Annotated in this window: 28 protein-coding genes (1 of these 28 running past the window's edge); 10 read left to right on the top strand and 18 right to left on the bottom strand. The window is 59.6% G+C overall.

What is annotated here, in order from left to right:
* The 3 genes from AKL27_RS07250 to AKL27_RS07240 all read right to left on the bottom strand — a co-directional run.
* The coding region (locus tag AKL27_RS07250) for a ShlB/FhaC/HecB family hemolysin secretion/activation protein (protein WP_157056829.1) at nt 1–1,703 on the bottom strand (1,703 nt) is incomplete at its 3' end.
* Nucleotides 1,704–1,853: 150 nt separating this feature from the next.
* Nucleotides 1,854–4,562: a two-partner secretion domain-containing protein gene (locus AKL27_RS07245; protein ID WP_198155906.1), complete on the bottom strand. Its 2,709-nt coding sequence runs from the start codon at nt 4,560–4,562 to the stop codon at nt 1,854–1,856.
* 172 nt (nt 4,563–4,734) lie between these two features.
* Nucleotides 4,735–8,226, bottom strand: a complete 3,492-nt coding sequence (locus AKL27_RS07240) for a two-partner secretion domain-containing protein (RefSeq protein ID WP_050462114.1) — start codon at nt 8,224–8,226, stop codon at nt 4,735–4,737.
* 146 nt (nt 8,227–8,372) lie between these two features.
* Here AKL27_RS07240 and AKL27_RS07235 point away from each other — a divergent pair, with 146 nt between their 5' ends.
* Complete coding sequence (locus AKL27_RS07235; protein WP_050462113.1) at nt 8,373–10,172, top strand: ATP-binding response regulator; 1,800 nt, start codon at nt 8,373–8,375, stop codon at nt 10,170–10,172.
* 36 nt (nt 10,173–10,208) lie between these two features.
* On the top strand, nt 10,209–10,664 hold the full coding sequence (locus tag AKL27_RS07230) for an acetyltransferase (RefSeq protein ID WP_050462112.1): 456 nt from the start codon (nt 10,209–10,211) through the stop codon (nt 10,662–10,664).
* A gap of 16 nt (nt 10,665–10,680) precedes the next feature.
* Here the strand turns inward: AKL27_RS07230 and AKL27_RS07225 are convergent, their stop codons facing one another.
* Nucleotides 10,681–11,316, bottom strand: a complete 636-nt coding sequence (locus tag AKL27_RS07225) for a response regulator (RefSeq protein ID WP_269749192.1) — start codon at nt 11,314–11,316, stop codon at nt 10,681–10,683.
* A 176-nt stretch (nt 11,317–11,492) separates the two neighbouring features.
* On the opposite strand from AKL27_RS07225, the gene imuA reads away from it, so the two are divergent.
* The 5 genes from imuA to AKL27_RS07205 all read left to right on the top strand — a co-directional run bounded on the left by imuA (nt 11,493) and on the right by AKL27_RS07205 (nt 17,661).
* Nucleotides 11,493–12,200 (top strand): translesion DNA synthesis-associated protein ImuA, encoded by a 708-nt coding sequence (gene imuA / locus AKL27_RS07220; RefSeq protein WP_232310926.1) that lies wholly within the window; start codon nt 11,493–11,495, stop codon nt 12,198–12,200.
* Nucleotides 12,130–13,611, top strand: a complete 1,482-nt coding sequence (locus AKL27_RS07215; RefSeq protein WP_050462109.1) for a Y-family DNA polymerase — start codon at nt 12,130–12,132, stop codon at nt 13,609–13,611. Before imuA ends, AKL27_RS07215 begins: the two co-directional genes overlap by 71 nt.
* A 4-nt stretch (nt 13,612–13,615) precedes the next feature.
* Complete coding sequence (locus AKL27_RS07210) at nt 13,616–16,786, top strand: error-prone DNA polymerase (RefSeq protein ID WP_050462108.1); 3,171 nt, start codon at nt 13,616–13,618, stop codon at nt 16,784–16,786.
* Nucleotides 16,787–16,994: 208 nt separating this feature from the next.
* The gene (locus tag AKL27_RS27065) at nt 16,995–17,243 is read left to right on the top strand and encodes a DUF4160 domain-containing protein (protein WP_083438920.1); all 249 of its coding nucleotides are present in this window, start codon (nt 16,995–16,997) and stop codon (nt 17,241–17,243) included.
* A complete protein-coding gene (locus AKL27_RS07205) occupies nt 17,230–17,661 on the top strand; it encodes a DUF2442 domain-containing protein (RefSeq protein WP_050462107.1) in 432 nt (143 codons plus the stop codon). Before AKL27_RS27065 ends, AKL27_RS07205 begins: the two co-directional genes overlap by 14 nt.
* Before the next feature lie 106 nt (nt 17,662–17,767).
* Here the strand turns inward: AKL27_RS07205 and AKL27_RS07200 are convergent, their stop codons facing one another.
* The 13 genes from AKL27_RS07200 to AKL27_RS27060 form a co-directional block, all read right to left on the bottom strand.
* Nucleotides 17,768–18,871, bottom strand: a complete 1,104-nt coding sequence (locus AKL27_RS07200; protein WP_050462106.1) for an ABC transporter substrate-binding protein — start codon at nt 18,869–18,871, stop codon at nt 17,768–17,770.
* Between the two features lie 66 nt (nt 18,872–18,937).
* Nucleotides 18,938–19,990, bottom strand: coding sequence for an ABC transporter substrate-binding protein (locus AKL27_RS07195; protein WP_050462105.1), 1,053 nt, complete (start codon nt 19,988–19,990; stop codon nt 18,938–18,940).
* Nucleotides 19,991–20,230: 240 nt separating this feature from the next.
* A complete protein-coding gene (locus tag AKL27_RS07190; protein ID WP_198155905.1) occupies nt 20,231–22,120 on the bottom strand; it encodes an ABC transporter ATP-binding protein in 1,890 nt (629 codons plus the stop codon).
* Nucleotides 22,113–23,918, bottom strand: a complete 1,806-nt coding sequence (locus tag AKL27_RS07185; RefSeq protein WP_198155904.1) for an ABC transporter ATP-binding protein — start codon at nt 23,916–23,918, stop codon at nt 22,113–22,115. Before AKL27_RS07185 ends, AKL27_RS07190 begins: the two co-directional genes overlap by 8 nt.
* A complete protein-coding gene (locus AKL27_RS07180) occupies nt 23,915–24,643 on the bottom strand; it encodes an ABC transporter ATP-binding protein (protein ID WP_050462140.1) in 729 nt (242 codons plus the stop codon). The genes AKL27_RS07185 and AKL27_RS07180 overlap by 4 nt, the downstream gene beginning before the upstream one ends.
* Before the next feature lie 35 nt (nt 24,644–24,678).
* Nucleotides 24,679–25,566, bottom strand: a complete 888-nt coding sequence (locus AKL27_RS07175) for an ABC transporter permease (RefSeq protein ID WP_083438917.1) — start codon at nt 25,564–25,566, stop codon at nt 24,679–24,681.
* Between the two features lie 31 nt (nt 25,567–25,597).
* Entirely contained in the window at nt 25,598–26,641 is a 1,044-nt protein-coding gene (locus AKL27_RS07170; RefSeq protein ID WP_050462103.1) for an ABC transporter substrate-binding protein, read from the bottom strand.
* A gap of 99 nt (nt 26,642–26,740) precedes the next feature.
* A complete protein-coding gene (locus tag AKL27_RS07165) occupies nt 26,741–28,999 on the bottom strand; it encodes a TonB-dependent receptor (protein ID WP_198155903.1) in 2,259 nt (752 codons plus the stop codon).
* 301 nt (nt 29,000–29,300) lie between these two features.
* On the bottom strand, nt 29,301–31,067 hold the full coding sequence (locus AKL27_RS07160; protein WP_050462101.1) for an ABC transporter ATP-binding protein: 1,767 nt from the start codon (nt 31,065–31,067) through the stop codon (nt 29,301–29,303).
* Between the two features lie 268 nt (nt 31,068–31,335).
* The gene (locus AKL27_RS07150; protein ID WP_050462138.1) at nt 31,336–32,445 is read right to left on the bottom strand and encodes a sigma-54 interaction domain-containing protein; all 1,110 of its coding nucleotides are present in this window, start codon (nt 32,443–32,445) and stop codon (nt 31,336–31,338) included.
* Between the two features lie 117 nt (nt 32,446–32,562).
* Nucleotides 32,563–32,973 (bottom strand): ExbD/TolR family protein, encoded by a 411-nt coding sequence (locus AKL27_RS07145; RefSeq protein ID WP_050462099.1) that lies wholly within the window; start codon nt 32,971–32,973, stop codon nt 32,563–32,565.
* Nucleotides 32,973–33,692: a MotA/TolQ/ExbB proton channel family protein gene (locus AKL27_RS07140; protein ID WP_050462137.1), complete on the bottom strand. Its 720-nt coding sequence runs from the start codon at nt 33,690–33,692 to the stop codon at nt 32,973–32,975. Before AKL27_RS07140 ends, AKL27_RS07145 begins: the two co-directional genes overlap by 1 nt.
* 8 nt (nt 33,693–33,700) lie before the next feature.
* Nucleotides 33,701–34,501, bottom strand: coding sequence for an energy transducer TonB (locus AKL27_RS27060; RefSeq protein WP_083438915.1), 801 nt, complete (start codon nt 34,499–34,501; stop codon nt 33,701–33,703).
* Between the two features lie 442 nt (nt 34,502–34,943).
* Here AKL27_RS27060 and AKL27_RS07120 point away from each other — a divergent pair, with 442 nt between their 5' ends.
* Nucleotides 34,944–35,957, top strand: coding sequence for an ABC transporter substrate-binding protein (locus AKL27_RS07120; RefSeq protein ID WP_050462095.1), 1,014 nt, complete (start codon nt 34,944–34,946; stop codon nt 35,955–35,957).
* A 27-nt stretch (nt 35,958–35,984) separates the two neighbouring features.
* On the opposite strand, the gene AKL27_RS07115 is transcribed toward AKL27_RS07120, so the two are convergent.
* The gene (locus AKL27_RS07115; RefSeq protein ID WP_198155902.1) at nt 35,985–37,682 is read right to left on the bottom strand and encodes a diguanylate cyclase; all 1,698 of its coding nucleotides are present in this window, start codon (nt 37,680–37,682) and stop codon (nt 35,985–35,987) included.
* 432 nt (nt 37,683–38,114) lie between these two features.
* On the opposite strand from AKL27_RS07115, the gene AKL27_RS07110 reads away from it, so the two are divergent.
* Nucleotides 38,115–39,338 carry a multidrug effflux MFS transporter gene (locus tag AKL27_RS07110; protein ID WP_050462093.1) on the top strand — a complete coding sequence of 408 codons (1,224 nt, stop codon included), beginning with the start codon at nt 38,115–38,117 and terminating at the stop codon, nt 39,336–39,338.
* Nucleotides 39,339–39,386: 48 nt separating this feature from the next.
* Nucleotides 39,387–41,388, top strand: the 5' portion of a protein-coding gene (locus tag AKL27_RS07105; protein WP_050462092.1) for an FtsK/SpoIIIE family DNA translocase. It continues 701 nt past the right edge of the window; only the first 2,002 of its 2,703 coding nucleotides appear in the window; it begins with the start codon at nt 39,387–39,389; its stop codon lies beyond the right edge, outside the window.

Below are 41,388 nucleotides of genomic sequence, written 5' to 3'. Positions count from 1 at the left end.
AGCGCCAGCATGCCCCACAGGCGCCCCGCCTGATCCATATCGCTGCGCGCGGGCGCATTGCCGAGCTTGTGCGCGTACACCACGCGCAACTCAAGCCGGTCCGGCATGGCAAACGTGACGCCGACACCGGCGCCCGACAGACGACGCTGATTGTCGCCCTCGATGAATGGCCGGGCATTGGTGCGTACCATGCCGTGATCGACAAAGCCGCTCAGCGTCAATTGACCCGGCAACAGTTGCTGGTTCAGCACATGACGGATTTCGGCCGTCGCCACATAGCCTTCATCCCCCGACGCTTCGCCACTCGGATAAGCGCGCACCGCAAACGGACCACCGAGCGACATCTTTTCCGCCGAGTCGAGATTCTTTGATGCTTCCTGACCATTGACCGCCAGCATCAGCATGGTATTGCCGCTCAGCCACTGATATTGGGTCAATCCATAACTCAGACGCTGATAGGCACCGTTGGTACGGGCCGAAAAATCATCAATTGCACGCTCCGTCGGGCTGGCAATATTCAGTTGTCCGCTCTCGATGCGCAAGTTGAACACGGTGGTGCCGTCGGCCCCGGCAACGCGGTTGCGCGCATCACCATTGAGCCCCGCTCCGATAACCCGATTGCTTTTATCGGCGCTGCTGGCAAAGGCGCCCAAATGGTCTTGCAATAATTTCTGGTCGAGCCCGCCCTCGAGATTCAGATTGAACGCACGCGAGCGCACCAGCGGATAACTGGCACTGGCCGACCACACGCCGGCGCGCCCATAGACGTTCAGCAAACTGAAATTGCCGCCGACGGCATAGCGCGATTCGGCATAGGCCAGCCCCAGCCGTGCACCGTCGCCGCCCACTGCGATGCTGTAACCGAGCCGGCCGTAATCCTGACCAATGGTGGTGGAAAACAAGCGGACATCCAGACGGTCGCCATTGCCGCTCGGATTATTCCATTGCAAGGCACCGCCGATCCGGTTGCGACCGGTGTTGCGCACACCATAGTTATCGGCCTCAAGTCGCGCCGACAGGGCTGGCGCGGGTCCCACAGTGAGCGTCAGATCGGTGCTGCCGGGTGTCGCACCGGGTTGCAGGTTGCCGCCGGCCTGGGCAGCGCGCGTAGTGTCCTGGATCAGCAGAATGGCGCGTTCCAGCGCGGCATCGCTGACGGCCTCACCCAACCGCTGCGGCGTAACATAACGCTGCACGATGGCATCCGCAACGCCGGATCGATTATCCAGCCGGACCTCGCCGTAGCGCCCCTCCAGCACGGCAATTTCCACCACGCCATCCTTGATGTCCTGCGCCGGGACATACGCGCGCGCCACCAGATAGCCATGCTCGCGGTAATACGCCGTGATGCGTGATGCAGCCTGCTCTATCTGATCGAGGCTGCGCTCACCGCCGGTGACATCCTGCACCAGCGTCAGCAGCACGACGCTGTCGAAAACCTGATTGCCACTCACCCGGAATGCATTGACCTGGAAGCGCATGGCATCGACCGCCGGCAATGGCGTCTGCGCGTCCGGCGCAACCTCAATGGTGCCGGTAGCGGGCGGCGGCAACACCGGCGCCGACTGCTGCGATTCGCGCAAGCTGCTGCCGGCATTGGGCAAGGCCTGCGCCATGAGAAGCGTGCTGCTGCTCAGGTACATGGCAAGACAAAGCCGGACAGGCGCATTGAGGCGACAGGATGACATGGTGATTTTTTTCATTCTGGTTTTCTATATTGAGTAACACAAACCGTGTCCGGATCGCAGCGCTCGCTGCGGTCATTGACGTCCGGAAAACTCGTGCTGCGCCCCGCTTTCACTGTTCGCCTCGCAGCATTCCGGCGCGTTCAACGCGGCAGCGCCTGACCACCGCTAGTTGCACGCCCGCGACAGATCTCCCTGACGACGCTCACAGGGCTGAAAATTTTCATCCAGCGCCAGCGTTGCTGCGCGTTCATCCGAGACGGTAATCAGATCAGCGACGGCAGCAGGCGGCGCGACACCCTTCAGATCCGACCAGCGCGCCGTACGCACGGCATCGATGACGTCCCTGATGCCGGGGACAGCCGGTGCCGAAGCCCCGGTTGGGGGCGCCTCAGCCAATGGCGCAACAAAGCCAATGTCGGGTAACTGTCTGGCGGCGTCGGGCCCTGCGGCCGGTGGTTGTACATTGCCGATGGCAGCGCCGCCGGCATCTACCGCCCCGACCAGCCGGCCGACGCTTTTGCTGCCGCCCACGCTGCCATCAACCCGGATGTTGCTGATTCGCGCACCATCCTGAATTGCCCCGACCAGTCCGCCGACATTGGTGTTGCCGTTGACGCTGCCGGTAGCATAAGAGTGACTGATTTGCCGGCCGTTTTCATTCGCCTCGGGCCGCTTACGACTTGCCCGGCTGATGCCGACCAGGCCGCCGACATTGGTGTCGCCATTGACGGCGCCGCTGGCATGGGAACCGTGAATCTGCCCGACCAGAACCCCGGCCAGTCCACCGACGTGCTGCTTGCCGTCGACCCTGCCGCTGGCATGGGAATTCTCGATTTTGCCGTCATTCACACCGGCCAGACCGCCGACCCCGCCATTACCACTCACGGCACCGCTCGCATGAGATTTGCGGATATTGCCTTGCCGATAGACGCCGCCGGCCAGACCACCGATAAAATTATTGCGGAACCCCGCCTTCTTCAAGGCGTGGTCGGAGCCGGCAGCGCTGGCGCTGGAGAAGGAGTCACTGACCGTGCCACGCCATAACGAACCAACCAGCGAGCCGACTTCCGCAGCACCGGTAACGCTGCCGCCTTCCATCCCGATATTGCTGATTTCACCGCCATCGACAAAACCGAACATGCCGACAGAAATCTGCCGTGGCCGGTTGATGCGGAGATTCTTGACCACGTATCCCTGACCATCAACAGTGCCGGAGAATGCACCGTGACTGTCGCCGGCCGGCTCGTACCCTTTATCATTCCCCCATTCAGCATTGCGATAGCCGTCGCCGATCGGTACGAAGCCCGCTCCGTCATGCCAGCCGGCAGTGCTGCCGGCATCAATGTCATTGATCAGCTTGTAATTGCCGCTAAGCAGTTCAGAGCTGCTGCGTATCCCCTGCAAACCATATATGTCGGTAATCTGGTAGGCATTGCCGCGACTGCCATCGCCATCACCCACGCGCAGGAAGCTGCCGGCATTGAGACGAAAATCCAGGGCATTGAACGCCACCAGTGTGGCGTTCTTCTGAACCCAGTTACCACCGTCGAGCGTAAAATTCCTGACATTTACTGCCGCCGACGGCCTGATTTCCTTGCCTGCGTGCAGAGCCAGGCCACCCGCTGCGGCATCCACCGGGGCATCGAGGAGAATATTGCGCTGTGCCTTCAAACTCAGTACGGCATCCGTCTTCCAATTGAGCGCATCACGGAGGACGATGTCACTGTCGGCAGCCTGCGTGCTGACCTTCACGTTATTGAGCCCCAGCATGCGGCTCAGCGTGTCGGCACTGACATCACCGCCATCGTTGGCAATGCGGAAGTCATTCGCCTGCGTATCAATCTGCCAGGTGCCGGTCTTGCCCTTTGTCGCCGCCGTAGTGACGTGCGCACTGTCGGCGATGCTGACCTTGTCACCCGCAGTGACGATAGTGCCGCCATCCCCGCCGTCATTCGCCGAGGCATCCAGCGTGCCCGGCATCACCACTGTGCCACCTTCGGCCAGCAAACGAATCTCGCCCTTTTTTTTGTTGACCGTGCGCGCCTGAATCACGCCGGTATTGTTGACCACGCCGGACAGCGCCGCATCCTTGCCCTTGCTGGTCAGCACCACCACGCCGCCATCGGCCTGGATCAAATTGTGATTCTCCACCAGTGCATCCACTGCGCCCTGCTCAATGCTCAGCGTGACCAGGCTATGCTCGTGCAGCGTCAAGGTCATTTGCGTGCCGGCGGCCAGGGTAACATTGCCGCCATTGGCGGTAAGCGTGCCGTGATTGGCTACTTGCGGTCCCAGCAACGCGATGTAACCGCCATCGTCGGCAGTGATTTTTCCTTGATTGATGATGCGCGCGCCGGCGCGACCACTACCCGAAAAGACGTAACGGCCGTTCATGAAATCTGTGTCACTCAGATTCAGCGTGGAAGCCACCAGTCCGCCCACGCTGACCTGCGAATTAGAGGAAAACAGCACACCGTTCGGATTCAGAATGAAGACCTGGCCGTTGGCCGACACTTTGCCGTGAATCGCCGATGGGCTTTGCCCCAGCACGCGGTTGAGCACGATGGCGCTGCGCCCCGGCTGGTTGAAACGCACGCTTTCATTGGCCCCGACATTGAAGCTGCTCCAGTTGATCGCCAGCCTGGTACTGTCTTGCGTGACCGTGGTGGTATTCTCGTTTTGCGCAATCCGGCCGATGCCGGCGCTGATCTGACCGCCGACCGGCGCCGCCCATGTCGTTGCCGGCAGCAAGGCCAGCGGACCGCCCAGCAGTATCGTCAGTGAGCGCAGGCGGCAGGCGACACCGACGGCTTCCGAGATGACGTTCAGCGCGCTGTAGATACTGTGTCTGGTCAAGAAGGAAATAGCATTCATCGCAAATTTGGCCATTAAAAAAAGCCAATTGTATTGTTAAAGATTTTCAATTGACACCCGATAAATTGCCGCATTTTGACGAAGAAAATCCACAACAATCACGACCAAACATCTCGCCGGCAACGCCATGCCGCCATCGGTCAAGCGCGTGTTACGTCGACCAAAATCGTCATCATGGTTTGGCGGCGCCGCCTCCTTCGAGCAGCGCAGCAATAATGGCCGACATTTTTCCGAGTTGCGCTTGCATCTCGATTCCCGCATTGAGTAAAGCGGCAGTGCTGGCCGATGTTGTTTGCGCCAGCTGGGTCGTCGGCGCGGTAGTGCCGGCGTCTCGGGCCGGTGCGCTGGTCAACACCACCCGCAGCGATGGCCTGATCGCATCTGCTCTGCCTGCCGCGCGGGCCGGAGGCATTGCTGCGAGTGCGGCGGCTTGCGTGCCAACCGCTGCCAGCGCAGCGGTGCTGCCGGCGATTGCCGTCGTCGCCGAGTTCACGCCATTCCGCATTGCCTGCCCGGCGGCGGCCATTGTTGCTGTGCTGGCGCTTCCCTCTGCCGCAGCAGCCTGATCAGCATGTCCCTGGGCGGTACTCACCTGTGACGAACCGGCGCTCTTTGATGCTTCGGCGGCAGCATTGGAATCCGTCGTGCTTGTCCGCACCGTCTGCAATTTCTGTCTCTGTGCCGCTAACGCATCCGCTTTCAGCGCGGCGTTAGCGGCCGCTGCTGCCTCAAGTTTTTTCTGCGCGGCGGTTTTATCAGCGTCGAATGCAGCACCGGGGGTCTTGTCCAATGGCACGACTTTGTTCAGGTCAAGATTGCCGGCACCACTCATTTTGGCGTTTGCCGCTGCGATCCTGGCATTGATGTCTGCCATCGATACTTTCATGTCAGCGACGACCCCCTTGCCAAGATCCCTGATGAGCGTATCCAGCTGATTGGCAATCGCGGTCAGGGCACTGAGCCCGGCTGCCGACAGGGTTGAAGCGCTCTCCCCGCTGTCAGTGAGCATTCCTTGCATTCGGGCCGTCATCTCCTTGATGACTCGGGCATTTTCGGCCTCGATATCCGCCTTGCTTTTGAGGATGTCTTGCATGGCATCCTGACCGCTCGTTTTGATCAACTCCTCCAGTCTGGCCGTCACTGCGACCTCGCTCTGTCCACCTGATATTGCCGTCAGCACCGCATTGATGGCGTCCGTGATGCTGGTGCCGGCCGGCTGTGGATTGAAGCCCTGCAGCCAGCGAAAACCCGGATAAGCCGTGCCGCGCGCCCAGACCGTCGCGAAATCCCAGCCGACATACGTGGGACGCGTGATGCCAACGCCTTGCAATTCCTGCGTGGAGCGACCTTCGCCGCCGGCGCTGGCGCTCTGTCCGGTGCTTTGGTTATCCCAGTAACTGGCGTTGATGGTGGCGATGTTGGCACCGCTGTTGCTGCCGGCCAGTCCGCCCACATTACTGGCGCCGCGCACCACACCGTTGGCCCAGGCATTACTGATCTGACCGCCATTCTGGAGATTGCCGATCAGGCCGCCGACGCCACTGATGCCGCTTACTGCGCCACTGGCCCAGACATTGCTGATCTGACCGCCATCATTGAGTCCGGCCAGACCGCCGACGCCATATTGACCGTTCACATTGCCGCTGGCATAGGCTTGATCAATGCGTCCATAGTTCCAGCCGACCAGGCCGCCGACATTCATGCCGCCGCTTACCGCGCCGCCGGCGTACGATTGACTGATGCTGCCGTTTTGATAATTGACGCCGACCAGGCCGCCGATGAAATTGCTGCCGCCGGCGTTACCGCTGGCATTGCCGGAAGCATAGGCATTGCGGATATTGCCGTTCAGGAGCGAACCGGCCAGCGGCCCGACATAACCGGCACCGACGAAGCTGCCGCCGATCATGCCAATATTGCTGATATTGCCGCCACCGCTGATCTGGCCGAATAGTCCGACGTAATCTTCAACGGCCCGGTTGATGGTCATATTACTGACCGTGTGCCCTTGCCCGTCAAGATTGCCGGTAAAAGAAGCAACGCCGCTGCCGACCGGTACAAAACCGGCGCCGCCATTCCAGCCGGCGGTGCCGCTGGCGTCAATATTGTTGTTCAGGCGATAGTTGCCGGCCAATAGTGCGGCGCTGCTGCCCATGCCTTGCAAACCATAGACATCGGCAATCTGCCAGGCATTGCCGCCACTGCCATCGCCACCCGCTGCACGCAAAAAGCTGCCGCCGCTGATGCGGAAATCGCTGACGCTGAAGGCGGCCAGCGCAGCACTGTTCTGGATCCAGTTGCCGCCATTGAGCATGAACGTCTTCACGTTCACCGCCGCCGGTGCGCTGATGGTATCGCCGGCATTCAGTGTCAATCCACCCTGCGCGGCATTGATGGCAGCATTCAGATTGATGTTGCGTTCAGCCTGCAAACTGAGCGTGTTGGCGGTGTTCCAGCCAAGGGCATCGTTGACGAAGATATCGCCGTTGCCGGTGTGACCCATGGCGGTATTGAGCGTGACGTTACTGGATGCCAGTTGACCGATCAATGTGGTGGCACTGATATCGCCACCGATGTTGGCGATGATCAGGTCGTTCGGATCGATCAGCCAGGTGCCGGTCTTGCCGTTGGCTGCCGCCGTGGTGATCCGGACACTGTCGGCGATCTTGATCTTGTCGCCCGAGGTTTCGATGAAACCGCCGTTGCCGCCGGTGCTCGCCGATGCATCCAGCGTACCGTCCGCTTGCACCGTGCCACCCTGTGCCAGCAACCGGATCGCGCCGCCCTGATTGCTGACCGTGCGCGCCTGAATCACGCCGCTGTTGTTGACCACCCCCGACAACACGGCATCCTGTCCTTTGCTGCTGAGCAGCACTACGCCATCATCAGCCTGAATCAGATTGTGGTTGGCGGCCAGCGCATCAACTGCGCCCTGATCGATACTCAAGCTCAGCAAACCATGCGCGCCCAGCGTCAAGCTCATTTGCGTGCCGGCGGCGAGGCTGACATTGCCGCCATTGGCGGTCAGTGTGCCCTGATTGATCACTTGCGGCGCCAGCAAGGCAATATAGCCGCCATTGGCCGTGATGCTGCCCTGATTGATGACACTGGCGCCAGCCTTGCCCGCCACCGGCGTAAATGCATAGCGGCCATTGCCATTCATGAAATCACTGTCACTCAGATTCAGTGTCGACGCCACCAGACCACCGACATTGATCTGTGCGCCGCTGCCGAACAATACGCCGTTCGGATTCAAAATGAAGACCTGACCATTGGCCGAGAGATTGCCCAGGATCTTCGACGAATCCTGACCCAACACGCGGTTGAGCGCGATGGCACTGGCATTCGGCTGATTGAAGCGAACGCTTTCATTGGCGCCGACATTGAAGCTGTTCCAGTTGATGGCCAAACGGTCGCTGCCTTGCTGGATCGTGGTGGCGTTGCCGGTTTGCGTAATCTGGCCGCTGCCGGCGCTGACCTGGCCGCCGACCGGTGCGGCACACACCAGCGCCACCGGCAGCAAGACCAGCGGCCCGCCCAGCATCGCCGCCAGCCGTCGCAGACTGCGCCGGCGATGGCGACCTCCTGCGGCAGCTTCGGCAGCTTCGGCAACCGCGATCAGGCTGCCGTGGGTTCTGCTTCTGAGCAAGCGGTAGGTGGGATTCATGCGGTTCATGCCGGCCTCGCGTTAACGATGTAATGGCTGGCATCATAAAAAGCTTTTTTTTATTCCGCATTGGACTAAAGTCTCATGTCGGCCAAATAAATTTATGACAAGCTCGATACTGCCCTGACCGCCATCCCATGCCATCCATGAACCAGCCAGCCATCTCCAGTAGCAACGCGGTACCAGCCGAACCGATCTACCGTGCGCAGATGGCGGTGCTGCGCCATAACTTTCCGTTTTCACTGTTCGGAGCGCTGCTGACGGCGGTCCTGATCGTGGTGGTGCTGCATGATGTCTTTCCGATGCGCGATCTGCTGCTGTGGCTGACACTGAACTGCGCGTTGATTGCCTGCCGGGTCGGCGTGCTGCTGCGCTACCGCCGGGCCAGTGCCGACACCGGCAATCTCGCCGCCTTGCACCGCTGGGAGCGCCTGACGTTGTTCAGCACGGCACTGGCCGGATTATTGTGGGGGCTGCCTTACGGCTACTGGATGTACCACGCGCCATTCGAGCATCAGATGTTTTTGATCATCGGCATGCTGACGCTGGGCACCGGTGCGATTTATGCCTACTGCATTCATCTGCGGCTGCTGTACGCGTTCGAAGTGCCTTATTTCGTACCTTCGTTTATTGCACTGGCGCTGCTGCCGGGCACCATTCATCACATTCTGGCCATGGCCGGTGCCTTGTATCTGCTGGTGACGCTGGCGTTTGCCCACCGCATGTATAGAACCCAGCTCGATTCGTTGCGCATGCGGTTTGAAAATACCGATCTGTTGCAACGCCTGGCAATTGAAAAGGAAGCCGCCGAGCGCAGCAATCTGGCCAAATCGCGTTTTCTGGCTGCCGCCAGTCACGATCTGCGCCAGCCGGTCCATGCGCTGAGTCTGTATCTGGGCGTCTTGCGCGAGCAGGAGCTGAATCCCAAAAGCCGCCAGCTGGTCGATCATATTGGCCGTGCCACGCTCGCCATGGGCGGCCTGTTCGATGGTTTGCTGAATATCTCGCGGCTGGATGCCGGCGTGATCCGGCCGCAACTGCGACACTTCGGGCTGGCGCCGCTGCTGGAACAATTGCTGCTGGAATATGCACCGCAAGCCAGCATGCAGGGCTTGCGCTTGCGTCTGCATCGCGGACCGCTGCCGGTAGTGCGTTCCGATCCGGTATTGCTGGACCGGATTCTGCGCAACCTGGTCGATAACGCTATCCGTCATACCCGCAGCGGCGGCGTCCTGATCGGTTGCCGCCGGCGCGCCGGCACACTGACCATTGAAGTCTGGGACAGCGGGGTCGGCATTGCCGCCGCCGAACGTGACAATATCTTCATGGAATTCCATCAGGTCGACAATCCGGAACGCGACCGCAGCAAAGGCATGGGTCTGGGGCTGGCGATTGTGCGGCGTACCGCCGATCTGCTGCGCCATCCGCTGAGCGTGCGTTCACGCCCCGGTCGCGGCAGCGTGTTTGCGCTCACCCTGCCGCTCGGCGATATCCGGGCGGCGACACCGGTGGCGCTCAAACCAGACATTCCGGCCGCCGCTGGCCAGTGCATTTTCGTGATCGAAGATGATGCCGACAATGTGCATGGCTTGCGCTTGTTGCTGGAAACCTGGAATTACCGGGTAGTGGTCGGCGGCAGCGGCGACGATATCTTGCGCGTGGCGGCAGCGTATCCGCGCAAGCCGGATCTGATCCTCAGCGATTTTCGTCTGCGCGCGCATGAAACCGGGATTGAAGTGATTGACCGGCTGCATGAAGAATATGGCGACGACGCCATTCCGGCGGTGCTGATGAGCGGCGATACCGATCCGCAACGCCTGATCGAAGCCTCGGCCCGTTCCTGGCCCCTGCTGCACAAACCGGTCGATCCTGCCCATCTGCGCCGGGTGCTGGCGCAAATGTTGGCGCATGGGGCGACCGCTGCCAACGTCAACAACTTGCTATAGAATGCGCGGCAATTCAAACCTGATACCACCAGCGCCATGCATCAACCTGTTGAGTTTCGGATACGCCCATCCATGCCCGCCGATACTGCTGCGCTTGTCGCCATCTGGCATGCCGCAGTATGCGCCACCCATGATTTTTTAGCGCCGCAGGATGTTGAAGATATCGCCGTGATGGTGGCCGAAGATTATCTGCCGCATACCGAAGTATGGGTGGTGCTGGACGCCGCCGGCATGCCGCGCGGCTTCATGGGCATGTCCGCTGCCAACATCGATTCACTGTTCATTGACCCGGCGTGTCATGGCCGCGGCTTGGGCCGGGCGCTGATCGGGCATGCCCGCAGCATCTCCCCCCGGCTCAGCGTTGATGTCAATGAGCAGAACCGGCAGGCACTCGGTTTTTACCAGAAGATGGGTTTTGTCACTGGCGGCCGCTCCGCCACTGATGATCAGGGCCGGCCATATCCATTGCTGCATATGCATCTGGCGCCATAGCCGCCAGCAACTCAGCTCAGCGCGGCTTGCCCAGCAAACCGGCACGCCGCGCCGCCATCGTCGCCTGAGTCCGGTTGAGCACCCCGAGCCCGGACAGAATCGCCGTCACATGGGCCTTGACCGTCTTTTCCCCCATGCCCAGCGCAGCGCCGATTTCCGCATTGCGCAAGCCGTCGCACATCAGACGCAGCACTTCCATCTGGCGCGGCGTCAGGCTGCTGAGCAACGAGGCATCATCGGCCACGGCGCTACCATCGGTATCCGGACTGACATAGGCTGGCGGCAGATAGCCGCGGCCCTGCATGACACTGGTCAATGCCGCAAACAAGGTTTTGCTGTCAGCCGATTTGTGAATGAAGCCATGCGCGCCACTGGCCAGTGCATGCCGTACATCGTCCTGGTCTTCAGACGCCGACAAGGCAAGAATCCGCACCCCCGGCCGCAACTGGCGCAAGCGCTGCAACAAGGCAGCGCCGCCGATATCGGGCAGATAGTAATCCATCATGACAGTCGTGATGGCCGGTTCGGTTTGCAGCAATTCCAGCGCCTCCGCGCCACTGGCGACGCTGTGTATTTGCAGCGTTGGATCGGCTTGCGCCAGCGCCAGCGTCAGGCCTTCGCGAAACATTGCATGATCGTCAATCAATAACACACATGACACCGGCGGTTCCCCATGATTTTTAGTGTGGACGCATTATCGCCCAATTGATTGCCGCGCGGAAATCATGCATGGATCATGACGCTGCGGCATGGATCCGATTCGCACAGATGGCGGCAAAAACACTAGAATACTGTATGTGCATACAGTTATTTGTTATGCTATCGAACATGAACCAAGCCATTCTGTCTGCCCCTGAAACCATTCATCCCGCCCTGTGGCGTGCCTCGCAACTGGCACGCAGTCAGCGACGCGGGATCGAGACCGGTTTCCCGGCCTTGTCGGCACAACTGCCGGAACAAGGTTGGCCGGCCGGCGTCCTGATCGAATTGCTGCTGGCCCAGAACGGCATCGGTGAATTGCGGCTGCTGCGGCATGCCTTGCGCAACACCGAAAAACCGCGCATCGCCTTGCTGCAAACGCCACAACATGCCAACGCAGCCGGCTGGCAAACACTGGGCATACCGGCCGCCGCCTTGCTCGATTTGCACGCCGGCAAGGCAGTCGATGCCTTGTGGGCGGCGGAACAGGTCTTGCGTGCCGACAGTTGCGGCAGCTTGCTGTTCTGGCAAACACAGATTCGCGACGATGCCTTGCGCCGCCTGCATCTGGCGGCGCAAAGCGGCAACACGCTGTTCTTTCTGTTGCGCCCGCTCAGTTGCGCGCGCCAGGCATCGCCGGCACCGTTGCGGCTGGCACTGCGGCCGGCGGCTGACGGTATCGACATCAGTTTCATCAAACGGCGCGGACCGCAACAGGAACACCCGCTTCATATCGCCTTGCAACCCTCACCCAATCTGTTTCATCATGCCCCTGTGGATTGCCCTGCACCTGCCATTGCTGCCGCTGGAAGTGTTCCGACCGAACTGGTCGGCTGACGCTGCCGCTGTCGTGCTGGAACGCGACCGCGTCAGCCTGGCCTCGGCCTTGGCGCGCGCTGCGGGTGTGACCGGCAACATGCGGCGTGGCGGCGTGCTGATGCTGCTGCCGCAGGCCATCCTGCATGAACGCGACGCCGCTCGCGAACAACGGGCCTTGCACGAAGCGGCACTGGCATTGTTGCAATACACGCCGCAAGTCAGCAGCAATGGCGCCGATGTGTTGCTGCTCGATATCGGCGCCAGCCTGACGCTGTTCGGCGGCATCCGTGCGCTGTGCCGGCGAGTCCGGGGCACCATCGCGCAGCTCGGACTGAGCGCCAGCCTCGGCTGCGCCCCGACTGCTGCCGGCGCCGCCTTGCTGGCGCAGCAACCACGGGCCCGGCATGCCCGCGCGCTCAGCTTGCGTACCTTGTTGCCGCGTCTGGAACGGCTGCCGATTGCCTTGCTCGGCAGCGCCGTCAGCCATCTTGATCTGCTCGATGGCATCGGTTGCCGCGATCTCGCCGATCTGCGCCGCTTGCCGCGAGCCGCCTTGCAACGACGCTGCGGGGCGGCAGTACTGGCACAACTGGATCAAGCCTGGGGCCTGAGTCCCGAGTTGCACGAATGGATCGTGGCACCGCCCGATTTTCAGGCGCGTATCGAATTACCGGATCGCATCGAACATGCCCAGTCGCTGCAACATGCGGCGCAGGGTTTGCTGGCGCAAATGAGCGGCTGGCTCAGCGCGCATCATCTGGCGGTGGGCCAGGTCACGCTGCAATTGCAGCATGAGCGCGGCCGCCAGGCCATCGCGCCCACCGCCATCACGCTGACGCTGGCACAAGCGGTCTGGCAAGAAACCCATCTGCTGCGTCTGCTGCAAGAAAGACTGGCCAGCACCGTGTTGTGCGCGCCGGTAATTGCCGTCAGTTTGCAAGTGGCGCGACTGGAAGCGATGGCGGCCATCAGCACCAGCCTGTTTCCGGAACCGGGCGGCACGCCGCAGCAACATGCCCGCCTGCTCGAATTGCTGAGCGCCAGGCTGGGACCGGATAATGTGCGTCAGGCCAAACCGCTGGCCGATCATCGTCCGGAAGTCAGCAATCACTGGCAAGCCGCGCTCGGCACTCAGTCCGGCAGTACCGCAACGCCCTTGCCCGATTGCTTGCCGCCACGGCCGGCGTGGTTGCTGCCGCAACCGCTGCCACTGGAGATACGACAACACCGTCCGTATTATCGCGGCACGCTGCAACTGGCCTCACCGCCGGAACGCATCGAAACCGGCTGGTGGCAAGGGCAATTGATGACGCGCGATTACCATGTCGCGGTCAGTGCCGGACATGTGTATTACTGGATTTATCGCGAACGCATCGGCGACCCCGAACAGCATGCGACGCATTGGTATCTGCACGGCTTGTTCGGGTGAGCTCATGGCTGAAACTCCGCTGCCGCTGCCGGCTTACGCAGAACTTTTTTGTCTCTCCAATTTCACCTTTCTGCACGGCGCTTCGCATGCCGAAGAATTGGTGGCGCGCGCCGTCAAACTCGATTACAGCGCACTTGCCATCACCGATGAGTGCACCCTGGCCGGCGTGGTGCGGGCCCATGCCGAAGCCGGAAAAACCAAACTGCCATTGATCATCGGCGCCCATTTCCATCTGACCCATGCCGACGGCAGCGCGGCATGGTCGCTGCTGGCACTGGCGCAAAACCGGGAAGGCTACGGCAATTTATCCGAACTGATCACACTGGCCCGCAGCCGCAGCGTCAAGGGTGAATACCGCCTGATGCCGCAAGATTTCAGCACACCGCCGCCGGCCTTGTCGCATTTGCGCGGCCTGCCCGATTGCCTGTTGATTCTGTTGCCGGATTATCCGGCGACAGCAAGGGCGCTGGACGTGCAGGCCGGATGGATGCGCCACCACTTTGGCGAGCGCGCCTGGATCGGCCTGACGCAACTGTACCGGGCCTGCGATGACCAGCATCGCGGCGTCATCGACGCCGCGGCCACCGCGCATGACTTGCCGGTAGTGGCGCTAGGACACGTCTGCATGCATGTGCGATCACGCAAGCCGCTGCAAGACGCCATGACCGCCATTCGTTTGCGCAAGAGCGTGGCGCAATGCGGCTATGATCTGGCCGCCAATGCCGAACAGCATCTGCGCTCGCGGCTGCGGCTGGCCAATCTGTTTGCGCCGGCAGCACTGGCGCAAACCGTGGCGATTGCCAGCCGCTGCACCTTTTCGCTGAACGATCTGCGCTATGAATATCCCGATGAGCTGGTGCCGCACAACATGACGCCAGCCGGTTATCTGCGCCAGGAAACCATGCGTGGCGCCCGGCGACGCTATCCGCAAGGCATTCCGGAGCAGGTTGTGACGCAGATCGAATTTGAACTCGGTCTGATCAATGACATGGCCTTCGAAGCCTATTTCCTGACGGTGTACGACATCGTGCTGTTCGCGCGCTCCAAAAATATCCTGTGTCAGGGTCGTGGTTCAGCGGCCAATTCCGCCGTTTGTTATTGCCTCGGCATTACCGAGATCGATCCCTCGCGCAGTATCTTGCTGTTCGAACGCTTTATCAGCAAGGAGCGTAACGAGCCACCGGACATCGACGTCGATTTCGAACATCAGCGGCGTGAAGAAGTGATCCAGCACATCTACCGCAAATACGGTCGCCGCCGTGCTGCCCTGACAGCCGCCGTCCACACCTATCGGCCACGCGGCGCGCTGCGCGACATCGGCAAGGCGCTCGGGGTCGATACTGCCGTGATTGATCTGGTCGCCAAGGCGCAGCACTGGTTCGACAGCAAGCATGCACTGCTGGAACGTTTCATCGAATGTGGTCTTGATCCGGATGCCGAGCTGACCCGGCAGTGGGCCGCACTGACCAGCCAGTTGCTGGGGTTTCCGCGCCATCTGTCGCAACACAGCGGCGGCTTCGTGATTGCGCGCGGTCAGTTGTCGCGCATGGTGCCGATCCAGAATGCGGCCATGTCCGACCGCACCGTGATCGAGTGGGACAAGGACGATCTGGAATCACTCAAACTGCTCAAGGTGGATGTGCTGGCGCTGGGCATGCTGTCGGCCTTGCGGCGCACGCTGGAACTGGTGGCCCGCTTGCGTGACAAACCATTTGCGCTGCACGATATTCCGCCCAAGGATGAAGCCACCTTCGAGATGATTCGCAAGGCCGACACCATCGGCGTATTCCAGATTGAAAGCCGGGCTCAGATGAGCATGTTGCCGCGCCTGCGACCGGAGAATTTTTACGATCTGGTAATTCAGGTTGCCATCGTGCGGCCGGGGCCGATTCAGGGCGGCATGGTGCATCCGTATCTGAAGCGTCGTCAGGGCCTCGAACCGGTGATCTACCCCGATGACAATCAAGGCAGCGGCGCATTTGAAAAAGCATTGGAGCGCACACTCGGTGTCCCGATTTTCCAGGAACAGGTGATGCAGGTGGCGATTGTCGCCGCCGGCTTCACGCCCGGTGAAGCCGATGGCTTGCGCCGTGCAATGGCGGCATGGAAACGCAAAGGCGGGCTGGAAAAATACGAAGAAAAGATCATCGCCGGCATGCTTGATAAAGGTTACGAAAAAGAGTTTGCCGTTGCCATTTTCAAACAGATTCAAGGCTTCGGCGACTACGGTTTCCCGGAGAGCCATGCCGCCAGCTTTGCCTTGCTGGCCTATGCCAGCAGCTGGCTCAAATGCCATGAACCGGAAGCCTTCCTGTGCGCCATGCTCAACAGTCAGCCGATGGGTTTCTACTCACCTTCACAATTGATACAGGATGCGCGGCGGCACGACGTGGTGGTGCTGCCGCTGGATGTCATGCACAGCGACTGGGAAGCGACACTGGTGACCGAGGCCGGCAATCCGCAACGACGACCGCAGGTACGCCTGGGATTCAATCTGTTGCGCGGCATGCGCATCGAAGCGGCACAACAACTGATGCAGGCCCGATGCGAGCGCCCTTTCAGCGATCTCGACGATCTGGCGCAGCGGGCGCGACTGGAACGCCGCGATCTGGAAGCGCTGGCAGCCGGCAATGCCATGCGCACGCTGGCCGGCCACCGGCATCAAGCCTGGTGGCATGCGGCCGCAGCCGCGCCCGATAAAGACTTGCTGCGCAGCGCCACCGTGCATGAGGATCCGGCGCTATTGAGCGAACCGAGCGAAGCCGACGACATCGTCGGCGATTACCGCGCTACCGGTCTGAGTCTGCAGCGTCATCCGCTGGCGTTGCTGCGCCCTCTGCTACTCAAGCAACGCTTTCTGCCGGCGGCCATGCTGGAAACCTTTCAGGATCGCCAGTTTGCGCGCGGCTGCGGCATCGTCACCGGGCGCCAGCGCCCCGGCACCGCCAAGGGGGTCGTGTTCATGAGCATTGAAGACGAGACTGGCTACGTCAATGTGATTGTCTGGCCCGATCTGCTGGAAAAACAGCGTCACGAAGTCTTGCATGCATCGCTGCTGGGCGTCTATGGCATCTGGCAATCTCACAGCGGCGTATGCCATTTGATCGCCAAGCGGCTGGTCGACCTGTCGCATCTGCTGGGCAAGCTGGAAACCAGCAGCCGCGATTTTCATTGAGGTTGCAATCGGGCACCGGTGATAAAAGCATCAACAATAATTAATAAATAGACAATTAAATTACAAACAGGCAAAATCCGATCACCCTCATATCAGCTGCCTCAAAGCAATATTTCCAGGCTTTCATTTTGAAAGATGTTGTTTCTCAACACCAAGGCTGATGGCATTTGCAAATTTCCTTAAACCCAAGACCCTTAGGTTTGATAAAATGCCTACACTACTTGTCATCTTCGGGCTGCGCGTGGTGATTTACCTCAATGACCACCGTCCGGCTCATGTTCACGTCATTGGCAGCGGCCATGAAGCAGTATTCAATCTGCATTGTCCTGCCGGCCCTCCGGAGTTACGCGAAAACTATGGTTTTTCGCGTACTCAGCTGACGCGGGTTTCAAATGAGCTGGAAGCCAGGTTGTTAAATTTTTGCGATGAATGGAAACGTATCCATGACTATTTCTGATCAAGCGTATATCGCGGCCAACAAACGTGCCGCCCTGAAAAAGGCGACCTTTCCGGCAGCAGTATCGGTTCGCTATGACAAGCGCACCGACAAAATCATCATTGAACTCACCACCGGTCTTGAGCTTGGTTTTTCACCCGCTCAGGCACAGGCATTTGAACATGTTCATGCAGCCGATCTGGTGGGCGCAGAAATTTCGCCGTCTGGCCTCGGCATCCATTTTCCGCGGGCAGATCTCGACATCTACATTCCCGGCTTGCTGGATGGCTTTCTCGGATCAAAGCGCTGGATGGCGGCGCAGCATGGCAGCAAAGGTGGAGCGGCATCAACTCCGGCCAAGGCTGCGGCAGCACGGGAGAACGGCAAAAAAGGCGGTCGTCCGCGCAAGAACAATACGCTGACAGAGGTATCACGCTGATCACGGACAACCGTCCAAGGCAACTGCCGCCATCGCGGCTTGCGGTGGCTTCCTGTCATGCGGACAGACACCGGATTTCGGAAACACGACGCAGCAGAGACGCTCCTCAAGCCGCTGCAGCCAGCCTCGCTGCGCGCAGTTGGTACGCGGCTTCCAGCGGCCGGTAATCGATCCAGGCATCGAGATCGAAATCAGCATCAAGAAAACCGTGCAGTAACAGAAAGTCTTTTTGCTGGCGGAACAATGCTACCCGCTCGGCTGACAGATCCGGATGCAGCGACCGGTGGAAACCATCGCGATAGGCCACCGTCACGGCATCAGCGCTGCCTCGTGTTTCACCCTCCAATATCTTGTGTACCCCCTCCAGATGCTGCGCGGCCCAGTCTGCGGCCTTCAGTGTCTGATCCAGAAACCGCACCACCAGATCGAGGTGATTGTCGAGCAGACTTTGATGCACGGTGATGGGACGCGGCGTGCCATTATTGACGCGGAACCGTTGCTCCGGCAGTTTATCGATATCAATCCCCACCACCACCCCGAGCCGGCGTGCTGCATCCACGGCGGCAGCGCCTTTGACATACACCGCATCAACCCGGCCCTCTGCCAGGTGCGTCAAGCCAGCCCACAAGCCCTGCAGGCCCTGACGATCACCAGCAGCATTCGCCGCCACCCCGGCAGTCGCCGACAGACGATCGTCAACTTCCACAAAGCGGACATCATCCAGCGTCAGGTCAGCGGATGCCAGCACGCCTTTGAATCCATGCAGTGTCATGCCACGGGCAATGCTGCTGCCGCGCGTATGGGATTGGATCGGACGCTGGCTGAACGCCGGCAGCGCCGCACGTACCCCCTTCAGATGACGCGCTTCGGTGATGCCGGAATCGGGACGCACGATAATCGCCTGTCCTTCATCAATCCAGGTCAGACCGATCAGCCGGTTGGGCGCGCCCTGAGCGCGTGCCGCCAGCGCCAGCATGTTGCCACCCTCGCGGATCAGCTCGGGCAATTCATGATCATAGTGATGACGCGCCAACGGACTGCCGGCAGCTTCTTCCTGCAAGGTGGCAATGGCGATGCCATCGCTGGCGAATTCATCCGCCAGCCAACCCAGTTTGAAGGCCAGACCGCTTGCGGTCGGTACCGGACAACGGGTAAACCAGATTTGACTGAGGCCGGTTGCAGCGGCTTTGTTGATTGGAGTAACAGACATGACTTGTTCCCTGACGAAGAAAATGGATGGCGACGCGCCGGTGCTGACCGGCGGTCGCCGGATTTGTTAGGCCGCCTGCGCGTGCAGCGTTTTGCTGGCAGCTTCGAATGCTGCGGTATCAATCCATTGACGCACGTCAACAGCGTTCGGAATGAAGTTCCAGCGATGCAGGAAATGCGTGAAATCCTGCAAGGCCACAATCGATTGTTCCGCAAAGTCGGTGCGCAGACGCAAATGCGCATCTTCGCCATAGGCAGCACGTACCCAGAAATCGTTACTGTTGGTTTCGCGCGCCAGGAACTGCCGGGTTTCTTCGGCATGCGCCCACGCCCATTGATCGGCGCGCAAGACTTGCTCCACCAGCGTCACGGCAGAATCGAAATGATGATCAAGCAAATGCTGGTCGACCGACAAGGTACGCGGTGTACCGTTGTTGGATCGGATCAGCGGATCGGGATGGGAGCCGGTATCGATCACTACCTGCAAGCCGAAGTGATGCACCAGTTGCGCCGCGTGTGCGCCTTTCAGGAAAATGGCGTCCACTTCACCGCGCAGCAAGCCGACCAGTTCGGCGTTATGCGAACCTGAACGGCTGCCGAGATTGGCCTTGCCATTGAAGCGCTGAATCGGCTCATCGCTGTGACGACGTGCGATCACGAAATCCACCAGTTCGACGTCGCTGACGCTGAGTCCTTCCAGCCGCAATGCATTTTCCAGTCCGCGTATGGCCTGTGCCCGCGAAAAATCGATTTGCACATTCTGCCATTGCGGCAGACCGAATTTCCGGCCTTTCAAATCTTTGACACTCTCGATGCCAGAGCCCGGCAAGGTCAGGATCAATTGAATTTCATCTGCCCACGACAGGCCGATCACGCGTGTATCGCGTCCTGCTGAACGAGCCCAGATGGCAGGAATATTGCCGCCGTGCCGTACCGAATTTTGCAAGGTGTGATCGAAGTGCGATTCACGCACCGCCTGATCATTGGACTCCTGCAAGGATTTGATGACGGTGTTCTTTTGCGCGAATTCCTGTTCCAGCCAGCCGCGCTGCAAAGCGATGCCGAGACTGGTAGGAACCGGGCAACGGGTATACCACAATGTATCAAGTGCCTGACTCATGACGTTCTCCTGAATGTGAATGCTGAAGTTCAATGTTCCGCAACGACGCAGCAACGGCGGCGGATAAGACCGGAATCAACCGGGTGTTGAAACTGCGATGAAGCCGGAGTGCAATCTGCAATTCCCATGCCAAGCTTCGCTGCCCGATTCGTGCCAGAAAACCGGTAAAAACCGGATCTTTTGCTGCCGCAGAAACATCCTGCCTGCACTTTGCTGCTGCCGCACCAACAGCACCTGACGCTATGCTGCTGCGGTATCCGGAGTGGTGACGGGAAGTGATTCATGCGCGGCGACGCCAGCGACCGCCGTGGCGATGCCGAATGTGTTTTGCTCATACGCGTGATACAAACTGGCATAAAAGCCGGCCTGTCCCAGCAGTTGCACATGACTGCCTAGTTCCACCAGAGCGCCGTGACGAATCACCGCGATCCGATCCGCATCGCGGATGGTAGCCAGACGATGCGCAATGATGATCGCGGTACGGCCGGCACACAGGCGGCGCAAGGCCCGTTGCAAGCGCCGTTCGGTATGGACATCCACCGCCGAGGTGGCTTCGTCCAGCACCAGCACTGCCGGGTCCGCCAGATAGGCGCGCACCAGACAGACGAGTTGCCGCTGACCGTGACTGAGGTAACGCCCCAGCGGCCCGACTTCGGTATGGTAGCCATGCGGCATGCGTTCCAGCACTTCATCCGCACCCAGCGCGCGTGCAGCATCGATCAATGTCTGCTCATCTGCTGCCGGCGCCGCCAGTCGCAGGTTATCCAGGATCGAACCGCTGAACAACACGTTATCCTGCAACACCACGCCGACATGCCGGCGCAGATTGTGTTGCGGAAAATCCCGCACATCCACGCCATCCAGTGCCACCCTGCCACCTTGCGCTTCATAAAAGCGTGTCAGCAATTGCACCAGCGTGCTTTTGCCATGACCGGTCGGGCCGACGATGGCGATCACCTCACCGGCCCGGATCTCCAGATCCAGCCCCCGGATTACCGGCGTCACGGCTTCCGGATGATAGGCGAAGCGCACGTTTTCAAATGACACCCGACCGGCCACCCGATCCAGCGCCGTCGCGTCTGCCCGATCAGTAATTTCAGGCCGGGTATCCAGCAGCAGAAAAATGCGCTGCGCCGATGCCGAGCCGGTGGCGTAACGTTCAAACAAGTCACTGAGTTCCTGCAAGGGCCCGAGAAACAACATCACATAAAACAGACTCTGGACAATCTGCCCGCTGCTCATGGTGCCGGTCGCCAATCCGTGTCCGCCGACCACCAGCAACAGCGCCATGCCGATGCTGGACAAGATCCCGGTATAAGGCGCAAACCAGCCGGCGCTGAGGCCGCCGCGTATCAATGACCAACTGAAGTCGCGCAGCAATACCCCATAGCGACGGCCATTGGCAACCTGCTGCCCGCTTTGTTGCAGCAATTGCACGCCCGATACGGTTTCTACCAGATGCGCCGTGAAGCGACTGCGCTGTTCCGCCACGCGTGCCCAGTTGGGTTGGGTAATGCGCTTGAAGGCCCAGATGCCGATAAGCAGCAAGGGAATGATGCTGGCCAGGCTGAAAAACAGCGCCGGCGCAATCTGCCAGAGCAAGACACCGGCGACCAGACAGCGCAAAAAGGCCGACAACAATTCCGGCGGCCCTTGCACCAGCAAGGCTTCCATGCTGTCGACATCCCGGTCCACCCGGCCGATGATGCGGCCGGCCTTGGTTTTGTCGAAGTAAGAAACGCTCAGGGCTTGAACGTGGGCAAACACCCGTATGCGCAAATCATTGAGCACGGTGATCGCGGCCGAGCCGGCCACGAACTGCGAGCAGCCGGCGCAGGCAAAGCGGGCAATCCAGCTCAGCGCCAAACCGGCACCAAGCCACCCCAACAACGGCAGGTCCAGTTGCCAGCCGCCGGCGTGAGGCGTCAGGCCATGATCAATCAGTTCCTTGACGAACCACGGCCGCAAGAACACCACGCCTACCAGCAATATTTCAACCAGTACGACAATCGCAATTTGCTTGCGTACCGGCCGCAACAACGGCAACAGACGGTGAAACATGCTGCGATTGAGCGCCTGCTTGGCCAGCGCCTCTTCGATTTCAATATCGCTCAGCGGTTTGTTACGCATCTCGGCCATGTTCCAACCCCAGCAAATCACGATAAGCGGCATTGCCGGCAGCCAGTTCCTGATGCCGGCCGGCGGCCACGATATGGCCGGCGTCCAGCAGCAGAACGCGGTCGGCAAACAGAATGGTGGACAGTTTGCTGGCAACCAGCAGCAAGGTTTGGGTACTGCCATGGTGATGCCGGCGCATGGCACTCAGTATGTTGCGTTCGGTCACCGCATCGAGCGCACTGGTGGCGTCATCGAGAATCAGAATATCGGGCGCCGCGAGCAAGGCCCGCGCCAGACACAAGCGCTGGCGCTGACCGCCGGACAGCGTCACGCCACGGTCCCCGAGCCGGGTCTGCAAGCCATCGGCCAGACCAGCCAATATTTCATCGGCGCAGGCCAGACGCAAGGCCTCATGCAAATCCTCTTCACTGGCGTCCGGCGCGCCAAGACGCAAATTTTTCTCCAGCGTGTCGGAAAACAAAAAACTCTCTTGCGGCAGCACATGTACACGGCGCCGCAATTGGTGCAGATCGGCATCATTGACATCGCACCAGCCGGCTTCATCGGAACCCACGGCAACCCGGCCAGCATCGGCTTGCAGCAGGCGCGGCAACAAATTGACCAGCATGCTTTTGCCAGCCCCGGTGACGCCGACCAGCGCCACCACCTCACCCGGTTTGATGGTCAATGAACAGTTGTCCAGAATTCGCTGGCCGCCACCGGTGGTACCAAGCGCTACCTGTTCCAGCCGGATACCCAGCGGCGTCGGCGGCAATGCTTGATTACCGCTGACAATCGCCGGCGTCACATCCAGCAATTCCCAGATCCGTTCTGCCGACGAGCGGGCATCAGCAAATGCCTGCATGGCACGCCCTGCGCCTTCGAGCCGGAATACCAGCGTGGTGGCAATCAACAGCGATGCCGTCAGCGCACCCAGATCAAGCCGGTTCTCACTGACCAGCACCGCGCCGTACACCAGAATCCAGACATGCCCCAGCGCCACCACCGTCTGCGGCACCGGAATGCGTGAACTGGAATACGCCAGCGCATTGCGGGCATGCCGGACAAAGGCCTGCACTTGCACGCTGAAGCTGGCGATACGCTGCGCTTCCAGCACAAAGGATTTGATTACGCGCACGCCGCTGATACCTTCCGACAAATCCTGATTGACGCGGTCATAGGCTTGTCCGACCTCGCGATCCAGTTGCACCAGATGTTCGGTCTGCCAGACAAAGATCGCCATGCCGGCCAGCGTCAGCAACAGCGGCACCAGTCCGAGCAGCCAGTCATACCAGCACAGCAAGCCGATCGAGGCCGCCACCACCAGCAGCGTTTCCACCCCTTGCCGCCAGAAGGTGACCATGGCGTCGCGCACTTTGTCGGCATCGCGCGTGGTGCGCGTCACCAATTCACCCATGCCGTGTTGCCAGTGATATGCCAGATGCAATTGCTGTATCTGCGCAAAAATGCGCGCCCGCAACTCGGTCAACAAACGCTGATTGCTGAGCTGCGAGGAAATCGCTACGGCATATTGCAGCACGCCACGCACCAGCGCCACTGCGGCCAGCACCAGCAACCAGTAGCGGGCCCGGCTGTAGTCGAAACTGCCATCATCCAGTCGCAGCACCGCCCTGCCTTGCGTGACATCATTGACGGCGCGGCCCAGCAACCACTGCTGCAGCGACAAGCCGGCATTGACCACGACGAACAGCAGCGCCGTGACCGCAAACAACCATGGCATCTGACGATAAATCGCCAGGCAGCGCAGTAAGGGATAACGTTTCTTCATTGGCGCGACGTCGCGGCTCATTGCACTTCCGTCACACCGAGCGCCAGCAAAAAGCGGGCGCGCAGACGATCAAACGTGTCGCCGCCACGACGGCGCGGATGGGCAATATCGATGCGTTCATCGACAGCCACCCGGCCATCGGTCAGCACCAGTACCCGATCCGCCAGTTGGATCGCTTCATCCACATCATGCGTGACCAGCAAGACTGCCGGTTGATGACGCTGACACAGATCGGCCACCAGACTTTGCATTTTCAGCCGCGTCAGCGCATCCAGCGCCGCGAACGGTTCATCCAGCATCAGCAATTGCGGGGCCCGCAACAAGGCACGTGCCAGTGCGACCCGCTGCGCCTCACCGCCGGACAAGGTGGCCGGCCACGCATGCGCATGCCGCTCCAGTCCGACCTCGGCCAATGCCGCCAATGCCGCCTGACGATTGCTGGCAGTACGGGGCAGCCCCAGCAAGACGTTGTCGAGTACCCGCTTGGACTGGACCAGTCGTGGTTCCTGAAATACCACTGTGCGTGCCGGTGCGACCAGCGCACTGCCATCGGTGACCTGATCAAGTCCGGCCAGAATCCGCAGCAAGGTCGTCTTGCCGCTGCCGCTCTTGCCCAGCAGAGCAATGAATTCGCCCGGCCGGATATCCAGATCAAAACCATCGAGTACGGCTTTGCCGGCGAATACCTTGCGTGCATTTTTGACCTGCACCGCCAGCGCCGCCGAGGTGTTTGCATTGTTCAACATAGTGCTTCCCGATTCGTGTTGGTTGCCGCCGCGATTCATTTCTTTGCCACCGCACGCCAAGGCATGACGACGCGTTCCAGCCAGCGCACCAGCAGATCGGTGCTGAGTCCGAACAAGGCATAAATCACCACGCACACAATCAATATCTCGGTCTTGAAATATTCCTGCGCCTGCAACATCAAAAAGCCGATACCTTGCGTGGTGTTGATCACTTCCACCCCGATCAATGCCAGCAGCGACATGGTCATCGACAGCCGCAAGCCAACCATCAGCGATGGCAGCGCCGCCGGAAAGTGAATTTCAACAATCATGCGCCAGCGCGACAAGCCGAATATCTTGGCGGCTTCGATGATTTTCGGATCGACATTGCGCACACCGCTGAAGGCATTCAGATACATCGGCTTGGCCGCACCGGCGGCAATCAAAATGATTTTTGACGACTCACCGATACCGAACCACACAATCAATAACGGAATCAGCGCCAGAAACGGCACGGCCCGAATCATCTGTACCGTCGGATCAATCAATTCCTCGGCTACCTTGCTCAACCCGGAGACGACGCCCAGACACAAGCCGAAGCCGCCGCCCAGCAACAAGCCGATACCGGCCCGGCTCAGCGACAGCGACAGGTGATGCCACAACACACCCGATACGGTCAGACGCCAGGCACTGTCAAGCACCACCCACGGCGGCGCCAGAACATTTTCGGCAATCGCGCCGCTGTAAGAACCGAGTGCCCATGCCAGCAGAATCAGCAATGGCACCAGTACCCGCAAGCTCAGCGACAGCCAGCGCGGGCGACTGCTTTCATACAACCGCTGCGGTGGTGTCAGACGGATGGGAGTAACGCCGGGCGCAGTAGCTGCAACCGGTGTGGCGTCGTCGGTGGCCGGCCAGGAATTGGCCGCGGTGGTACTTGTCATGCTGCTCTTTCTTTGTGATTCAAACACGGCGTCATTGCCGCAATACCCAGTCATCTACCGAGAATGCGGATTGCGCCACCTTGTTCTTGAGACGGAAATCCAGCAGCTTTTTCAAGGCCGCTACGCCGTCTTCGGAAATCGGCCGTTCTTCATAATTGACGCCACTGGTGGCGCGCACGATATCCAGGCTATAGCCGGTGCTGTCGGCAACCCAGCGGTAATAGGCTTCCGGTTCTTTGCGAATGGCGTCGATACCGCTCTTGAGGCCGCGCCAGAATGCGGCGGCAAAGGCTGGATTGGCCTTCAAAAAATCTTCGCGTGCGGAAATGATGCTGACCGTGCGACCGGTAGACGGCACATCACCGAGTTTGCCGATCAGCGTCAAACCAAATTTGTCGATCCACAATTTGGCAATCGACGGCGACGTCACGTAGGCGTCGAGCTGATTGTTTTGCAAGGCCGGCAAGGCTGCAGAGGACGGCAACTGGGTATAACCGACATTCTTGAGCTGCAAACCTTCAGCGGCGGTCTGGAAACTGTAATCGAAGGTCGAACCGAACAGCAGGCCGACACTGTGGCCGCTCAGTTCCTGCAAGGTACGCGGACCGCCCTTGCGGCCCACCACCCAAAACGACGATTCGATAATGTTCGGATTGGTGACATACAAGGCACGATGTTTCTCGCCGCGCGCACGTGACAATACCGCCGGCGAGTCACCGGTCGTCGCCACTTCCGCCTGACCGCTCATCATCCCCAGCAAGGCAGCGGCGGTACGTGGAAAGCCGACAATCCCCTTGAAACGAAAACCGGATTTCTGCAGTTCCTGCTGAAAGGTACCGAGATGAATGGCATAGCCGAGCGGACCGGTCGTTTTCAATTCCTTGCTGACCTGTTCCGGATTGCCAAGCGATGCCGCTGCAATACGGAAATCGACCAGTTGCGTGCTGGCGTTGAGACTGGCCGCGCGCGGCAATCCGACCCATAACGCCGCTGCACCGAGCAGTGACAGCAAACCGGCGACAAGCAGCCAGCGCCGGGAAAACAGAGAAGTTGCCGTGACGGCGGGTTCAGTCATGATGGATTAACCTTGTTGGCATGGATGACAGAAGAACAGGATGTTTCAGATTGCAGCGACCAGCCATCTGCCAGTCGCTGCCCGTTTTCAAAGGACCACTCAGAAGCGATACGTAGCCGACACGCCGAACGTGCGTGGTGCGCCGTAGGAATACAGACCCGTGATCAGCGCGGTATTGCGATAGATCTTGTCCGTCACGTTCAATACATAGCCGCGCACTTCGTACTTCTTGTCCGGCGAGATATAGCCGGCCGACACATTGCCCAGCCAGTAAGCGTTTTCGGTCAGGAAGCCGCTGGTCTGATCGACTGCATTGAAGTACGCCTTGCTGCGGTAAGCCCAATCGGTGTTGAACAACAGCGCGGCGCCGGTCGGCAACGGATATTTGTAATCCACCTGCACATTGCTGATGATGCGCGGCACGCGGTTGAACCAGTTGCCGGCAGCGTTATGCGTCGGCGTATCCTGGAAATCTTCAAACTCGGTATTGTTCAGACCGATATTGACCGCCACCCGCAAATCCTTGACCGGTACCACCGCGACTTCCAGATCCAGCCCGCGCACTTTGCCGCTCTTGGCATTGATGAAGGTCAGGATTTGCTGACTCGGATTGAGCGGATTGAGCGTGGTGCCCTTTTGCTGAATATCCGTATAGTCGTAATAGAAGGCAGCCGCATTGACTTGCAAGCGGTTATCCCACCACTCGCTCTTGACACCCAGTTCATACGATTTCAGAAATTCCGGCTGAATCGTCGTCACCTGACTCTGGGCGGAGGCACCAGCATTGAAGCTGCCGCCATTGAACCCCTTGGCATGGCGGAAATAGGCGCGCAGGTTATCGGTAAATTGATAGGTCGGCGTGATGTCGTAGGTAAACGCCGACCAGGTTTTGGAATCGTTCTGCCGCGCCGCCGTCGTGAGATTCGCATTCAGACTGCCTGGCAACCACCATTGCGCGACATTGTTGTAGGTAGTGCCATTCGGTGCCGTGCGGTAGAGATAATCGATATCCTTGGTTTCCCAGGTCTGGCGCAAGCCGACCGCAACATCGAATTTTTCCGTGAACTTGTAATCCAGATTGCCGAACAGCGCATAACTTTTCGATTTCAGCGAATAATCGGTGGTATTGAAACTGGTCGCCTTGTTGCCGCCGGCAGCATTCTTCGATCCCGGCAATACGCCAGTCTGCGAACTGAAATCAAGCTTGCCATCAAAGAAATAGGCGCCGGCAATCCACGACAGACGATCGGCCTTGGACGATGCCAGCCGGAATTCCTGGCTGAACTGATTGACGGTGAAATCGGTGCGGCTGCGGCTTGATTCGTAAGTCACCGAATCGGCACTGGTTTGCAGCCGGTCGAAGGTTTCATAGCCGGTAATCGAGGTCAGCGTCAGGCCGCCGTCGAGCTTCTTGTTGAGCGTCAGTGAACTGCCCTTTTGCTTCAGATTGTCGGTCGGCTCGACCAGCGACGGCACATCGAAACGCGTTTGCGTCGGCACCGCAGTGGTGCCACTTTGCAAGACCGGGCCGTTGAAGTCGCGATAGTGGATATTCAACAGTGCTTCAAAGGTGCTGGAGAATTTCGCCAGGAATTGTGTACGTACACCGAGATCGCTCCAACGCTCAGTGCCGGGGACAAAACTGTTTTGCGCATAGCGATCCGAATCTTCACGGTGAATCGATACCCGCGCCGCCAGCACGTCATCTTTGATCGCACCGCCCACGGCACCTTCAAACACCGAGTTGTGATAATTGCCGTAGCTCAGCTTGGCATAGCCATCGGTATCGAAGGTCGGCTTGCGCGAAATGAAATTGATGGCGCCACCGGTGGTGTTCTTGCCCCACAAGGTGCCTTGCGGTCCGCGCAATACCTCTACCCGTTCCAGATCAAACAAGGGGAAACCGACGGTCGACGCATTCCAGATATAGACATCATCCAGATAGGTGCCAATCGGATTGGTATTCCATACCGAAGCATCGGACAAGCCAATGCCGCGGATATAAAATTTCGGCCGGCCATGGCCGTCGGTAGTATCGGCCGTCATGTTGGGCACGAAACGAATGATGTCACCGGCATTGCGGACTTCACTGCTTTCAATCGTATCGCCGCCGATTACCGTCACCGCCGAAGCGATACTCTGCACGTCATCTTCGCGACGCTCGGCCGTCACCACCACTTTTTGCAACACGATGCCACTCTTGTCGCCAGTCGCCGCCGGCTTCGCAGGCGCATCAACGGCGTCCGCCGCCCACGCGCCGCCGCTCAATACTGCAGAGATGGCTACCGCCATCAGACGACGTTGCAGATGCCATGGGTTGTTCTCTGTTGCACGCTTGCCAGACCACCTTGAATTCATCACTACTCCCCGGAAAGAAACTGTGTCAGTTTCATCGTTAATCAGAAAAAATATTGTTGTTGCCCGCGCTGTGATCAGCCATGTCATCGTCGTCGCCAATGCATGCCATTCACGTTCCAGACATGCTCAATAGCAGGATGCGTGCCACATGAAATATCTCCCCACGATTCTTTCCAAGTCGTTGATTTTTATATGAATATTTTTAATTTCAGTCTCTGCGACACAGTGCCGGCATGGCAGCACTGCGGCGGGCCTGATGGTGTGGCAACAACCGATCAGCAGTGCTGCATCTGCAGCAGCCCTAAGCCGCCAGCTCCGTTACCGGCGCCCCGCCTTGCAATGCATACAGACGTGCATACAAGCCGCCATGCAGCCGTTCCAGTTCGGCGTGAATACCGCGTTCGACAATGCAGCCGTCCTGCATCACCAGAATCAGATCAGCACTTCTGATGGTACTGAGGCGATGCGCGATGATGATCGAGCTGCGCCCGCTGACCAGTGTTTCCAGTCCTTGCTGAACCAGATGTTCCGATGCGGAATCAAGCGCACTGGTAGCTTCGTCGAGGATGATCAGTTGCGGATTTTTGAGAATCGCGCGGGCAATCGCAATCCGTTGCTTTTCCCCGCCGGACAATTTGACGCCGCGTTCGCCGACCATCGTGTTGTAGGCTTGCGGTAACCGGCTGATGAATTCATCGGCATACGCCAGTGCCGATGCCGCCTGAATCTGCGCCAGATCGACCCCGACTTTGGCAAACGCAATGTTTTCGGCGATGCTGTCGTTGAACAAGGCGACATCTTGCAATACCACCCCCATCAAGGCGCGCACCGAGGCTTGCTGGTAATCCAGCAAATCCCGGCCATTGATCAGAATGGTGCCGCTGCCCGGCGCATAAAATCCCATCAGCAGTTTGACAATGGTGGTCTTGCCGCCACCGCTCGGTCCCACCAGTGCCAGTGCCTGACCGGCGCACAACGAAAATGAAATGTCATGCAAGGTCGGTTGCGACTGGCCCGGGTAACAAAAGCTGACATGATCGAACACGATCGTGTCGATACCTTGCAACGGTATAGCGTCGGGGCGATCCGCCAATTGCGCCGGTGCATCCAGCAATTCGGCCAGGCGTTCCGCATTGCTTTCGATATCGCCCATTTGATTCAGCTGGCGCGAAATCGGCGCAATCGTATTGATCAGATTCTGTGCCAACGTCAGTACGAACAGCACATCGCCGGGACTGAAGCGGCCGTTCAATGCGCCATGCGCCGCCAGCCCGACGGTCAGGCACAAGCCGGCGGCATTGGCCAGGTTGAGCCACAGGCTGGCACGCCATTCGAGCTTGTGCAAGGCATCGCGCGTCAGCTTCCACTCGGCCTGAGTATCATCGTAACGTTGCTTGACGGCCGGCTCGCCACCGAAGCTGCGTACCGTGGCGACGTTGGAAATCATTTCCGCCAGCAAGCCCGACATCCGCCCTGCCAGTCGTTGCCAGCCGCGCCGGTAAGGTTGCGTGGCATGCACGGTGCGATACGACAGCAACAGATTCAGGGCCACCACGGCCACCATGATCAAGCCGATCACAGGTGCTTTCCATAACAGCATGGCGACGATGAAAAACAATTGCAGAATGTTGGCCAGCGTTCCTTCGGTCAACGAAAACAGCCACATGGTGATGGTCGTGATGTGGCCGAAGCGATCCATGATTTCACCGACGCGCTTCTTTTCAAAGTAGTCAATCGACATACGCGTCATATTGTCGAATACCCGCTGACGAAAGGTACTGACGGTATCCAGCCACAAGTCATCCGACTGTTTGTCTTGCAAGGCGCTGAACAACACCATCAGCACCCGCAACCCGAAAAACAGCGATAGCAATACTGCGACGCTGGCACTGGCTTGCTGCGCCGATACCTGGCCGGACAACAGAGCGGCGATGACATCGACGATGTGCTTATACAAAAACGGCGTGGCAGTACTCACCGCACCCAATACCGTTCCCACCACAAACACACCCAGAATGCGCCCGCGATATTCGGGAATGAAACGAATGACTCGCCAGATATTTCTCATTGTTTTTCTGCTTGATACGCCGGCTGCGCGGCGTTGTAATTGAATCAGACAGACGCTAATGCAGGATGCATGCCATCCGCCGCGCTCGCCGTCCGCTCGCCGCCATGGTCCGGACCGCCTTGCTGATGGCGGCCTGGCGAGCAACGAAAATACGCATGCGGCGACGGCCATTGCCGCAGACAACAGCCGGACTGCTGATATAGCAGCAGCCGTGTTGCGCCATCAGCAGCATGTCAACAATGGAAAATGAATGTGGATAAACGATGCGTCAGATCGAATCGGCAGCCTGCAACTTGAGAATGCCCAGTTGCGCCAGTCGCGCGCGGACAATATTGCGGCTCAGGTTCAACAGACGCGAGGTCTGCAATTGATTTCTGTCGCAGTAATCGTAGGCCGTTGAAAACACCGCAGCTTCGATGTCTTGCCAGAGATCGGGAGGATTTTCATCATACAGACGGGTCAATGCTTTCTTGAGCGCTTGCAATGGCGATGCGCTGTCCGCCGTGCGCTGCTCGGCCGGCGCATGCAGGCCGTCCGCCGCCGCAACGTCGCCTTCATTGAGTGATGACAATACACCCAGCGACGAAAACTGAAAATCACTGGCTTCAATCTGCTGCCCGCGACTGATCAGCAAGGTGTGATGAATCACATTTTCCAGCTCGCGGATATTGCCCGGCCATGAATACTGTTGCAGCCGGCGCAACGCAGCATCGGCAATGGTCGGTGTCGAAATGCGCAGCCGCTTGGTATAGATATCGATGAAATGCTTGGTCAGCGGCAGAATATCGTCGGGCCGCTGACGCAGCGGCAATAATGCCAGTTTGGCGACATTGAGACGGTAATACAAATCTTCGCGGAAATTGCCGGCGCGCACTGCCGCTTCCAGTTTGACATTGGTTGCCGCCACCAGCCGCACATCAATCTTGATCGCCTTGCGCGACCCGACCCGCACTACTTCCCGCTCCTGCAATACCCGCAACAATTTGACCTGCGCCGACAACGGCAGGTCACCCACTTCGTCCAGAAACAAGGTGCCGCCATTGGCCGCTTCAAACCAGCCGGGACGACTATCGAGCGCGCCGGTAAACGCGCCGCGCTCATGCCCGAACAATTCACTCTCGATCAGCGTTTCGGAAAAGGCACCGCAATTGACGGCGATGAAGGGACGGTCGACACGTTCGCTCAAGGTATGCACCAGGCGCGCGATCAATTCTTTGCCGGTGCCGCTTTCGCCGGTCACCAGTACGCTGGCGTCACTGGGTGCGACCAGCCGGATGCGTTCCAGCAGAATTTTCGAATTCGGGTCCTCGAAGGCGAGCGCCTTGGCGCGAATCGATATGGCATGCGCGGCGGGATTGGGGAGACTTAATACCTCCATCATTAACTTTCATCTGGTCTTGCGTACGGTATCAAGTTAACACGTTGACGCCGGCCGGAGAACCAATGGTTTTTCATATTCATATGGCAAAACCAAATAAGCCGGCCGGCGCGATGCTCAACCGCCGGGCGTGGTCAGCACCGCCAGCTTGCTGACACCGGCACGTTCGATCACCGCCATTACCTTGGCGACAGCACCGTACGGTACGGCGTCGTCGGCTTGCAGGCTGAGACTCAGATCGTGGTCGGCCGCCACCAGCTTGCGCAGTTCCGGCTCCAGCGCTTCCTGTGCAATTTCCTGTTTGTCGATGAACAGTTTGCGTTGCGCATCGACACTGACGGTGACCGCCTTGGTTTGCGTCGGCGGCGCGGTGGTCGCAGTTTTCGGCAAGTTGATGTGCACCGCATTATTGAGCAGCGGCGCGGTGATGATGAAGGCCACCAGCAATACCAGCATCACGTCTACCAGCGGCGTGATGTTGATTTCACTGAGAACGCTGTCGCCATCGCTGTTTGATGAAAAAGCCATTATGCAAATACCTCACGCTTGGCAGCCACTTGTTTCACGTCCTTGATGGCGGTAACGCGCGCGCTGCCTTGCTGAAGACGGAAACCACGCTTTTGCGACAAGTTCACGATATCGGTGGCGTAGCTGTCGAAATCGGCGCTCAACACTTTCAGACGCCGCAAGAAAAAGTTGTAGGCCAATACCGCCGGCACCGCCACGGCAATCCCGATACCGGTGGCAATCAATGCTTCGCCGATAGGACCGGCCACTACGTCGATACTGGCCGAGGCGCTTTTGCTGATCGAGGCCAATGCATGAATGATGCCGAACACGGTACCGAACAAGCCGACAAACGGCGCCGTGCTGCCAATCGACGCCAACACCGCCAAACCGCTTTCGAGCCCGTGACGCTCGCGCTGGATCTGCTGATGCAAATGCCGCTCCAGCAATTCCTGACGGTCCCAGCTATGTTCCAGATCAGCGACTTCATCGGCGCTGTCGGTCAGCGCGCCGAAGCCGGCCTTGGCCAGCCGTGCTTTGGGACTGTCATCTCCGGCCAGCGCTGCGGCGGCTTCAAGATTGGCAGCACTCCAGAATTGCCGGGCGAAACGCCGGTCTTGCCGCGCCACGCGCCAGTGCTGAACGCCTTTGGCCAGGATCAGCACCCACGTCACCAGCGAAAAAAACAGCAGCGTGTAGAGGGTACCGCGCACAATAAGATTCAATGCAAAATCTGACATGATGTCCTTCACTTTCCAAGTTTAAAATCAATCGGCACCTGCACCCAACCGTCAACGGCGGTCGAGCCACGCATGGCCGGGACAAACAACCATCCACGGACCGCCTTGAGCGCCGCTTCATCCAGGGTATTGCGCCCGCTCGACTGCACAATCTCGATCTGGTCCGGACGCCCGTTGGCCTGCACATGCACATTCAGCAGTACCTGCCCTTCCCAGCCCCGGCTGCGCGCCATGACCGGATAGCTGGGTGGCGGATTATTGAGATAAGCGGCATCACCGCGCGGCTGCGTGGTTTTTTCAGCTTTCGCAGCAGGCGCCGGCGGAGCGGCTGGTGCCGCAACGGCAACCGCTTCGGCCGGCGCCTGACTGTTGTCGGTCACGACAGTGTTTGCAGCCGCGATTGCCGGCGCAGCCGGTGCCGGTGTTCTGATCGTTGGCGGCGGCTTCAACAGGGGCGGCACCGGCGCCAGTTTTTTGGGTGGTGTTGGCGGCGACGACGGTGGCGCCTGCGGCAAAGGCTGCGGCTTGCTGATCTGGATTTCTATCGGCGGCACTTTGGGTGGCGTCACCGGCGCATCGGCTGGTCCGTATGAGAGTGCGCCGAAAATGGCGGCATGCAGCAACAAGGCCAACAGCACCAAACCAAGCAACGTGAATATCCTGCGCGAACCAATCGCCGCTGCCGCAGGTGGCAACGGCAGCGCACCATCGGCCGCTGCCACGGCCGGCCGCACCACTATCCGGGCCGAACGTTTGCGCGCCATGCGTCGCGCAGTCACATTTGCGCCTTGAAAAGTCAACGTACTCATGAATGCCAGACTCTGGAAAATAATTGCGCAGACGTAAAGTCGCCTGCCAGCGACCACGTTCAGCAGATTCCATGCCAAGCCGCCAGACCTTGTCGCACCATGGCTTAAGCGCTTGATATCGCTAAGTTTTTTTGCGGCAGCGCAATATGCACTGTCGATTGCCGGTCGCGCTGATTGCTGCCGTGCTGCTGCAAACGCAGCAACATGCTGATGCAGTGTTGCTGATCCAGCAGCGTCATTGAGTGGCAGGTCTGCGCCGGAACGGCGCCGGCGACCCCGGCCATCAGTGCGAGACAGACAGCCAGCGCCGGATTGACGACGACTGAACGGATACCGCTCAGGTGGCGATCGGCACCGCTGCATATGGCGCATTTTTTGCTATGAAGAGGAACCAGATCGTTTTCCTGTGCTTTGCGCACGTCCGTACAACCGACCTTTGACTATGAACAATATCTTGCCATCGCCGCCTGCAACCCACCCCTTGTGGTACGAACGCTCGCCTGTGCCGACCCCGCTCGGGATCGCCGTGCATCTCGGCTGGCTCAATGGTGAACCGTCGGCGGATGGCGTGGCAATCAAATCGCTGCGCACGCCCGAGATGCTGCAAGATCCGGCACTGCATCGGGAATACATGCTGACCCGCTCATTTCGTCAAGGCAGCAGCATTCCGGCGTTGTGGGCACGGGCGCGCAAGGCCGATACCTATGTCATCGGATTGTCGTGGACGGATGAATCGCAGCAAATCCTGACCTTGCCTGGCTCCGGCATTCGCAGCATCAGGGATTTGCGTGGCCGGCGGCTGGCCATACCGCGATGTCAGGAAGACGATATCGACATGTTCCGCGCCACGGCCTTGCGCGGCTTTCTGAGCGCCATGGAACTGGAAGGCCTGAGCGCGGACGAGGTAGAACTGGTGTATGTGGAACGCGACCTGCGCCGGCTGTATCTGGCCGAAGCCCATGCCTTGCTGCATGGTGAAGTCGATGCCATCTATGTGCGCGGCTCGCCCGGTCTGGAAATTGCGCAAACACTCAATGCCCATGTGGTGGTGGATATCGGCTTTCATCCTGACCCGCACATTCGCAACAATAACGGCACGCCACGGCCGCTGACCGTGCACGGCGAAATCTTGCGCAACTTTCCCGACATCGTCGCCGGCTTCCTGCAACTGGTCTCTGACGCCGGCGAATGGGCCAAGACCCATCCCAACGAAACCATCGCTTACATCGCCAGCGAAACCGGCACCGCAGCGGAATCGGTACGTGCTGCCTACGGCAAAAACCTGCACCGGAATCTGGGCGTCGATCTGGCACCGACCTCGATTGCAGCCCTGAGCGACTTCAAGGATTTTCTGTTCAAGTGGGATCTGCTGCCGGGCAATTTCAACATCGACGACTGGATCGACCACGGTCCACTGACGCTGATACAAGCCAATGGCTTGCGCAAGCGCGCCTGAACCGCTTCAACCGATCTGAACAGGCAATCAACTCACCAGCGTCAGGCCAGTGCCGCTGCGAATCCGCCGGATCTGTCGCTTGCCGGCACGCTTTCCCTCATACATGGCGGTATCGGCATATTTGAGCAGGCCTTCGGCGCTGGCGGCGTCAATCGGGGCGATGGCGTAACCGATGGTCATGCCGAATTCACACACGGTGGTGCTGAGGATAAAAGGATCAATACAGCAGGCCAGCAACTTTTCGGCCACCTGCGCCGCCTGCACTTCATTGTGCTGACGGGGCGCCACCACCACAAACTCGTCACCGCCCAGACGTCCGACCAGATCGCCGCCACGCACCGCATGCCGCAACCGCTGCGCCACCAGCGTCAGTGCTTCGTCGCCGGCGTCATGGCCATACGCGTCATTGATCGGCTTGAAGCCGTCCAGATCGATAACATACAACGCCAGCATCTGCGACGGGCTGACGTGCTTGAAGAGTTTTTGCAGTTCATGCTCCAGTCCGCGCCGGTTAAGCAAACCGGTCAGCGCATCAGTCTGCGACACGATCAGCAAGCGGTCGCGTTCCAGCTGGCTTTGGGCGGCCGCCCGCCGGATGCCGTCGGAGCGCAGACTCATGGCCATCACCCAGGCCAGCAAATCGAGCGCGGCGGTCACCTGCGGCAGGTGCTCGATCCAGTGAAAACGCGGCAGGACGCCATGATGCAAGCCCATTGCCACCAGCAAACCAACGCCATGCGGCAGCATGCCGGCGATCACCCAGATGGCAATCGGGTCGCCTTCACGGGCGCGCCGCAACGCTTGCGGAAAAACCAGAATCAGCGGCCACGGGCCAATCAGTCCGATGGCCAGCACGACATCGCTGCCATCCAGCGCACCGAGCAAAAACAAGAACGCCAGCACCGCCAGCAACGCGGCCAGAAAGCGCAGAACGAAACTGATGCGCGGACTGTTTTCGCGCAACGCCAAGGCCCGTTCGACAAACAAAAAGCCGCTCAACGGCGTCAATAAAATGCATAACAGCGCGATCTTGACGCTCAGATCGGCCGAATCCGGCCAGAAGTGTTGCGCCGCCAGACCGAAGTAACAGAACCAGAGCATGGTGCTGCTGCCGGCAAACAGGGCAAACCAGATATACAGCCGTTCGCGCTGTAGTATCGCGGCCAGCAACGCGTAGGCAACCATGCACAGCCCCAGCCCGAACAGCAGGCTTTGCCAGAATTGGGTTCCGGCTTCTTCCTGCAACAGATGATCGGTCTGCTGCAACGAAACCGGCATCAACATCGCCAGCTTGACGTACTTGCGTGCCCGGATCACCACCTCATAGCGTTCACCCGGCTCCAGCGGCAACTTGACGACATAGGGCAGGAACGGCCAGGGCCTGTCGTTGAAGGCCAGTTGCTGACTCATGAAATTCTGTTGCATGACGCGGCCCTGGTGCACCAGATAGACCGTCAATTCATCCAGGCGCAGGAAATTGACGTTGAGCCACCACACTGCACGCGCGTCAGCCGGCACTTGCAGTTCGGCGCGCAGCCAGACGGTGTCCGGGCGCGGTCCGAGATTGGCATAAGGGACACTGGGAACAGTGAAGTGATCGGATTCGGCCAGCACTTGCTGAATCGACATGGCATGCCTGGGGTCGGACAGCATGCGCAAGGAAGGCCACAAATCCATCGTGCTTTGCTGATCCTGCAAGACCAGCGGCGGCGATTGCGGCAACATCCGGGCAGTATCCGGAAGCGGTATCTGCGCGCGTGCCGCCGGTCCGAAAAGCACCATGCAAAGCAGCAGCAACAACCATGGCAAACGCCCGGCCAGCCGGGATATTCCGGGTGACAGACAAGACTGCTCAGGCAGATTGCCGTTGTGCAAAACCATAAAACCGTTCTGAAAAGATCTTGTTAAGACCTTGTCGCCACTGAATCCGTATCATCGGGAAGATGTTTTCTTTCGAGCAAGAAGTGTAAAGCAAAACAGAACCGGCGGGCGGCATTCCGGCAACAACTATTCAAAAGGATTACAATGCCTGCCTTTCTTCGCCTGCAGGCGATCTTCAATCCCGGGCATCTGCGGCTGATACCGTTATATCAAGCCCGGCCCGACGGCGGCAACGAGACAGCTGGCGGGTTATGCAAGCAATAGTGAAATGAGTTCATGACATCCCCTTTTTTCAAAACAGCGGTGGTATTAGGCCTGCTTTCCGCGATTGGCCCGTTCGCCATTGATATGTATCTGCCGGCGTTGCCGGCGATTGGCGTCAGCCTGAATGCCGACGTCGCGGCAATTCAGCAAAGCCTGATGGTATTTTTCATTTCTCTGGCATTGGGACAATTGGTCTATGGCCCGGCGTCCGATATGTTTGGCCGCAAAGCACCGCTCTATTTCGGCCTGACCCTGTTTGGACTGAGCAGCATCGGTTGCGCCATGGCCGGCAGCATCGAGGCGCTGATTGCTTTTCGCTTCGTGCAAGGCCTGGGTGCCGGCGCGGCCATGGTGGTGCCGCGCGCCATCGTGCGCGACTTGCATACCGGCAATGATGCCGCCCGGCTGATGTCACTGTTGATGCTGGTCTTCAGCGTGTCACCGATCCTGGCGCCGCTGGCCGGCAGCGCCATCAGCGCCGGTACTGGCTGGCGCGGAATATTCTGGGTAGTAACCGTCGCCGCCGTGGCTGGTCTGGTGATGACCGCCCGCGTACTGCGCGAAACGCAGCCGGCCGCCGACCGCAAACATCATTCACTGGGCAGTGCCTTTGCCGCCTACGGTTTGTTGCTCAAAGACCGGCATTTTCTGGGATTGACCTTCATCGGTGGTTTCGGCATGGCCAGCTTTTTTGCTTATCTGGCCAATTCGTCGTTCGTATTAATTACCCATTACGGCCTGTCGCCCACCATGTACAGCATCGCCTTTTCCATGAATGCCGTATCGTTCATCGGTGCGTCACAATTTACCGGCAGACTGGGTGCCCGCTTCGGCCTGAAAAAGATGGTGCGCTTTGCCGCGACCGGCTTTGCCCTGACCATGTTGCTGCTGCTGGCAACCTGGCTGCTCGGGGTTGACCGGCTGGATGTGCTGACCTGCTTCCTGTTGGTGGGCAACGCCTTTCTGGGTCTGGTGATTCCGGCCACGGCCGTGCTCGCATTGGAAGAACACGGCGCCATCGCCGGTACCGCCTCGGCCCTGATGGGCACCTTGCAATTGCTGAGCGGCGCCGTCGTCATCGGCATTACCGGTCTGTTCATCGATGGCTCTGCGTTGCCGATGGTGATTGCCATTGCCAGTTGTGCGCTGGTCACGTTATTGCTGACCTATGGCACGCTGGGCGGACTGCGTCACATGGACGTCGTGCCGTCGTCAGATCCGGTCAGCCAGGACTGATGGCAACACTATTTCTGAATCTGCCCTGCTTCCTGTAAACTTCGGCTCATGCGCATATTTCTCTTTAATTGGTTTGGCTGGTCGTTCTTATGGTTGCTGCCCTTGCTGGGCCGGGTGACTCTGTCCTTCGTCGCCGGCAAGCCCGGCCTGCAGGGGCGCGGCACTATCCGCATGTGGCTCGGCGCCGCCGCCATTCTGATTGCCAGCAGCGCGCTGGAAGCCATGCTCCGCATGCAAGATGGCGGCGAACCTGTGGCTGGTGCGGTCGGCCATACCTTGGCCAGCGCCTTGCCGGCATTGGTCGGCAAACCGTTCGCCGTGATTGCCTTCATGGTCATCGGCGCGCTCGGTCTGTCATGGCTGTTCGGCATCGCCAAACCGGCGGCCGCCACCAGCGAGGCGCCGCGCGTTGCGCCAACGGCAACCCCGCTGCCGGTACGGCAACCGGTCAAATCCGAAAAGCCGGCGGCGCTGGACAGAACCGAACGCAGCGAGCGCAGTTCGAATTTCAGCAAAACGTTCACGCCATCCAGCAGCCGTCGCAAGGAACCGTGGTCCCTGCCGGGCCCGGTGCAGGCGGTCAAGAAATCGTCAGCGGCAAAATGGCCGGCACTCCCCAGGAACAACGAAGAAACCCGCCGGCCGGCGCGACCGGAATCGGAATGGGCGGCGTTTGAAACCTTGCGGCCGACACCCGCCATGCTGGCGCGCAGTGAAGCTCCCGCCGCCAATACCCAACAGCAGAATCAGATGCGTCCGGCAACGCCGCCGCGTGCATCAATCAGTAACAGCAGCAGCACCGGCACTACCCGCATCCGGATCAGCGACGCCAGCAGTGCCGGTACCGCAATTCCAACCTCGCTGCGGACCGCGTTGCAAGCACGGATGCCGGCGAGCGAGACGGTCACCAATGTCGCACCGCAGCCGGTACCGGTGGCGCGTCCAATGCCGCCGCCGGCGCCGGTATCAGCGCCGGCAATGACACCCGCCGCTGCGGTCACCGCTCCTGCGCCTGCCCTCACCTCAGCACCATCGGCCATCGTCGCCACCGCGGTCGCACCTGCAGTATCACCGGCGCCATGGACCGTGGCTGCCGCCAGCGTACCGCAAGCGACAGTCGCCGAAGTCATGACTGCCGTGGCCCCGGAGCCGCCCGGCGCGCCGTGGCTGCCGCCGGCACCACGCCCGCAGAGCAGCTGGAACGCTGCACCGGCCGATGAGTCGCCCGCCGTCGAGCACGATGAAGACAGCAGTTGGCTGATGCACCGCAATTCGATTCCGCTGCCGGCCATCGACCTGCTGGATCAGGGTCGCGATTTGCCGGTTGAAATCGAAGCCGCGCAACTGGAAGAAACCGGACAATTGATTGAGCAGCGCCTCAAGGAATTCAAGGTGCCGGTAACCGTACTCGGCGCCAATGCCGGTCCGGTGATCACCCGCTTTGAAATCGAACCGGCGCTTGGCGTGCGCGGCGCCCAGATCGTCAACCTGATGAAAGATCTGTCACGGGCGCTGGGGCTGACATCGATCCGGGTAGTCGAAACCATTCCCGGCAAAACCTGCATGGGACTGGAATTGCCCAATCCGCGCCGCCAAATGATCCGGCTCGCCGAAATCGTGCATTCTGATGCCTACACCCGTTCGGCCTCGATGCTGACACTGGCCATGGGCAAGGACATTACCGGCGTGCCGGTGGTCACCGACCTCGCGCGGGCGCCCCACATGCTGGTGGCCGGCACCACAGGGTCCGGCAAATCGGTGGCGATCAATGCCATGATCCTGTCGCTGCTGTACAAGGCGACGCCGGAAGAAGTCCGGCTGATCATGATTGATCCGAAGATGCTGGAATTGTCGGTGTATGACGGTATTCCGCATTTGCTGGCACCGGTCGTCACGGACATGAAACTGGCCGCCAACGCGCTGAACTGGTGTGTCACGGAAATGGATAAGCGCTATCGCCTGATGTCGGCGCTCGGTGTGCGCAATCTGGCCGGCTACAACCAGAAAATCAAGGATGGCATCGCTGCCGGCAAGCTGGTGCGCAATCCAT

The organism is Herbaspirillum autotrophicum (assembly GCF_001189915.1).
GTDB lineage: Bacteria > Pseudomonadota > Gammaproteobacteria > Burkholderiales > Burkholderiaceae_D > Herbaspirillum > Herbaspirillum autotrophicum.
Note: the sequence above shows the minus strand (reverse complement) of the source record. Positions and strands in the feature narration are given on the sequence as shown.

Excerpts from the sequence above, each read along its gene's own strand:
- AKL27_RS07245 (WP_198155906.1), bottom strand. The coding sequence starts at position 4,562 with ATGAATGCTATTTCCTTCTTGACCAGACACAGTATCTACAGCGCGCTG.
- AKL27_RS07240 (WP_050462114.1), bottom strand. The coding sequence starts at position 8,226 with ATGAATCCCACCTACCGCTTGCTCAGAAGCAGAACCCACGGCAGCCTG.
- AKL27_RS07235 (WP_050462113.1), top strand. The coding sequence starts at position 8,373 with ATGAACCAGCCAGCCATCTCCAGTAGCAACGCGGTACCAGCCGAACCG.
- AKL27_RS07230 (WP_050462112.1), top strand. The coding sequence starts at position 10,209 with ATGCATCAACCTGTTGAGTTTCGGATACGCCCATCCATGCCCGCCGAT.
- imuA (WP_232310926.1), top strand. The coding sequence starts at position 11,493 with ATGAACCAAGCCATTCTGTCTGCCCCTGAAACCATTCATCCCGCCCTG.
- AKL27_RS07215 (WP_050462109.1), top strand. The coding sequence starts at position 12,130 with ATGCCCCTGTGGATTGCCCTGCACCTGCCATTGCTGCCGCTGGAAGTG.
- AKL27_RS07210 (WP_050462108.1), top strand. The coding sequence starts at position 13,616 with ATGGCTGAAACTCCGCTGCCGCTGCCGGCTTACGCAGAACTTTTTTGT.
- AKL27_RS27065 (WP_083438920.1), top strand. The coding sequence starts at position 16,995 with ATGCCTACACTACTTGTCATCTTCGGGCTGCGCGTGGTGATTTACCTC.
- AKL27_RS07205 (WP_050462107.1), top strand. The coding sequence starts at position 17,230 with ATGACTATTTCTGATCAAGCGTATATCGCGGCCAACAAACGTGCCGCC.
- AKL27_RS07200 (WP_050462106.1), bottom strand. The coding sequence starts at position 18,871 with ATGTCTGTTACTCCAATCAACAAAGCCGCTGCAACCGGCCTCAGTCAA.
- AKL27_RS07195 (WP_050462105.1), bottom strand. The coding sequence starts at position 19,990 with ATGAGTCAGGCACTTGATACATTGTGGTATACCCGTTGCCCGGTTCCT.
- AKL27_RS07190 (WP_198155905.1), bottom strand. The coding sequence starts at position 22,120 with ATGCGTAACAAACCGCTGAGCGATATTGAAATCGAAGAGGCGCTGGCC.
- AKL27_RS07185 (WP_198155904.1), bottom strand. The coding sequence starts at position 23,918 with ATGAGCCGCGACGTCGCGCCAATGAAGAAACGTTATCCCTTACTGCGC.
- AKL27_RS07180 (WP_050462140.1), bottom strand. The coding sequence starts at position 24,643 with ATGTTGAACAATGCAAACACCTCGGCGGCGCTGGCGGTGCAGGTCAAA.
- AKL27_RS07175 (WP_083438917.1), bottom strand. The coding sequence starts at position 25,566 with ATGACAAGTACCACCGCGGCCAATTCCTGGCCGGCCACCGACGACGCC.
- AKL27_RS07170 (WP_050462103.1), bottom strand. The coding sequence starts at position 26,641 with ATGACTGAACCCGCCGTCACGGCAACTTCTCTGTTTTCCCGGCGCTGG.
- AKL27_RS07165 (WP_198155903.1), bottom strand. The coding sequence starts at position 28,999 with ATGAATTCAAGGTGGTCTGGCAAGCGTGCAACAGAGAACAACCCATGG.
- AKL27_RS07160 (WP_050462101.1), bottom strand. The coding sequence starts at position 31,067 with ATGAGAAATATCTGGCGAGTCATTCGTTTCATTCCCGAATATCGCGGG.
- AKL27_RS07150 (WP_050462138.1), bottom strand. The coding sequence starts at position 32,445 with ATGGAGGTATTAAGTCTCCCCAATCCCGCCGCGCATGCCATATCGATT.
- AKL27_RS07145 (WP_050462099.1), bottom strand. The coding sequence starts at position 32,973 with ATGGCTTTTTCATCAAACAGCGATGGCGACAGCGTTCTCAGTGAAATC.
- AKL27_RS07140 (WP_050462137.1), bottom strand. The coding sequence starts at position 33,692 with ATGTCAGATTTTGCATTGAATCTTATTGTGCGCGGTACCCTCTACACG.
- AKL27_RS27060 (WP_083438915.1), bottom strand. The coding sequence starts at position 34,501 with ATGAGTACGTTGACTTTTCAAGGCGCAAATGTGACTGCGCGACGCATG.
- AKL27_RS07120 (WP_050462095.1), top strand. The coding sequence starts at position 34,944 with ATGAACAATATCTTGCCATCGCCGCCTGCAACCCACCCCTTGTGGTAC.
- AKL27_RS07115 (WP_198155902.1), bottom strand. The coding sequence starts at position 37,682 with ATGTTGCCGCAATCGCCGCCGCTGGTCTTGCAGGATCAGCAAAGCACG.
- AKL27_RS07110 (WP_050462093.1), top strand. The coding sequence starts at position 38,115 with ATGACATCCCCTTTTTTCAAAACAGCGGTGGTATTAGGCCTGCTTTCC.